Here is a 54,358-nt window from a genome sequence, read left to right on the forward strand (position 1 = left end):
GAACTTCTTCGCCAAACGGGCCAAGTATCCGCGGTTCAAGGTGAAGAAGAAGTCGCGTGCGAGCGCGGAGTACACCTCGTCGGCGTTCCGGTTCCGTGAGGGGCGTCTGACGCTGGCGAAGATGGCCGACCCGCTGGACATCGTGTGGTCGCGTCTGCCCGAGGGGGCATCGCCGAGCACGGTGACGGTGAGCCGGGACAGTGCCGGGCGCTGGTTCGTCGCGCTGCTGTGCGAGGACCCGCGGGTGAAGCCGCTCGCGGCCACCGATACGGCGGTTGGTATCGACGTCGGCCTGGACCATCTGCTGACTCTTACGACCGGGGAGAAGATCGCCAACCCCCGGCACGAGCGCCGTGACCGCGTCCGCCTGGCGAGGGCGCAGCGGGAGCTGTCCCGCAAGGCCGGGGGCGATGGCGCCAACCGGCGCAAGGCGCGGGCGAAGGTGGCGAAGATCCATGCGCGGATCGCCGACCGCAGGCGGGATGTGCTGCATAAGCTGACCACTCGACTCGTGCGTGAGAACCAAACGCTCGTGATCGAGGACCTGACCGTGCGCACCATGGTCAAGAACCGGAGTCTGGCCCGCGCGATCAGTGATGCCGCGTGGGCGCAGTTCCGGAGCATGCTGGAGTACAAGGCCGGCTGGTACGGGCGGGACGTGGTCGCGGTGGACCGCTTCTTTCCCTCCTCGAAGCTGTGCTCCCATTGCGGCAGCCTCCAGCCGGAGATGCCGCTGAACGTCCGCACGTGGACGTGCGTCAGCTGTGGCACGTCCCATGACCGGGACGTGAACGCGGCGAACAACCTTCTGGCCGCCGGGCTGGCGGTGTCTGTCTGTGGAGCCGGTGTAAGACCTCAACGGAGAACTCCGGCCCCCGCCGCCGTTCGTGCCATCCCGGACGCCGGCTGCGCCGCGCGTCGCCCGGACGAGTGGCTTCCGGGCGACGCACACGCGGACAGCGCTACACCGGGCGTTGCAGCACCGTCAGGCTCCGGTCCGTGAGGGTCAGCCGGTCCCCGGCCTGCACCTTCGGGCCGGTGTCCGGCGGCACCCCTTCCGCACGGGCCGTGTCGACCACGACCTGCCACTGCCGCCCGTGGTCGACCGGCACCACGAACTCCAGCGGCTTCGGTGAGGCGTTGAACATCAGCAGGAACGAGTCGTCGGTGATGCGCTCGCCGCGTGCCCCCGGCTCCGAGATCGCGTTGCCGTTGAGGAACACCGTCAGCGCCGAGGCCTGCGCCGAGTCCCAGTCGCGCTGGGTCATCTCCCCGCCCTCCGGGGTGAACCAGGCGATGTCGGACAGGTCGTCGTGCGTGCCCTCCACGGGCCGGCCGTGGAAGAAGCGCCTCCGGCGGAAGACCGGGTGGTCCCTGCGCAGCCACACCATGGCGCGCGTGAAGGCCAGCAGTTCCCTGCCGAGTCCCCCTTCCTCCTCGTCACCCTCCGGCCACTGGACCCAGGCGATCTCGTTGTCCTGGCAGTAGGCGTTGTTGTTGCCGCGCTGGGTGCGGGCGAACTCGTCACCGTGGCTGATCATGGGCACGCCCTGGGACAGCATCAGCGTCGCGATGAAGTTCCGCATCTGCCGGGCCCGCAGTCGCAGCACGTCCGGATCGTCGGTCCCGCCCTCGGCGCCGCAGTTCCACGACCGGTTGTGGCTCTCGCCGTCCCGGTTGTCCTCGCCGTTGGCCTCGTTGTGCTTGTCGTTGTAGGCCACCAGGTCGTGCAGGGTGAAGCCGTCGTGGCAGGTCACGAAGTTGATCGAGGCGAGCGGGCGCCGCCCGTCGTCCTGGTACAGGTCGGAGGAGCCGGTCAGCCGGGAGGCGAACTCCGCGAGGGTGCGCTGCTCGCCCCGCCACAGGTCCCGCACGGTGTCCCGGTACTTGCCGTTCCACTCGGTCCACAGCGGCGGGAAATTGCCCACCTGGTAGCCGCCCTCGCCCACGTCCCACGGCTCGGCGATCAGCTTGACCTGCGAGACCACCGGATCCTGCTGCACCAGGTCGAAGAACGACGACAGCCGGTCCACCTCGTGGAACTGCCGGGCCAGCGTCGCCGCCAGGTCGAAACGGAACCCGTCGACGTGCATGTCCGTGACCCAGTAGCGCAGCGAGTCCATGATCAGCTGGAGCACGTGCGGGGACCGCATGAGCAGGGAGTTTCCGGTCCCTGTCGTGTCCATGTAGTAGCGGGGGTCGTCCGTCAGCCGGTAGTAGCGCGAGTTGTCGAGGCCCTTGAAGGACAGGGTCGGGCCCAGGTGGTTCCCCTCGGCGGTGTGGTTGTAGACCACGTCGAGGATCACCTCGATCCCCGCCTCGTGCAGCGCCTTCACCGCCGACTTGAACTCCAGCACCTGCTGGCCCCGGTCGCCCCAGGACGCGTAGGCGTTGTGCGGGGCGAAGAAACCGATCGTGTTGTAGCCCCAGTAGTTGTTCAGCCCCATGTCGACCAGTCGGTGATCGTTCACGAACTGGTGTACGGGCATCAGCTCCAGTGCCGTGACCCCGAGCTCCGTGAGGTGCTCGATGATCGCCGGGTGCGCCAGCGCCGCGTAGGTGCCGCGCAGCTCCTCCGGCAGCCCGGGATGCCGCATGGTGAGGCCCTTGACGTGGGCCTCGTAGATCACGGTGTGGTGGTACTCGGTGCGCGGCCGGCGGTCGTCGCCCCAGTCGAAGTAGGGGTTGACCACCACCGACGTCATGGTGTGCGGCGCCGAGTCCAGGTCGTTGCGCCGGTCCGGGTCGTCGAAGTGGTAGCCGTAGACCTCCTCGCCCCAGCGGATCGACCCGCTGATCGCACGCGCGTACGGGTCGAGCAGCAGCTTCGCGGAGTTGCAGCGCACCCCGTGCTCCGGTGCGTACGGGCCGTGCACGCGGAACCCGTACCGCTGACCCGGCATGATGCCCGGCACGTACGCGTGCCGCACGAACGCGTCGCTCTCCCGGAGCTCGATCGCGGTCTCCGAGCCGTCGTCGTGCAGCAGACACAGCTCTACTCGGTCCGCGGCCTCCGTGAAGACCGCGAAGTTGGTACCGGCGCCGTCGTACGTGGCACCGAGTGGATACGCCTCTCCAGGCCAGACCTGCATGGATTCGACTCTTTCAGGTGTGCGGCGCCGGTGGGGACGCCTTGGCCTCGAGTCTCCCCGAAAGTGAGGGAACCTCCTATGACTTATCTCCCTCTTTCCGAGTGACCAGTGCGTACGCGGTATGCACAAAACCATTGGGGCAGACGAATACTCCCGGGGCCATTGGGGGAGTAGGGGGAAGATGTGCGCAACATAGTGCACCGCCACCTGGGCAAGGTGGTGGCGGGTGCGGCCGTCGCGGTAGCGGGAACGGCCGTGATGATCGGGATCACCCTGCCCGGCACGGCGGGGGCGGACGACACGGGGACCCGCGCGGAGCAGCAGGCCGCGGGGCAGCGGTCCGCCGAGCAGCAGGCCGGACCGGGCCGGGCCGTCGCGCCGGGGGTGGTGGAGCGTGCACCGGCCGAGGGGGAGAAGGGCACGGGCCGCGATCCGCTCACCGACGACGAGCTGGAGCGGGTCGAGAAGATCGCTCTGAGCCGGCAGCTGTTCCAGAGCAGCGAGAGCGTCGACGGGGACCGCGGGCCGCAGCGGCTCGGCGTCGACCTCGCCGAACCGGAACCCGACGAGGTCGGCGACCCGGACGCGCCCCGGCGCGCCGACGTGACCTTCTACGACTACCGGGACGACACCCTCGTCACCCGGACCGTCGACCTCGGCACCGGCAAGGTGGTGGCGACCGGCACCCAGCGCGGCGTCCAGCCGCCCCTCAGCCGCGCCGAGAAGGCCGAGGCGGCCGGTCTCCTGATGGCCGACCCGCTGGGCGCGGGCCTCAAGGCCGACTACCAGGACGCCACCGGCAAGCAGCTCACCTCCCCGGACCAGCTCCAGCTCAGCGGCGCCGTCTACCGCGCCGCGCCGGGCGCCCAGCCCGCCGTGCTCGACGACTGCGGCGAGCACCGCTGCGTCCGGCTGTTCCCGAAGATCAAGAACGGGCCGTGGGTCGACGCCCGGTCCCTGGTGATCGACCTGAGCGCCCGCAAGGTCGCCCGGCTCGACCGCTGACCCGCCCTTTCCACTCACCCGTCCACTTCGCTCCTCCTGTCAAGGAGTCATCTCGTCATGCGCGTGAACAGAAACAACAAGGCCCGCACCCGCGCGGCCGTGGGCCTGACCGTGGCCGCGCTGGCCGCCGGCGCCACGGCCGGCGCGGGCCCGGCCACCGCCCAGCCGAAGGACGCCCCGGCACCGGCCGCGGCCTACTGCGGCGCCGCCCACCGCATCGAGCAGAAGCTCTCCACCGGTACCACCTGGCGGATGTGCTGGCGCTACGACGGCAAGGCCGGCCTCGTCCTGGAGAACATCTCCTACCAGCCCAAGGGCGAGCCCAGGCCGATCAAGGTCCTCAACAGCGCCAGGCTCGGCCAGATCCACGTCCCGTACGACGACGGCAAGGTCGAGTACGACGACCTGACCGGCTTCGACTTCGCCCAGGGGCTGATGAACCTGGCCCCCGGGGAGTGCCCCGGCGGCACCATCAAGACCGTCAAGGTGCCGGACTCCTGGAACGAGGACCCGAACGTCAAGGGCCTGTGCACCACCACCCGGTCCCGCGGCCACGCCTACCGCATGCAGGGCGACTCCGCGAACAAGGTCTTCCAGGCCGAGGGCAAGGACCTGCTCGTCTACACGGTGAACCAGGTGGGCTGGTACGAGTACATGACCGAGTGGCGCTTCCAGGACGACGGCGCGATCACCATGAACGTCGGCGCCACCGGCAGCCTGTCCTACGACGACTACGACGCCGGCGACGGCCGCGGCTGGCCCATCGGCAAGGGTGCCGCCGCCAAGGCCACCAGCCACAGCCACAACGCCTTCTGGCGGCTCGACTTCGCCCTGGACGGCTCCACCAAGAACACCGTCGAGCAGTACGACTCCACCGTCACCGCACCCACCCGCGGCCAGCGCGCCCCCACCACGAAGACGACCCGCACCAAGGTCACCAAGGAACTCGCCGGGGACAGCAAGAACTACCGCTGGTGGCGCGTCGTCAGCGCGACCGGCAAGAACAAGGACGGACACGCGCGTTCCTACGAGATCGTCCCCGGACCGACGACCAAGTACCCCGGGCGCAGCTACACCAAGCACGACCTGTACTTCACCCAGTACAACAAGTGCGAACTGTTCGCCAGCCACAACCCCGGCAACTGCGGGAGCGGCGCCGGCACCTCCGTCGACAAGTGGGTGAACGGGCAGGCCCTGAAGCACCCGGTGGCATGGGTGAACATCGGCTTCCACCACATCGCCCGGGACGAGGACCAGCAGCCCATGCCCGTCCACTGGCAGGGCTTCTCCATCGCCCCGCGCGACGTCACCGCCATGAATCCGCTCACACCGGCCGAGCTCGGCTGGCAGAACGGGCACTGGCGGCCGCGCCGTTGAGATCGATGCTGCCCATCCGGCTGCACCGCCGACCGCTCCCGGAGTACCCTTCCTTGATCGTTGACAAGGAAGGTGCTCGGGGGAGCGGAAGGCGGTGCGCGGGTGGGCTCGGGAGGGCTGGAGCTGCCCCCTGGTGACGAGGGTCACGAGGGGCACTCCACAGACGTCCCGGCCGGAGCCGTGTCCCTGGCACGGCCGATGGACGCGTCGGGTTCGATCGGTCCGGAACTGGACTGGGGCGCCGACGCCTGGCGCGAGGTGCGCACCCGGGCCCAGCGGGCCGGCCGGGCGTACATCTGGCTGAACCTCGTCGAACAGCGGCTGCGCGCGGTCGTCGCCGCCGTGCTGCGCCCCGTGTACGAGCCCGTCCACGGCGAGGACTGGGTGGTGGCGGCCGCCGGACCCGCCGGACAGGAGTGGGTGCAGCGCGCCGTCGCCGTCCGCGAGGTCAGCCGCCGCAAGGGCTATCTCCTCGACCCGGCCGACGACAACGTCCTGTCCTTCCTCACGCTGCCCCAGCTGCGCGAGCTGATGGTGCAGCACTGGCCCTGCTTCGAGCCGTACTTCGACGACCGCCGCGACGTCGAACTCGCCCTGGACGAGCTGGAGGTCACCCGCAACGTCGTCTCCCGCAACCGGGCCCTGTCCGAGGCCGTCCTGAACCAGGCCGAGCGCGCCTCGGCACGGCTGCTGGAGATGCTCGGCGCGGGCGGTGACGTGCCCTCCGCACGCCGGCTGCCCGTCGACGCCGTCGAGGACCTGGTGGGCGACCGGTACGCCGACGTGGTCGCCGTCCACTCGGACCGGGTGCGGCTGATGCGCCAGTTCCCGGCCGAGGACATCTTCGGCGGCGCCCGCCGCCTCGACGCCATCGGCATCGGGCTCAACCTGCTCGTGCAGAACTTCTCCGGCCGGCGTCTGGTGCGGCTGGCCGAGTCCGGCTGCCGGGTGCGGCTGCTGTTCCTCAACCCGGCCTCCAGCGCGGTCAAGCGACGCGAGCGCGAACTGGGCCTCAAGCGCGGCGAGCTCAGCCGGGCCGTTGAGATGAACATCCTGCACATGCGCCGGGTCCGCGCCCGGCTGCGCGACCCGGGCGCGTTCGAGATCCAGGTCTTCGACGAGACGCCCCGCTTCACGGCGTACCTGGTGGACGGAGACGGGGCCGACGGCATCGCGGTCGTCCAGAACTACCTGCGCCGGACCCGCGGCATGGAGGCACCGGTGTTCGTGCTGCGCAACGGCGGCAAGGTGGTCAAGTCGGGCGAGATCGACGAAAGCGGCCTCTTTCCCACGTACCGCGAGGAGTTCGAGGTGATGTGGGCGGATTCACGGCCGGTGTCGTGAACTGTGCCCCGGCAGGGGGCGGTTGCCGTGGTCGCCACGGCCGCGGCGGGGCGTGAGCGGAACGCGGTCCTCCGATTGTCAGTGGTGCATGCGAAGGTGGGGACCACTGGGGGAACGCACCACAAGGAGGGGGACCGCCCATGGGCTGGCACCGGGAGCTGCTGATCGGCTTCGACCTGGAGACGACGGGCACGGATCCGCGCGAGGCGCGCATCGTCACGGCGGCCGTGATCGAGGTCAGGGCCGGAGAGCCGATGGGGCGCCGGGAGTGGCTGGCCGACCCCGGGGTGCCGATCCCCGAGGACGCCGTGGCGGTGCACGGCATCAGCAACGAGCGAGCGGCGGCCGAGGGCAGACCGGCCGACCAGGTCGCGGACGCCCTGGCCGACGTCCTCACCTCCTACTGGAAGACGGGCGTGCCGGTCGTCGCCTACAACGCGGCCTTCGACCTCACCCTGCTCTCCGCCGAGTTGCGGCGGTACGGCCTGCCGTCCCTGCCCGACCGCCTCGGTGGCGTGGACCCGGCCCCGGTCATCGACCCGTACACCATCGACCGCCGGGTCGACCGCTACCGACGAGGCAAACGCAACCTCGAAGCGGTCTGCGCCGAGTACGGCGTGACCCTCGGCACCGCCCACGACGCCATGGCCGACGCCCTGGCGGCAGCCCGCCTCGCCTGCGCGATAGCCGACCGCCACCCCAAGATCGCCTCCCTCGGCCCGGCGGCCCTGCACCACCGCCAGATCGAGTGGTACGCCGAGTGGGCGGCGGACTTCCAGGGTTTCCTGCGCAAGAAGGGCGACGAGACGGCGGTGGTCGACGGGGCGTGGCCGCTGCGGGAGTTGGCCGACGAACCGGTCTGAGCCCGCCTTCCTCAGAACGGATACCACCGAACCGTCTCGTCCCCCTCCCGCAACGACGCCACTCGCCGCCTGAACTCGGCCAGCGCCTTGGGATTGCTCGGCGCGTGCTGGGCCACCCAGGCGCAACTGGCCGTCTCCCGGGCACCGCGCAGCACCGAGCATCCCTCCCACGTCCGTACATCCCAGCCGTACGCCTCCGTGAAGGACGCGTACGCGTCGTCCGGGAGTCCGTACCGGTCGTGGGAGAGGGCCATCACCACGAGGTCGTGCTCCCGCAGGTCCGCGGACACCGTCTCCAGATCCACCAGCACCGGCCCGTCCGGCCCGACATGCACATTGCGCGGCAGCGCGTCCCCGTGGATCGGCCCCGGCGGCAGATGCGGCGTCAGCGCGGCGGCCTCCGCGGCGAAACCGTCCCGCCGCTCCCGCAGGTACGCCGCGTCCGCGGGATCGATCGCGTCGCCCGCGAGCCGCAGCCAGCGTTCCACGCCGCCCAGCAGATCGCGGGGCGGCAGTTCGAAGGGGGGTGGGGGAGTGGCGTGCACGACCCGAAGCAGTTCAGCCAGATCCCGCGGCTCGGCAGGCCGTACGGCATCGGGCAGCCGGTGCCACACCGTCACCGGGTGCCCGTTGACCAGCAGAGGCTCGGGCTCGGCAGCCCGTACCGCCGGCACACCCGTCTCGGCGAGCCACAGCGCGATGTCCAGTTCGCGGTGCGCCCGGTCGAGGAGCTCGGCGTCGCGGCCCACCTTGACGACCAGGTCACCGGCGGCGAACACCGCGTTCTCGCCCAGCGCGAGCAGCCGTGCCTCGCGGGCCGCGCCGGCCTCCGTGCGGGGCAGTACCTCCGCCGCGGTCAGTACGTCCCGCGCCCGTGCCTCGTCCATCGTCCGCCTCCGTCGTCCACGTTTCGGCGTGCTCCGCCGTCCGGTTCCGGCCATCCGCCGGTCAGTGTCGCATCGGCCCGGCGCTTCCTTCCGCGTCGGTCCCGGGCCGGGCGAAAACCCGTTGTGCGTTGGCGACGGCGCCACCTAGCGTGCTGCTCGTGGGTATCAACGCGATCTGCATCTCCGGTCACTCCCTGGGCTGCGCGCACGCCGTACGGATGCGCCGCGGCCCCGGAGCCCTGACCGGCCCGGGGAGCCACGCCCGCTGAGCCTCTGAGGCCGGCGCTCCGTCCCTCCCCTTCGTCTCTCTGTCTTCCGGTCAGGGCCCTCCGCTGCCCTTTTCCCTCTCACGGAAGACAAGGACCGCAGGCCATGGCCCGCCGCCCCACCGCGACCTCCCGCGCGCTCTCGCAGAATTTCCTCGCCGACCGCGCCACCGCCGAACGCTTCGCCCGACTCGCCGTCCCGCGGGCCCGGCCCGTTCCGCTGCTGCTCGAAGTCGGCGCGGGAAAGGGAGCCTTGACCGTCCCGCTGGCCCGACGCTGCCTGGAGCTGAGGGCGTACGAGATCGACCCGAGGCTCGTGCCGCTCCTGCGCAGTCGTCTCTCCGGCAGTCCGCACGTGCGGGTCGTGGGCGGGGACTTCCTTGCCGCGTGCCCGCCGCGCACGCCTTTCTCGGTCGCGGGGAACGTGCCGTTCTCCCGGACCGCGGCCGTCGTCGACTGGTGTCTGCGCGCTCCCGCCCTCACGGACGCCACCCTGCTCACCCAGCTCGAGTACGCCCGCAAACGCACCGGGGATTACGGCAGCTGGACGCTGCTGACGGTCCGGAGCTGGCCCCGCTACGAGTGGCGGCTGCTGGGCCGGGTCGGCCGGCGCAGTTTCCGGCCCGTGCCCCGCGTGGACGCCGGGGTGCTGCGCATCGAGCGGCGTGAGACCCCACTGCTCGACGAAGCCGCGTACCGGAGCTGGCGGTGTCTGGTCGAGCTGGGTTTCTCCGGGGTCGGAGGTTCCCTGCACGCGTCACTGCGCCGGGCCCATCCGAGGCGGCGGGTCGACGCCGCGTTCCGGGCCGCAGGTGTGGCTCCCGGGGTGCTCGTCGGCGAGGTGGCGCCGGAACGGTGGCTGCGGCTGCACGAGGTGCTGACCCGCTGAACTCCCAACAGTTGCACGAGACGTCTCGTCTCGCGTACGGTCGGCGCATGACCAGTCGCGCTCACATCGCCATGTTCTCCATCGCCGCCCACGGCCACGTGAATCCGAGTCTCGAGGTGATCCGCGAGCTCGTGGCGCGCGGTCACCGGGTGACGTACGCGATCCCGCCGGTCTTCGCCGAGAAGGTCGCGGCCACCGGTGCCGAGGTGAAGCCGTGGAACTCGACGCTGCCCTCGCCCGACGACGACCCCGAGGCCTGGGGGGACACGCTGCTGGACAACGTGGAGCCCTTCCTCGACGACGCCATCCAGGCGCTGCCCCAGCTGATCGAGGCGTACGAGGGAGACGAGCCGGACCTCGTGCTGCACGACATCGCCTCGTACCCGGCCCGCGTGCTGGCCCACCGCTGGGGCGTCCCCGCGATCTCCCTGTCGCCGGCCATGGTCGCCTGGGAGGGGTACGAGGAGGAGGTCGCCGAGCCCATGTGGGCGGAGCCGAGGAAGACCGAGCGGGGCCGCGCCTACTTCGCCCGTTTCCAGGCCTGGCTGGAGGAGAACGGGATCACCCTGCACCCCGACGCGTTCGGCGGCCGGCCCGCCCGCTCCATCGTCCTCATCCCCAGGGCCCTCCAGCCGAACGCGGACCGTGTCGACGAGAACGTGTACTCCTTCGTCGGAGCGTGCCAGGGCGACCGGACCGCCGAAGGCGACTGGCAGCGGCCGGCCGGTGCCGAGAAGGTCGCGCTCGTCTCCCTCGGGTCGGCCTTCACCAAGCAGCCCGGCTTCTACCGGGAGTGCGTCAAGGCCTTCGGTGACCTGCCCGGCTGGCACCTGGTGCTCTCGATCGGACAGCACATCGACCCGGCCGAGTTCGCGGACGTCCCCGCCAATGTCGAGGTGCGGACATGGGTGCCGCAGCTGACGATCCTCAAGCAGGCCGACCTGTTCGTCACCCACGCGGGCGCGGGCGGCAGTCAGGAGGGTCTGGCCACCGCCACGCCGATGATCGCCGTACCGCAGGCCGCGGACCAGTTCGGCAACGCGGAGATGCTCCAGGGCCTCGGTGTCGCCCGGCACCTCCCCACTCAGGAGGCGACCGGCCAGGCCCTGCGCGATGCCGCCCTCGACCTCGTGGGCGACCCGGAGGTCGCCCGCCGACTGAAGGTGCTCCAGGGCCAGATGGCCGAGGAGGGCGGCACACGTCGCGCGGCGGACCTCATCGAGGCCGAGCTGGCCGCAGCCGCTCACCAGGGGTAGCCGAAGCACGCCCCGCGCAGGGCAGGGCCCGTCGGCTTCCCCGGAACACGGACGGGCCCCGCACACGACCCTGGCCGGAATCCCTGGACTTCAGCCAGGGAGCACGTCAAACGTATCGGGCCCCAAGCGGGATATACCGGGCTCCTCAGCTGTGTGGATCCTGAGCAGAAGGTTGTGCCTCGCGGTGACCGGTGAGTAATTTACGGGGCCGGGCAGCTGCCCGGCCCGGCCGTCGTGCCCACCCCCACGGGGCACGACGGCCGTCCTATCGTGTCCGGATGACGACGATGTATGCGGCACTGCTGCGCGGGATCAACGTGGGCGGCAGCAAAAAGGTCCCGATGGCCGACCTGCGCACCCTCCTCTCGGGCCTCGGCTACGGGGACGTGAGCACCTACCTCCAGAGCGGACAGGCCGTGTTCTCCTCCGGCCACGGGGACGAGGAGTCGCTGGCCGCCGAGATCGCCCACGCCGTCGAGGAGCACTTCGGCTTCGGCGTCGACGTGATCGTGCGCGACCACGCCTACCTGAAGGCGGTCGCCGACGCCTGCCCCTACCCGGCCGCCGATCTGGAGCCCAAGCAGCTCCACGTCACCTACTTCTCGGCGCCCGTGAGCCCCGAGCGCTTCGCGGAGATCGACCGGGCCGCCTACCTCCCCGAGGAGTTCAGCCTCGGCGATCGCGCCCTGTACCTGTACGCCCCGAACGGCCTGGGCCGCTCAAAACTGGCCGAGCACCTGTCGAAACCCCGCATCAACAAGGGGATCGTCGCCACGACCCGCAACTGGAACACGGTCGTCAAGCTGGTGGAGCTGACGGATGACTGAGCACGGCGCGGCCGTCACGGCCGCCATCGCCGGCTAGCTGGCGCTGCTGGACCTGGAAGTGCGCCGCTCGCCCGAACGGGTCGCGGCGCTGCTGCACCCCGACTTCCACGAGTTCGGCGCCTCCGGGCGGCACGGGGGGCGGGCCGCCGTCATCGCCGCCCTGGCCGAGACCACCGACCTCGAGTCCCCGCCCGTCGTCACCTCCCGGATGCGCGGCGTACAGCTCGCCCCCGACCTCGTCCACCTCACCTTCGACACCGAGTGCGACGGAAGACGCGCGCACCGCAGTTCGCTGTGGCGGCGGACGGAAACCGGGTGGCTGCTCTACTTCCACCAGGCGACGCCGTTCGGCGAGCGGCGAGAGTGACCTTCCGGTCTCCGGCTGTTCTCTGCCCAGGGGCAGGGCCGACGGCATCGGACGTTTGGCCGAACCGCCCCCACGCGGCCCGGGGTCTTGGCACGGTAGGTGCATGACGAGCACTGATCACCAGCAGACCCCGCCCGGCCGTACGACGGCCGTCCAGGCCATGCGCGGCGCCGCGGCGCAGCTCGGCGAGCTGCTCGGCACGAGCCCGGACTCCGTCTCCGCCGTCCGCCCCACCCCGGACGGCTGGACGGCCGACGTGGAGGTCGTGGAGCTGGAGCGGGTCCCCGACACCATGACAGTCATGGCGACGTACCGCGTCATGCTGGACCCGCAGGGCCGGCTCCTCGGCTACGAGCGGGTCCGTCGCTACGCCCGAGGCCAGCTCGACCGGCAGCGCTAGCGCCGCCCTCTCTTCCCTCAACTCCCTTTCCCGGGAACCGTTTTTGGTGTTCATGTGAACACGCCCGCCACCACCCCCGTACCTACGGGCGGCACGAGAACGAATCTCGCGAGAGGAATCGCACCGTGACCGTCATGACGCAGACCGGCGGGATGCAACCCGCCGCCACCTCCAGCGGTTCGGGGACCGCCGGCCTCTTCGACATCCTCGAACTGATCCTGGACCGCGGGCTCGTCATCGACGTGTTCGTGCGAGTCTCACTGGTCGGCATCGAGATCCTGAAGATCGACGTACGCATCGTCATCGCGAGCGTCGACACCTACCTCCGCTTCGCCGAGGCCTGCAACCGGCTCGACCTGGAAGCCGGCCGCAAGGCACCCGACAAGCTCACCGACATCGTCGGCAACCTCGTCGAGAGCGGCGCCCGGGGCAAGACCAGCGGCGCGATCGGCGGCGCCATCGACGCGATCGGCGACATCTTCGACCGCGACGACAAGGACCGGGAGGACGAGCGGTGAGCGCCGTCTACGTCTACGCCGTCACCCGCGCCGACCACCCCCTCCGGCTCGACGGCCTGCGGACCGTCGGCGGGGGCGACGAGCCCCCGCGCGTCGTCGTCCACGGCCCGCTCGCCGCCGTCGTCAGCGCGGCCCCCGCCGAGCTGCGTCCCAAACGACGTGACCTCGGCGCCCACCAGGAGCTCCAGGAACGGCTCATGGCCGACGGATCGGTCCTCCCCATGCGGTTCGGCCTGCTCGCCCCGGACGACACCGCCGTCAGAACGGCCCTGGAGGAGCGGCGAGAGGACTACGCCCGACGGCTCGGCGAACTGCACGGCACCGCCGAGTTCAACCTCAAGGCCGCCCGCTCCCAGGACGACCTGCTGCGGGAGGTGCTCGACGGGTCCGAGGAGGCCCGCCGGCTCAACCAGTGCACCCGCGACGGCACCGGAACCTACGAGGACCGCCTCGCCCTCGGCGAACTGGTGGCCCGGCAGGTCGACGCCCGGCAGCGGCGACAGGCCGACGAGATCGTCGGACGGCTGTCCGGACTGGCCCGGGCCAGCGTCGTGGCCGACCCGTCCAAGGACGACTTCCTCAACGTGTCGTTCCTCGTCGAACGCGCCCGCGCCGACGAGTTCACCTCGGCCGGCCGGACCCTGGCCCACGACTACGGCGACGCCTACGACTTCCGGCTGCGCGGCCCGCTGCCCCCCTACAGCTTCGCCGTCTGACGGGACCGGTCATGGGCCTGCTCACCGGCATCCTCACCCTCCCGCTCGCACCCCTGCGCACCACCCTCTGGGCCGCCGAGCAGCTCCAGGCCGCCGCCGAGGCGCAGTACTACGACCCGGCCCCCGTGCGGCAGGCCCTGGTGGATCTGGAACGGGCCCTATTGGAAGGACGGATCGACGAGGACGAGTACGACCGCCGCGAGGACGAACTGCTGGACCGACTCGACGAGATCACCGCCCGGAGACGAGCCCCCCGACCATGACCCACTCGGCCCACTCGGCAACAGGTGGACTCACCGGAGCCTCCCGCCTTCCCTCCCCCTACGACCACGGGCCCGGCGGCCAGAGCGCCAACCTCGCGGACATCCTCGAACGGGTCCTCGACAAGGGCGTGGTCATCGCCGGCGACATCCGGATCAACCTGCTCGACATCGAACTGCTCACCATCAAGCTGCGCCTGCTCGTCGCTTCCGTCGACAAGGCGAAGGAGATGGGCATCGACTGGTGGGAACACGACCCCTCCCTCTCCTCCCGGGCCGCCCGCCCCGAGCGGTCCCTGGCCGACGAGAACGAACGACTGCGTGCCGAGATCGCCGCCCTCAAGGCGGCCGACAGGAGCCCGGAGCCATGAGCGACCCGAACCTCGTCTACGCCTACGCGGTCCTGCGCCGCACCCCCGAGGCCGCCGCGGCGGTGGCGGACCTGCGCGGGGTCGCCGGAGACCCCATCCACCTGGTGGAGCCGCATCCCAGCGGCCCCGCCCGACAGCTCGCCTTCGCCGTCGGCCACGTCCCGGCCGCCGACTACGACGAGGCACCCCTCAAGGCCCACCTCGACGACCTGGACTGGCTGGAGTCCACGGTCCGGTCCCACCACGCCGTGGTCGCCGCGCTCGTAGCCTCCGGCGCGGCCGTCCTCCCCCTGCGTCTGGCCACCGTCTACCGCGACGAGGACCGTGCCCGGCAGGCCCTCGACACCCGCCGCGAGTACTTCGCGTCCCTGCTGGACCGCCTCACGGGCCATGTGGAACTCGGCGTGAAGATCTACGCCACGCCGGACATCACGCCGCCCGAAGCCGACACCGACGCGGAGCGGGAACCGGCCACCGGCCTCGGAGTGGGCCGCGCCTACCTGGCGATCCGCCGCCGTAGACAACGCAGGAACGAGGAAGCCTGGCGCACGGTCGCCCAGGCCGCCGCGCACCTCACCGAGACGGCCGGCACCCTCGCCGTCGACCGCGTCGCACACACCCCGCAACGCGGCAGCCTGGCGGGCTCCGCCCCGGGCACCAACGTAGGCAATGACGCCTACCTCGTGCCCACCCACCGGGTCGACGCCTTCCGCTCACGCGTCCTGGCGGCCGCCGCGGAAGTCCCCGGCCTCCGCGTCGAAGTCACCGGCCCCTGGGCCCCCTACTCCTTCGCCCTCCAGCCGGAGCCGGAGCCCGCCGCATGACCGTCGCCCCCTGGGCCGACCGCCCGGTCGCCCTCATCGACCTCCTCGACCGGCTCCTCCAGGGCGGTGTCGTCCTCACCGGCGACCTCGTCCTGTCCATCGCGGACGTCGACCTGGTCCGCATCGACCTCCGCGCGGTCATCGCCCCCGTGGCCGCGTCAGCCCTTTCCCGGATCAGTGAGGCTCCATGCCCATCAGCCGTTTGACAACCGACCCGGACACGGTCGAACGCGACCTGATCAAACTGGTCCTGACGGTCGTCGAACTCCTTCGCCAGCTCATGGAACGCCAGGCCCTGCACCGCGTCGACGCCGGCGACCTCACGGAGGAGCAGGAGGAACGCGTCGGCCTGACGCTGATGCTGCTCGACGACCGGATGCGGGAACTCTGCGCGCGCTACGACCTGAGCCCGGAGGACCTCAACCTGGACCTGGGCCCGCTGGGGACGCTGCTGCCACGGGTCTGAGTCAGGCGCTCACAGCCGCCAACGCCGGCACCCGTGCCGCCTCGTACCGCTCCAGCACCACCCGCGCCACCTCCGGCGCCGGGCCCAGCACGTCGGCCAGGACATCCGCCTCCGCCGCGCCCCGGGCGATACGGTCCGGGAGGAAACCGGGGGCCAGGACGTAGGGGGCGACGGCGACCCGGGAGCAGCCGAGCGCGCGGAGTTCTCGGACGGCGTCCTCCGTACGGGGGAGAGATGCGGAGGCGAACGCAGGCCGCACGGCGCACCAACCGGTGTGCCGCCACTCCCGCGCGATTTCTGCGATCACTGCGATCGCCTCCGGGTCGGTGGATCCCGCCGAGGCCAGCACGACCCCGGTCGAGGACTTGTCGGCGGGGGTCAGACCCGCCTCGTACAGACGTCGTTCGAGGGCCTCGAGCAGGAGGGGAGAGGGGCCCAGGACCTCCGCCTGGTGGACGCGGAGCTGCGGGGGCGCGTCCGCGAGGACCGCCGGGATGTCCGCCTTCGCGTGGAACGCCCGGGTGAGGAGCAGGGGGAGGGCCACGACGTCGCGGACCCCCTGTGTCGCCAGGGACTCCAGGACGCCCTGCACGGAGGGCACGTTGAAGTCCAGGAAGCCCGTCTCCACCCGTACGTCGGGGCGCAGCGAGCGCACCCGGCGTACCAGGGCGTGCACCGTCGCGGCGTGCCGCGGGTCGCGGCTGCCGTGGGCGATGACGAGGAGAACGGGCTTGTTCGTCATGGGTCTCAGCTCTTCACCAGCAGACCGCGGTTGCGCAGCACCCACCGCTCCAGCGGGCTGAAGATCAGCAGGTCGATGGCGATGCCGACGATCAGGATGAGCAGGATGGCTTCGAAGACCATGGCCATGTCGCTGGCGTTGCGGCCGTTCTCCAGCAGCTGGCCGAGTCCGACGCCGAGGTCGGGGAAGGACGCGATGATCTCCGCGGCCATCAGGGAGCGCCAGGAGAAGGCCCAGCCCTGCTTCAGACCCGCCACATAGCCGGGCAGGGCGGCGGGCAGGACGATGTGCCAGGTGCCCTTCAGGCCGGTGGCGCCGAGGGTGCGGCCCGCGCGGAGGAACAGCGGGGGCACCTGGTCGACGCCGGACACCAGGCCGTTGGCGATGGACGGGACCGCGCCGAGCAGGATCACCGCGTACATCATCGAGTTGTTCAGGCCCAGCCAGATCACCGCCGGCGGGACCCAGGCGACCGACGGCAGCGACTGCAGGCCGGAGAGGATCGGGCCGATGGCTGCCCGGACGAACTTCACCCGGGCCACCAGCAGACCCAGCGGTGTGCCGATCAGCAGGGCGAAGCAGAACCCGAGCAGGCCGCGCGAGACGCTGGTCCAGATGTAGCCGAGCAGTTCACCCTGGAGCCACGCGGTGCGGACGACGTCCCAGACGGCGGACGGCGCGGGCAGCTTCGTCGGGTCGTCGACCACCTTGAAGGAGACGAGGGCCTGCCAGACCGCCAGCACCAGCGCGACGGCGAGGACGGGCGGCAGGATCTTCTCGGTGAAGGTCTGCCGGAACGGCGTCCGGCTGGTCTGCCGTGTCTCCAGCGCGTCGAGGCCCGCCTCCAGACCGGCGAGATCGTTGCCGTCCTTGTCGACGGTGGTCGTCGAATCAGTGCTGGCCATGACGGCGGATCTCCCCACGCAGTTCTTCGGTGATCTCGACGGACAGTTCCGCCACGGCGGTGTCCTCGATGCGGCGCGGCTGCGGGATGTCCACCCGCCACTCGCGGGCGATCCGGCCCGGGCGGGAGGACAGCAGCACCACGCGCTCCGCGAGCCGGACCGCCTCACGCACGTTGTGCGTGACGAACAGGACGGACAGCTGCGTCTCACGCCAGATGCGGGTCAGCTCGTCGTGCAGCACGTCCCGCGTGATGGCGTCCAGCGCCGCGAACGGCTCGTCCATCAGCAGCAGCTTGCTCTCCTGGCCGAGCGCCCGGGCGAGCGCGACCCGCTGCCGCATACCGCCCGACAGCTCGTGCACCCGCTTGCTGTACGCGCCCTTCAGCCGTACCAGCTCGAGCAGCTCCTCGGCCTTGCCGCGCCGCTCGGGCTTCGGAACGCCCCGCAGCTTCAGGGCGAGCTCGATGTTCTTGCCCGCGGTCAGCCACGGGAACAGCGCGTGCTCCTGGAACATCAGCGCCGGACGGCCGTCCGTGGTGATCTCGCCGGCGGAGGGCCGGTCGAGGCCCGCCACCAGGTTGAGCAGCGTCGACTTGCCGCAGCCCGAGGCCCCCAGGAGGGTGACGAACTCGCCGGGCGCGACATCGAGGGTGATGTCGTCCAGGACGAGCTGCTGCCCGGCGGGACCCGCGAACGACTTCGAGACGTGCTCGATCCGGGCGGCGTGGGTGGCCGTCTCGGTGCCGTCGGCGGCCTTGGCGAGGGTGGTGGCCATGGTCGTCACCTCCTGGGAACTCTTCACAATGCGGCTTGGGGTTGCGGGCTTACTTCGCGCCGAGACCGGCGTCGTCGACCGTGGGCTCGCCCTCGGCCTTGAGGACCTTGTTCAGCGGCGCGAGGTCGTAGATGCCCTTCAGGTCCGGCTTCTCCAGCAGCCCCGCCTTCACGGCGTGCTCCGCCTCGGTGCTGAGGGTGGAGGCCAGCGGATCGTCCGTGAACCGGATCGACTTCCACGCCGGGTCCAGCACCTCGGCGGGCAGCGCCTTGCCGGTCTCCTGCTCCAGCAGCCTGTTCGCCGCTTCCTTGGCGGCGTCCGGGTTGGCGTTGATCCACTTGTTGGTCTCGACCGAGCCCTTCAGCACGGCCTCGACGACCTTCGGGTGCTTCTTGAGGAAGTCCTGGCGCACGATGATGTTCGTGATCACGAACTTCTCGTCCGGCCAGAGCTTCGCCTCGTCCAGCAGCACCTTGCCGCCCTCGGAGACCAGCTTCGACGCGGTGGGCTCGGGCACCCAGGCGCCGTCGACGGACCCGGACTTGTAGGCGTCCGGGGTGACCTTGTTGTCGCTGCGGACGACCGTGACGTCGCCCTTGCCGCTCTGCGGGTCGACCTTCCAGCCCTGCTCGGCCGCCCAGTTGAGGAACGCCACGTCCTGCGTGTTGCCGAGCTGCGGGGTGGCGATCCGCTTGCCCTTGACGTCCTTCAGCGACTTGATCTTGTCCGGGTTCACCACGAGCTTCACGCCGCCGGACGCCGAACCGCCGATGATCCGCAGGTTCTTGCCACCGGACTTGACGTAACCGTTGATGGCGGGGGAGGGGCCGATCCAGCCGATGTCGATGGACTTGGAGTTGAGCGCCTCGATCTCGGACGGACCGGCGTTGAAGACCGCGGGTTCGACCTTGGTGGCGCCCAGGGCCTTCTGGAAGAAGCCCTTCTCCATACCCACCAGGGCGGTGCCGTGGGTGAGGTTGCCGAAGTAGCCGATCTTGACGGTGTCGAGACCGTCGATCTTCTTCGCCCCGGCGGCGATCTTGGCGGTGCCGTCGTCCTTGGCCTGGGAGCCGTAGCCGCAGGCGGCGAGCGTGAGCAGGGGAAGTGCGGCGATGACCGCGAAGCCGCGGCGCAGAGCGGATGGAGCAGGCACGGGAGGGGGTCCTCTCACCAGGCCCGGCGGTCACGGTCTCTCAGGTCGTGGCCGGGAGGTCGGCAGGTTTTCGTCTACGGCGGTGGGGGGTGAGGGCGCGCGGGCAGTGCGCGTACGTCAGCGCGCACATCGCGCCACTCCGCCCTGCCCGCTGCCGAGAGCACCGCTGCCGACGCGGCCGCCCTCCTTCGCGAACGAGGAGTAGAAGTCCGGGGAATTCATGTCAGAAGTCCCACCCGTCGTCCTCGGCCTCGTCCTTGACGGGCTCCGGGGAGGCGAAGGACTCGCCGACCATGCCCGCGGTGAGGGTCTGGCCGTCGTTCGGGTCGATCAGGATGAACGAGCCGGTACGCCGCGAGTCGGAGTAGGAGTCCACCGGCAGCGGCTCGGCGGTACGGATCTTCACCCGGCCGATGTCGTTGGCGACGAGCTGTCCCGGGTGCGGGTGCAGGGACAGGTCGTCGAGCGTGAGCCGGGACGGGATGTCCTTGACGATCGCCTTGACCGTGCGGGTGCCGTGCTTGAGCAGCACCCGGTGGCCGACGGTCAGCGGGGCGTCCGCGACATGGCAGACGGTCGCCTCGATGTCCTGTGTGGTCGCGGGCGCGTCCTTGGTCGGCACGATCAGGTCGCCGCGCGAGATGTCGATGTCGTCCTCCAGCAGGAGGGTCACCGACTGCGTCGTCCAGGCGACGTCGACGGACTCGCCCAGCAGGTCGATACCGGAGATCTTCGAGGTGCGGCCCGACGGCAGCACGGTGACGGCCTCGCCGACGCGGAACGAACCGGCGGCGATCTGACCGGCGTACCCCCGGTAGTCCGGGTGGTCCGCGCTCTGCGGCCGGATCACGTACTGCACCGGCAGCCGGGCGTGGCAGTGGCTCAGGTCGTGGCTGACCGGCACGGTCTCCAGGTGCTCCAGCACCGTCGGGCCGCCGTACCAGTCCATGTTCGCCGACGGCTCCACCACGTTGTCACCGACGAGCGCCGAGATCGGGACGGCGGTCACCTCGGGCACGCCCAGCTCGGTCGCGTACGCCGTGAACTCCTTGGCGATCGCGGCGAAGACCTTCTCCTCGTAGCCGACGAGGTCCATCTTGTTGACCGCGAGGACCACGTGCGGCACACGCAGCAGGGCGGCGATGGCGGCGTGCCGGCGGGTCTGCTCGACGACGCCGTTGCGGGCGTCGACCAGGATGACCGTCAGCTCGGCCGTCGAGGCGCCGGTGACCATGTTGCGGGTGTACTGCACATGGCCGGGGGTGTCGGCGAGGATGAACCGCCGCCGGGGCGTGGCGAAGTAGCGGTAGGCCACGTCGATGGTGATGCCCTGCTCCCGCTCGGCCCGCAGGCCGTCGGTGAGCAGCGCCAGGTCCGGCGCCTCCTGGCCCCGGCTGGCGGAGGCGCGCTCCACGGCCTCCAGCTGGTCGGCGAGGACCGACTTCGAATCGTGCAGCAGCCGGCCCACCAGGGTGGACTTGCCGTCGTCGACGGAACCGGCGGTGGCGAACCGCAGCAGGGTGGTGGCCGAGAGTTCCTCGGTCGTGATCGTGCTCATCTTTAGAAGTACCCCTCGCGCTTGCGGTCTTCCATCGCGGCCTCGGACATCTTGTCGTCGGCGCGGGTGGCGCCGCGCTCGGTGAGCCGGGAGGCGGCGATCTCGACGATCACCTTCTCGATGGTGTCGGCGTCGGAGTCCACCGCGCCGGTGCAGGACATGTCACCCACGGTCCGGTAGCGCACGAGCCGCTTCTCCACGGTCTCGCCGTCCTTCGGCCCGCCCCACTCACCGGCGGTCAGCCACATGCCGCTGCGGGAGAACACCTCGCGCTCGTGCGCGTAGTAGATCTCCGGCAGCTCGATGCCCTCACGGGCGATGTACTGCCACACGTCCAGCTCGGTCCAGTTGGACAGCGGGAACACCCGGACGTGCTCGCCGGGGGCGTGGCGGCCGTTGTACAGGTTCCACAGCTCCGGCCGCTGGCGGCGCGGGTCCCACTGGGAGAACTCGTCCCGCAGGGAGAACACCCGCTCCTTGGCCCGGGCCTTCTCCTCGTCGCGGCGCCCGCCGCCGAACACGGCGTCGAAACGCTCCTGCTGGATCTTCTCGGTCAGCGGCAGCGTCTGCAGCGGGTTGCGGGTGCCGTCCGGGCGCTCCTTGAGCACACCCCGGTCGATGTAGTCCTGCACGGAGGCGACGTGCAGCCGCAGCCCGTGCTTGGCGACCGTGCGGTCCCGGTAGTCGAGGACCTCGGGGAAGTTGTGCCCGGTGTCCACGTGCAGCAGCGAGAACGGAACCGCCGCCGGCCGGAAGGCCTTCAGCGCCAGGTGCAGCATGACGATGGAGTCCTTGCCGCCGGAGAACAGGATCACCGGCCGCTCGAACTCGCCCGCCACCTCGCGGAAGATGTGGACCGCCTCGGACTCGAGGGCGTCGAGGTGGGAGAGCGCGTACGGGCTGTCGGTCTCCTCGGAAACGTTGGCGACGGTCGTCGTCATGCCAGTCCCCTTTCGCTGAGCAGGGCGTACACCGACGCCGCGGACTCCTGCACGGTCTGGTTCTGCGACTCGATGCGCAGGTCGGGCGACTCGGGCGCCTCGTACGGGTCGTCGACGCCGGTGAGCCCCGTGAGCTCGCCCGCGGCCTGCTTGGCGTACAGGCCCTTCACGTCCCGCTCGCTGCACACCTCGACCGGCGTCGCCACGTGGATCTCCAGGTACGCGGTGCCGTTCGCCTGGTGCCGCTTGCGCACCGCCTCGCGGCTGTCCTGGTAGGGCGCGATGACCGGGACGAGGGCGAGCACGCCGTTGCGGGCGAGCAGTTCGGCGACGAAGCCGATGCGCTGCACGTTGGTGTGCCGGTCCTCGCGGGTGAAGCCGAGGCCCGCCGAGATGAACTCGCGGATCTCGTCGCCGTCGAGCACCTCGACGCGGCGGCCCTCGGCGCGCAGCCGCCCGGCCAGCTCGTGGGCGATGGTGGTCTTGCCGGCACTCGGCAGACCCGTGAGCCAGACGGTGGCTCCGGTCGTCACGTCGGTCTCCTGAATCGTCTGAGTCGTCTGAGTCGTCATCCGTGCAGCCCGCACTCGGTCTTGCTGCGGCCCGCCCAGCGGCCGGCGCGCGCGTCCTCGCCCTCCAGGACCCGGCGGGTGCAGGGGGCGCAGCCGACGGAGGCGTAGCCGTCCATCAGCAGCGGGTTCGTCAGAACGCCGTGTTCGGTGACGTAGGCGTCCACGTCGTCCTGCGTCCAGCGGGCGATCGGGGAGATCTTGACCTTCTGCCGCTTCTCGTCCCAGCCGACCACCGGGGTGTTCGCCCGGGTCGGGGACTCGTCGCGGCGCAGTCCGGTCGCCCAGGCCTGGTAGTCCTTCAGGCCCTCTTCCAGCGGCTGGACCTTGCGCAGCTTGCAGCACAGGTCCGGGTTGCGGTCGTGCAGCTTGGGGCCGTACTCGGCGTCCTGCTCGGCGACCGTCTGGCGCGGCGTGAGCGTGATGACGTTGACGTCCATCACGGCGTCGACCGCGTCGCGGGTGCCGATGGTCTCCTCGAAGTGGTAGCCGGTGTCGAGGAAGACGACGTCGACGCCGGGCATCGCGCGGGAGGCGAGGTGGGCGACGACCGCGTCCTCCATGGAGGAGGTCACGCAGAAGCGCTTGCCGAACGTCTCGGCGGCCCACTGGAGGATCTCCAGCGCGGAGGCGTTCTCCAGGTCGCGGCCCGCCTGCTCGGCGAGCGCCTTCAGGTCCTCGGTGGTGCGCTCTTCCTGAGTGGTCGTCATATCTGTGCCCCTCCGGAGTCGGATCGCTTCAGTCCCTGGGCCAGCAGCCCGAGGAACTTCAGCGAGAAGGCCCGGCTGCACGCCGCGCATTCCCACGCGCCGTGTGCCTCGGCGCTCGGACGCAGGTCCTCGTCACCGCAGTACGGGCAGTAGAAGGGGGCGGCGCGCTCGCTCACGACAGGGCCTCCTCGTCGGCCCGGGCCGCCCAGGTGGCGAACCGCTCGCCGTCCTCGCGCTCGGCCTGGAACCGCTTGAGGACCCGCTCGATGTAGTCGGGCAGCTCGTCGGACGTGACCTTCAGGCCGCGCACCTTGCGGCCGAAGCCCGCCTCCAGGCCCAGCGCGCCGCCCAGGTGCACCTGGTATCCCTCGACCTGCTCGCCCTCGCTGTTGACGACGAGCTGGCCCTTGAGACCGATGTCCGCGACCTGGATGCGGGCGCAGGCGTTCGGGCAGCCGTTGAGGTTGATGGTGAGCGGCTCGTCGAAGTCCGGCAGACGCCGCTCCAGTTCGTCGATGAGCTGCGCACCGCGCTGCTTGGTCTCGACGATCGCGAGCTTGCAGAACTCGATGCCGGTGCAGGCCATGGTGCCCCGCCGGAACGAGGACGGCCGGGCGGTCAGGTCCAGTGCCTCCAGGCCCTCGACCAGCGACTCGACCTTGTCCTCCTCGACGTCGAGGACGATCATCTTCTGCTCGACGGTGGTACGCACCCGGCCCGAGCCGTGGGCCTCGGCGAGGTCGGCGATCTTCGTGATCGTGGCGCCGTCGACGCGTCCCACGCGCGGGGCGAAGCCGACGTAGAAGCGGCCGTCCTTCTGCCGGTGCACGCCGATGTGGTCGCGCCACTGCTGCGACGGCTGCTCGGGAGCGGGGCCGTCGATCAGCTTGCGCTTCAGGTACTCGTCCTCCAGCACCTGCCGGAACTTCTCCGCGCCCCAGTCGGCGACGAGGAACTTCAGGCGGGCGCGGTTGCGCAGCCGGCGGTAGCCGTAGTCACGGAAGATCGAGATGACGCCCTCGTAGACGTCCGGGACGTCATCGATCGACACCCAGGTGCCGAGGCGCACGCCCAGCTTGGGGTTGGTGGACAGGCCGCCGCCGACCCACACGTCGAAGCCGGGGCCGTGCTCGGGGTGTTCGACGCCGACGAACGCGACGTCGTTGATCTCGTGCACCACGTCCAGCAGCGGCGAGCCCGAGATGGCCGTCTTGAACTTCCGGGGGAGGTTCGAGTACGCCGGGTTGTTCAGGACGCGGCGCTTCATCTCCTCCAGCGCCGGCGTGGCGTCGATGATCTCGTCCTCGGCGATGCCCGCCACGGGGGAGCCGATCATCACGCGCGGGGTGTCGCCGCAGGCGGTGACCGTCGACAGGCCGACGCCCTCCAGCCGGTTCCAGATCTCGGGCACGTCCTCGATCCGGATCCAGTGGTACTGCACGTTCTGCCGGTCGGTGATGTCGGCGGTGCCGCGCGCGAACTCCTGGGAGATCTCGCCGATGACCCGAAGCTGCCGGGTGGTCAGCGCGCCGCCGTCGATGCGGACGCGGAGCATGAAGTACTCGTCGTCCAGCTCCTCCGGCTCCAGGATCGCCGTCTTGCCGCCGTCGATCCCGGGGCGGCGCTGGGTGTATAGGCCCCACCAGCGCATCCGGCCGCGCAGGTCGTTCGGGTCGATCGAGTCGAAGCCCCGCTTGGAGTAGATCGTCTCAATGCGTGTCCGCACATTGAGACCGTCGTCGTCCTTCTTGAACTGCTCGTTGCCGTTGAGCGGGGTGAAGTGCCCCGCGGCCCACTGACCCTCACCGCGGTGACGGCTCACCTTGCGGCGGGGAGTCGCGGCGGCAGGGTTCTGCGGGGTGGCGGCCATGGTTGATACGTCCTTCGGACAGGCGGGAATGCGGCTCTGACCTGCGCGTGCGCACGGGTGTACGGGCGCGTCATTGCGCGGGAGGTGAGGCGAGGAAAGGGGATGCCGGGCGTGTGCTGAGTGCTCTCAGTGCGCCGGACAGATGGCGCTGGACATGCGGCCGAGGTCGACGTGCCGTCGACTCACCAAGGCGATTCCAGTTCCAGACATGACGGAAGCGTGTCATGGCGATCTGGACACAGTCCAGCTTCGTCCATGATTCGGACACTCCTGTCTCGGAATTCAAGACGTGGGTGTCCTTGGTCACATTCGGGCGCCTGGGGGTGTCCGTACAGGTCAGGCGGGGAATGCCCCAGGCCACGGTCCCGGAGCGGCGACGTCCGGCTCCTCCTCGACCTTGGTGTCGAACAGCTTGAAGCCCCGCCGCCGGTAGTTGTCCATCGCGTGCTCGCCGTCCTTGCTGCAGGTGTGCAGCCAGACCCGCTTCGTCGGCGTCAGTCCCGGCCAGCGGTCGGCGAGGTCCCAGGCGCGGGCCGTGCCGTACGACAGCAGGTGCCCGCCGATGCGCCGGCCCCGGAAGGCGGGGAGCAGCCCGAAGTAGACGATCTCCACGACCGCGTCGTCCTGGGCCTCCAGCTCCACGTATCCCGCGGGCGTGCCCCGGTCGTACGCCACCCAGGTCTCGACACCCGGGCGCTCCAGGTGCTCCAGCCACCGCGCGTACGACCAGCTCAGCCGGTCGGTCCAGAGGATGTCGCCCCCGACCGAGGCATACAGGAACCGGCTGAACTCGGGGGAGGGCACCTCGGAGCGGACGATGCGGACGTCCCCCTCCGGCGCGGCGGCCGGCAGCAGGTCGGTCGGCGCGATCTGCTCCAGGGACCAGGTGGTCACGGCGATGGTGGGCATGGAGGTCAGGAAATCATCCGGCCGGGTGTCGTGTCGACGGAGGCCGGGTGCTCGCCCCTCAGCCCAGCGCCCGGTCCACCGACGCCAGCGGCAATGCGAACAGCATGCGCCCCGACTGGGACCAGACCTCGCCGGTCTCCTCCCAGTAGGACAGGGACCCCGACCCGCCGCTCCAGCAGTGGCGCGTCTCGTCGGCCGCGCACTCCGTCGCCCGCGCGCCGCCGAGGTCCTGGCGCCACAGCGTCCCGTGCCCCTCCGCGGAGCCCGCGGCGCGGTTCAGGTACCAGCCCGAGCGGTACGACAGCACGCCCCGCACGTCGGTCGTCTTCGTCTCGTACGCGTCCACCGGGTCCGCGTGTCCGGAGGAGCCGGTGGCGAGCAGGCCGGACCGGGCCGGGTCCCGGCTCAGGGCGTAGCGCCACAGCCGGGTGCGCCGGTCACCGTCCGCCGGCACCCACTCGCTAGCGACCAGGCTGTCGGGGGCGGTGCTGCGGTCGAGGGAGACGGAGGCCGGGCGCGGCGCGTCGTCGCCGCCGGGCAGGGCGTACGAGGCGACGGCGGGCAGCACGTACCGGGACCCGTGCGCCGCCCAGCCACCCCGTACCCGGCCGACCGCGTCGGAGTCGACGGTGGCGCGCTGGATGCGGTCCATGTCGTACACGTACAGCGCGCTCCGGTCGCCCTCGCGGGTCGTCACCAGCAGCTTGTCCTGGTACCAGATCATGCCGGACAGCGAGGAGACCAGCCCCCGGTAGTCCCGCCCGCCGTCCACCGGGACGGCCAGCAGTGCCCAGGTGTACCGGAGCCGGCCGAGGTCGTTCGCGTCGACGAAGGCGACCTTGGCCAGGCCTCGCTCGGGGGCCGGGCCGTCCATGGAGCCGCCCTCACCGCCGCCGCGCGTCCAGCCGGAGAGGATCACGCGGTCCGCGCCCCAGCGGCCGTCGTCGTCCGCGTCACCCGAGGTGGTGACGGCGCCGGGCCGCCAGCCGCGGGTGTCCGTGTCACCGAAGCAGTACGCGCGGGTGGCCGCCGGTTCGATCGGCAGGGTGTGCTTCTCGGCGGTCGAGCAGTCGGCCGCCGTCCGCAGGCTGTGGTCGGCGCCGCGCAGCACCGCGCCGACACCGACGGGCCGGCCCATCCTGGAAGCGAGCCGGTCGAGCCACCGCTCCGGCACCCGCTGCTCGGCCACGGACAGCTGCCCGTCCTCTGCGGACGCGGCGATCGGCTTCAGGGCCCCGGGGGCGTCGGTGACCGTGGCCTGCGAGGCGCTGATCAGAGTGGCGGCGGCGGTGAGGGAGAGTGCCGTCCCGGCCAGGGTCGCACGCAGCACCCTGCCCCTTCTGCGCCGCCGGTGTCTGCCGCGATGCTTCATACCCGTCCTCCCGAGGCGGACCAACTGCGCCGTGTGATCCGTACGTTGACGGAGGAGCAGGTGGGGTGGCCCGTAGGGGATGCTACGGCAGGTGGGCGGGATAGCGGGCTCAGACTTCGCAAATATGCGAAAGACGCACCCCTCGGAGCCGCCGGACGACACCTCCGCGTGAAACTCAGGGCAGGGCCGCGGACGTGCGCAGCCTGCTCACCGCCGGTGCCGTCGAGTGCGGCAGCAGACCCCGCGGGTCGTCCGGGAGCAGGACCTCGACCTCCGTGTGGTCGGCGAAGCGGTAGGGCCGGTGCTCCAGGAACGCGCCGAGATAGCGCCGCACCCGGGACATCTCGGCGCGCACCGTCACCGTCCGCGCCGGGTCACCGAACAGGTCCCCGGCCAGGGCGGACGCCGTGCGGCCGGTGCGGTGGACGGCGAGGAGGTAGAGCAACTCGGCGTGCCGGGGACTCAGTTCACGGGTCCAGGAGCCCGCGCCACCGGAGACCTCCACCGTGCATCCGCGGGCCTGTCTGAGGTCCAGCACGATCTTGGTCGCGCCGCGCGGCGCCGGCTCGTCGGCGGCCGCCCGCAGCAGCCAGCCCCCGGCCAGTGGCTCCACCGCGCACGGCCCGAGCCCCGGCACCCATTTCAGGCCCGGCGACAGCGACTTCGGCAGGGCGACCCGTCGCAGGTACGGAATCCCGCTCACGGCGGCGGTCCAGCCGTCCGCGTCGACGACCAGGGCGCGCCCGCCGAGCCGGGCCAGCACGGGAGCCGCCACCGCGCGCAGCCGCTCCAGCGACTCCACGTGCATCTCCCGCAGCCGGGCCTCGGCGAGCTTGGCCACCGAGCCGACCCAGGCGAGCGTCGCCGGGTGCATCGTCTCCAGCGGCCCGCTCACGTCCACCACGCCGATCAGCCGGCCGTCCCGCGGATCCGTCAGCGGAGCGCCGGCACAGGTCCAGCCGGCCTGGGAGCGCACGAAGTGCTCGGAGGCGAAGACCTGCACGGGCCGGCGCACCACCGCCGGGGTGCCCACCCCGTTCGTGCCGACGACGTCCTCACGCCAGTCCGCGCCCAGTTCGAAGCCGAGCCCGTCGGCCTTGCGCAGCACCGGCGCGCTGCCCTCGCGCCACAGCACCCGGCCCTCCTCGTCGGCGACCACCATGATGTGGTGGGCGACGTCCGCGACCGCCAGCAGTCCCTCCCGCAGCACCGGCAGCACATGGCGCAAAGCCGACGCCTCGCGCCGCCGCTGCACCTCCTCACGGGACAGCAGGTCCGCCCGGAAGTCGTGGTCGGGATCGACCCCGCCGCGCAGCATGCGCTCCCAGGACTGCTCGATCACCCGGCGGGGCGCCACCGGAGCCGGCTGCCCGGACAGCCGGGCGGAGCGGACCTCGCTGAGCACCCGAGCCGCACGCGCGGTGTCCACGGCGGCGAGCTGCGTGACGTCCATAGGCGTGTGCCCCCCGGGCCATTTCTGACTGACCGTTTCATAGTGCCGTCTGCCCCCGGGCGGACGCGCACACTCCGCACACTGTCAGCAGCAACTTGCAACCCCCTGCAACCCTGGTGGACAGCCCGGCCGTGGCCGAAACTTGAGCAGCGCCGTCCCGAGCGGCGTTCGATGGCTCGAACGGGCCAGTGCGGCGGGGGTGGTGCCGTGTCGGCGCAGCACCACCCCCGCTTTCCCGTGCGCGCGACCGCGGCAGCGGCTCAGGACACCGGTCCGGGACGCCGGTTCAGGACACCGGCCGGGCCCGCTCCACCACCGACGCCAGGTCCAGGGTGTGCGGCAGCGTCCCGAACACCGCGCCCCCGTCACCGCCCAGCCGCGCCGCGCAGAACGCGTCCGCGACCTCCGGCGGCGCGAACCGGACGAGCAGCGACCCCTGGAGCACCAGCGCCAGCCGCTCCGCCAGCCGCCGCGCCCGCCCCTCCACGCCCTCCAGGTCGGCGAGTTCGGTCAGCAGGTTCTTGATGGCCCCGTCGAGCCGGTGATCGGCGCCGCGCGCCTGCCCGACCTCCCGCAGATACGCGTCGAGCGCCCCGGGTTCCCGCTGCAGCGCCCGCAGCACGTCCAGCGCCTGGACGTTGCCCGCGCCCTCCCAGATCGAGTTGAGCGGCGACTCCCGCACCAGCCGGGGCAGCCCGGACTCCTCGACGTACCCGTTGCCGCCCAGGCACTCCGCCGCCTCGACCGCCACCGCCGGGCACCGCTTGGTCACCCAGTACTTGGCGGTCGGCACCGCGATCCGCAGCAGCGCCCGCTCCTGCTCGCCGCCGTCGTCGTAGGCCGCCGCGAGCCGCAGCGCCAGGGTGGTCGCCGCCTCCGACTCGATCGCGAGGTCGGCGAGGACGTTGCGCATCAGCGGCTTGTCGACGAGCTTCCCGCCGAACGCCGTACGGTGGGTGCAGTGGTGCACCGCCTGCGCGACGGCCTGCCGCATCAGCCCCGCCGAGCCCAGCACACAGTCGAGCCGGGTCGCCGCCACCATCTCGATGATGGTGCGCACCCCGCGCCCCTCCTCGCCGACCCGGCGGGCCCAGGTCCCGTCGAACTCGACCTCGGCGGAGGCGTTCGACCGGTTGCCCAGCTTGTCCTTGAGCCGCTGGATCAGGAACACGTTGCGGGTGCCGTCCTCGAACACCCGCGGCACCAGGAAGCAGGTCAGCCCACCCGGGGCCTGCGCCAGCACCAGGAAGCCGTCGGACATCGGCGCCGAGCAGAACCACTTGTGCCCGGTCAGTTCGTACGTCCCGTCCTCGGCGAGCGGCCGCGCGGACGTCTGGTTCGCCCGGACGTCGCTGCCGCCCTGCTTCTCCGTCATACCCATCCCGAACAGCGCCCCGGCCTTGAGGTGCGCGGGCCGGAGGTCACGGTCGTACACCTCGGACGTCAGCCGTGGCTCCCACTCGGCGGCCAGCTCCGGGTCGGTGCGCAGGGCCGGCACCGCCGCGTGCGTCATCGACAGCGGGCAGCCGTTGCCGGCCTCGACCTGCGTCCACATCAGGAAGGCGGCGGCCCGCCGGACATGCCCGCCCGGCCGGGTCCAGGCCGTCGTCAGACCGGCGGATACGCCCTTTCCGAGCAGCCGGTGCCAGGACGGATGGAACTCGACCTCGTCGACGCGGTTGCCGTACCGGTCGTGCGTGCGCAGCCGTGGCGGGTTCTCGTTGGCCAGCGCCCCCCACTCCTGCACCTGGGCCGAGCCGGAGGTCCGCCCGAGCCCCGACAGCTCGCCGAGCGCCTCGTCGAGCAGACCCGGGTCCAGGTGCCGTTCCACCGCCGCCGTGAGGGCCCGGTCGGCTGCGAAGACGTCGTAGCCGACCAGCGGCGGGACCTGGTTGTTCACAGTGTGGGTGCGGCCAGTCATGGTCCGAAAGTACCCCGCGGTACCCCCTTGGTCACCAGCGAACAGGGACCGCGCGGGGAAGAGCCACCTGTGGGTGAGTGGGACCAGGCACGACGGATACCGTTAGGGGGTGCAGCCAGCAAGTGAAACCCCCGCCACACCCACCGGCCGCCTCCACCGGGCGCGGGCTCTCTACCGGAACGTCTCCAAGCGCAGGACCGCCTGGCTGTTGCTCAAGGACACCGTCAACTCCTGCATCGAGTACCGCATCCTGGGCCTGGCGGCCGAGGCGGCGTTCTTCACGCTGCTGTCGGTGCCGCCGCTGCTGCTGAGCATGATCGGGCTGCTCGGCTACGTCGACGCCTGGACCGGCGCCGACACCATCGAGAGCCTGCAGGCCAACATCCTGGAGGCCTCCCGCACGGTCCTCTCCGACCAGGGCGTCCGGGAGATCGCGGAGCCGATCCTGCACGACGTGATGAAGGGCGGCCGGCCCGACGTCATCTCCATCGGCTTCCTGTTCGCCCTGTGGTCCGGCTCCCGCGCGGTGAACGTCTTCATCGACACCATCACCGTCATGTACGGCCTCGACGGCGTCCGGGGCATCGTCAAGACCCGCCTGCTCGCCTTCGCCCTGTTCATCGTGGCCCTGCTGATCGGCTCCGTCGCCCTGCCGCTGATGGTGGCCGGGCCGGACGCGGTGGTGCGGATCCTGCCCTGGTCGACGACGGTCGTGCAGGTCCTCTACTGGCCGGTCGTGATACTGCTGTCGATCGCCTTCCTGACCACCCTCTACCACGTGTCCGTCCCGGTCCGCTCCCCGTGGATCGAGGACGTGCCCGGCGCGCTCGTCGCCCTCGGCATGTGGGTCCTCGGCAGTTTCCTGCTGCGGATCTACCTGACCAGCACCGTCGAGGGCCCGACGATCTACGGCTCGCTGGCCGCGCCCGTCGCCGTGCTGCTGTGGATCGGTGTGTCCGCGTTCGCCGTGCTCGTGGGGGCCGCGGTGAACGCCGCCATCGACCGGGTCTGGCCGGCCGCCGCGACGGCCGCGGCCCGCGAGGCCAACGAGCGGCTCCGCCAGGCGCAGGTCGCCGAGTACGTCGCCCGCGCCGCCGCCCAGGGCGGGGCCGACCCCGACATGCCCTCCGAGTTCCCGGAACGCTGGTCCCGCTTCCTCCCCCCGGAGGACGTCACGTCGCGCTTGCGCACCCACGCGAAGAGCGCCCACCCGCCGCACAAGCCGGAGGACTCCTGAATTCCCCAGGCGGGTCAGACCTTCCACGTCTCCGCCGCCGCGGCCTGACGCGCGTACTCCGAGAAGTCCCGCGGCTCGCGGCCCAGGACCCGCTGGACGCCGTCCGACAGGTGGGCGTTGCGGCCGTCGAGCAGGGACTCGAACAGCCCGACCAGCCACGCGGCCTCCTCGGCCGGAATCCCGAAGGCGGTGAGGTGCTCGCCGTACTGGCGCGGCGGCACGGGGACGTACGTCAGGTCGCGCCCGGTCACCTTCGCGATCTCCGCGACCGCCTCGCCGAAGGTCAGCAGTCGGGGCCCGGAGACCTCGACCACCTGCCCGGCGTACCGGTCGCCGCTCGTCAGCGCGGCCACCACCACGTCCGCGATGTCCCGCACGTCGACGAACGGCTCGCGCACCCCGTCCGCCGGGAACACCAGCCGCCCGCTCAGCCGCAGCTCCTCCACCAGCGGCCCCTCACTGAAGTTCTGTGCGAACCACGCGGCCCGTACGACCGTCCAGTCCGTACCCGCCTCGCGCAGCGCCTCCTCGGTGGGCCGCGCCTGCTCCTCGCCCCGCCCCGACAGCAGCACCAGCCGCCGTACGCCGAGCCCGGCCGCCTCCCGGGCGAGCGCGCCGACCGCGTCGGCGGCACCAGGGGCGCCGACGTCGGAGGGGTAGGCCAGATAGGCCGCGTCGGCGCCGCGCAGGACGTCCGCCCAGGTCGACCGGTCCTGCCAGTCGAAGCCGCTCGCCCGGGACGCTTCCCGCACCGTGAGCCCGGCCGCCCGCGCGGCCTCGGCCACCCGGCTCCCGGTACGCCCGGAGGCGCCCGTCACCACAACCGTCCCGTGTTCCGTGTTCTGTGCCATGCCCCCGAGTCAACTGCCGTACGCCGCAGGGTCCCATCGCTGAACGGCTCATTCCCATGTGCGCGCGTCTACGCTGTCCCCATGGACGTCCTCGCAGGCCTGCTGGAGGGGCCCCGCGCCCGTGGTGCGTTCATGATCCGGGCGTCTTTCGACCCGCCGTGGGCGGTGCGCGTCGAGGACCGGGCTCCGCTGACGCTGATGCTCGTGGTCCGTGGCGACGCCTGGATCCTGCCGGACGCCGGGGAGCGGGTGCGGCTGCGGGCCGGCGAGATCGCCATCGCGCGCGGCCCCGCCCCCTACACCTGCGCCGACGATCCCGCCACGGCACCGCAGGCGCTGATCCTGCCGGGCGGCGAGTGCGGCTACCCCGACGGGCGCCCCCTGAACGGTTCCATGGACCTCGGCGTGCGTACCTGGGGCAATCGGCCCGACGGCTCCACGGTGATGCTGATCGGCACGTACCTCATGCAGGGCGAGATCGGCGGCAGGCTGCTCGACGCGCTGCCGCCCCTGCTCTCCCTCACCACCGACGTGTGGGACTGCCCGCTCACCGAGCTGATCACGGAGGAGGTGGTCCGCGACGAGCCCGGTCAGGAGGTCGTCCTGGACCGCCTCCTGGACCTGCTGGTCATCGCCGCGCTGCGGGCCTGGTTCTCCCGACCGGACGCCGAGGCACCCGCCTGGTACCGGGCACTCGCGGACCCGGTCGTGGGCCGGGCCCTGCGGCTGCTGCAGGACGACCCCGCCCACCCCTGGACGGTGGCGTCCCTCGCCGCCAAGGCCGGAGTCTCCCGCGCCGCACTCGCCCGCCGCTTCACCGACCTCGTGGGCGAACCGCCGATGTCCTACCTCACCGGCTGGCGCCTCGCCCTCGCGGCGGACCGCCTGCGCGCATCCGACGACACCCTGGAGGCGATCGCCCGGCGGGTCGGCTACGGGAGCGCGTTCGCCCTGTCGACGGCGTTCAAGAGGGCGTACGGGGTGAGCCCGCGGGAGCACCGGGACGGCCGCGCCGGGTGAGGCGGGTGAGGCGCCTCTTCCCCGTCTGAGAAGATCAGAACTGCCGTACGAAATGCAGGGTGGGGGAGACATGGCCGTTCTGGTACTGCTCGGGGTTCTGGCGCTCGTCATCGGTGGGTGCGTCTGCGTGGTGTGGGCCGAGCGCGGTGGTCCGCGCTGGGTCCGTGTCGTGGCGGCCGTGACGCGTGGCGCGGGCGAGCTGCTGCACATCGCGGGGAAGGGCAGCGGGGGGAGCGGGAACCGGACCAGTGGCGACGGCGGCGACTAGGCCCTGTTCCGTGCCGCAACCGCTCTGGGTATGGGCCGAACCTGCCTGTCGAGGCGTCAGCCTCGCGCAGGAAAACGTCCCGCCAGGAACTGCTCGAACGTGACCTCACCCACGGCCCGCTCCGGCGTCAGATGCCCGCCCGCCCGGAACCCGCGGTAGGCCTTGCCGGGCAGGCGCACGTTCAGCACGGGACGGCGTCGTCCGCTTGCGCGCAGATAGGCCCGGGCCAACTCCGGAAACGTACGGATCTCGGGGCCGCCCATGTCCGGCACCCGCCCCGCGGGCGCCCCGGTTGCGAGCTCGGCCAGGTAGGCGGCGACCTCCTCCACCTCGATCGGCTGGTCGGCGACCTGCGCCGGGAGCAGCATGACCGGGAGCTTCGCCGAGCCCTGGAGGAACTGCAGCACCAGGTCGTGGAACTGCGTCGTGCGCAGCACCGTCCAGCCGAGCCCCGACTCCTCGATCAGACTTTCGACGGCAAGCTTGGTCCGGTAGTAGCCAAGCGGCACCCGGTCGATGCCGACGATCGAGATGTACGCCAGATGCCGTACCCCGGCGCGGCGGGCCGCCTCGATCAGATGGCGTGCCGCCTGCTCGTCGCCGCCGCGCGGGTTGGTCGCACAGTGCACGACCGTGTCTACGCCCGCGACGGCAGCGGCCAGCCCGGTGCCCTCGCGCAGGTCCACGGCGTACGGCCGGGAGTGCCGGCTCAGCACTCTCACCTCGTGCGCGTCCGCACGCAGCCGCTCGGTGAGGCGCCGGCCGAGCGTTCCGGTGCCGCCCGTCACCAGGATCGTGGTCATGGCAGTTGTCGTCCCTTCGGTGGGCGGGCGCTCCCCGGTGGAGCGCCCGTCACCCGCTGGGAACCGACGAGCATCCAAAAATGTGACAGCCTCCTCGTGTCTGCACTCGCACGCGGCTCACGCTCCGGGACCCATGGCGGCGAACTGGCGGCCCGCGAAGATGAGTTTGTCCGGGTTGACGACGACCCGCACCTGGGCGATGACGCCCTCGCGCAGTTCGAAGGAGGCGACGGCGATGAGCTGCTCCGCCGCGTGCGCCACCAGCGCCGGCGCCCCGTTGACCTCGGCGACCGCGAGGTCCAAGCCGGCTTGGAACCGCTGCGCGCCGCCCACCAGGAAGCGCATGACCGTCTCCCGGCCAACGAGGGGCCGCCGGGCCGCGGTGACCTTGCCGCCGCCGTCGCTCCACCAGGTGACGTCCTCGGCGAGCAGCTTCTCCAGGCCTGCCAGATCGCCCTCACGTGCCGCTGTAACGAAGGACTCGACGAGTTCGCGCTGCTGCTCGGCTGCCGGTGTGAAGCGGGCCTCGGGCGTCGCCACCCGCTGGATGGCCCTGCGGTACAACTGGCGGCAGTTGGCCTCGCTCAGGTCAACCACCCTGGCGATGTCCCGATGACCGTAGCCGAATGCCTCGCGCAGCACATAGACCGCACGCTCCGTCGGCGTGAGCCGCTCCAACAGCACCAGCAGCGCCGTCGACACGGCATCGCGCTGCTCGGCCAACTCCATCGGGCCGAGCGGCCCGTCCTGCGTGAACACCGGTTCCGGCAACCACGGCCCCACGTACTGCTCGCGCTGCACACGGGCCGAGGTGATCCGGTTGAGGCAGAGGTTGGTGACAACCCTGGCGAGCCAGGCCCCCGGGTGATCGATCACCGCACGGTCGGCGCTGCTCCAGCGCAGATACGCCTCCTGCACCACATCCTCCGCCTCCTCGGCGGAACCGAGCAACCGGTAGGCCAGGCCGAACATCCTGGGGCGGTGGGCCGTGAACTCCTCGGCGATCTCTGACGTCACGCGCCCAGCCTGCCAGAGGCGCGGGAGCATCCGGCATCCGGCAGCTGCCCCGGATGGGACATCGGCCCACGTGTGGCACCATGCGGTCATCCGGCTCCGCAGCCTCCGCCCAGCCACATGATCAGAACCAGGAACGCGCCCTAGGAGCCGGGACCCGGAGCGCCAAGGGCTCACGGGCGACCGGGCGTAGCCTTTTCCACGTGTACGCGGAGCGGGCGTCCCGGCTGGCCGGTGCCGTGGTGTGGACGAACACCCCGGCCGGCGGCGGTGCGGCACGCATCCTGCCCGACGGGTGTATGGATCTGCTCTGGAACGACGGCCGGTTGCTGGTCGCCGGTCCGGACACGCGGGCGTATGTCACCGACGGTGAGCCCCGGAGCTGGGCGGGGGTCCGCTTCTACCCGGGCACCGCGCCCGCCCTCCTCGGCGTACCCGCGCACGAGCTGCGTGACCGGCGGGTCGCCCTCTCCGACCTGTGGCCGGCCTCGGAGGTGCGGCGCCTCACGGCCCGGGTGAACGGGGCCCCGGACCCGGCGAGCGGGCTGGAGGAAGTGGCCCTGGCGTGCGCGGCGGATGCCGAGCCCCCTGACCCACTGCTCCGGCAGGTCGTCGCGGCCCTGGCCGCGGGCCGCCCGGTCGCCGCGACCGCCGACGAACTCGGCCTCGGCGTCCGGAAGTTGCACCGCCTCTCGCTGGCCGCCTTCGGCTACGGCCCCAAGACGCTGGCCCGGGTGCTGCGGATGCGGCGCGCCCTCGCACTGGCCCGGGACGGCGTGCCCCTCGCGGAGACGGCCGCCCGGGCCGGGTTCGCGGACCAGGCCCATCTCGCCCGGGACGTCAAGGAGTTGGCCGGTGTGCCGGTGCGTGCCCTACTGGGCGGCCGGTAGCGGAGCGAACAGGTCGACACCGTTGCCGTCCGGGTCGTTCACCACCGCGTACCGCTGCCCCCAGAACGCGTCCCAGGGCTTGAGCTCGCCGTGGTAGCCGGAGCCCACCAGCTCCTCGTACAGCGTGTCCACCTCCCCTGGACCGTCGCACAGGAAGGCCAGCGACGACCGGCCCCCGCCGGTGGGCGGCCGCCACCCGGTGTGGAACGAGCGGACCGTCTCCTCCGTGTCGAGCAACAGCCGCAGCCCACCGGGTAGCTCCGCCTCGGCGTGCGGCTGCTCCTCGGAGCCCGCCGGGAAGGCGAACCCGAGGCGACGGTAGAAGGTCACGGACGCGGCCATGTCGGAGACGACGAGGCCGATGGCGTTGAATCGTGCGGTCATGCGGCCACCGTAGGCAGGGCATGGCGGGCCGGTCTTGAAGGAATCGGACAGGGCTCACTCGGGGGTGATGGAGCCGTGCTCGTCCATCTGCGGGTGGATCTGCATGGGCCCGTACTCGTCGACGTCCGAGGGGCGCGGCGGCTCCGGGCCGTCGGGGCCCATCCGGAGCAGGCGTTCGACGCGGCAGATCCGGAAGAGCCGGTCGTCGACACGGAACTCGTCGGCACCGCCGAGCGCCCGGTACTCCTCGGCCGCCTCCGCGTACCGGGCTTTCTTGGCGTCGTCGTACCGGTACAGCAGTGCCCAGATCTCCGCCAGGCCGTTGTAGAGCATGCGCCGCGCGTCGTGCGGTGTGGTCATGAGCGCGCCGCACGGCTCCCAGCCGGTTCCGTCCCGCTCCACCACGCTGTAGGTGGTCGGCAGCAGCACGACCTCCGGGTGGGTGGTGACCGCCCGCTGCGAGTCCGCGCGTACGCGGGAGGGGAAACGCGCGCCCGAGTACGCGAAGTCCCGCAGCCCCAGCTTCAGCGCGCCCGCGAGCGGGCCGTCCGAGCGGGCCGGGTCGAGGACGAAGCCGACGTCGGGGGACGGGGCGTCCTTCGCCCGCTTCCCCCACGACCGCTCCCTCGGCTCGGGGTCCGTGGGCCGGGGCGGCTCGAGCCCTTCCTCGTTCATCCGCGCGAACTCGTCCCCGCGCACGACCCGGTAGCGCACCCCGCACGCTTCCACCTCGTTCACCGGCTCCCGCTCCAGCACCGCGACGGCCCCCAGCAGTCCACGCCGTACGGCCGGATCGTCGGTGCCGTCCTTCGCGGTGAACCACAGGTGCGAGTTCAGCCCGTCCCGGGCCATCTGCGGCATGCCGTCCACCACCGGCTTCAGCAGCCGCCACTCGGGCCCGGCCGCCGGATCGAGCGCGGCGATCCCGAAGACCGGCCCGCGCATCGCGAGGTGGGGATACCGCCGGGAGGCGTCCACCGCGTCGGCCTCCCGCACCCAGGCGGCGGGGTCGTCGCGGCGGACCAGCTCCTCGTGGAGCGCGTCGAGCTGTTGCTGCCAGTCATCGGTCATGCACGCATTGTCGCCGGAGGCGGGGGTGCGGTGCAGACCGAACGACTCAACAGACGGTGTTGTTGGGCAGCTTCAGGAAGGCGGTCCAGGTGGACGGGGTGACGGTGAGGTGGGGTGCGGTGGGGGTCTTCGAGTCGCGGATGTGGATGGCGGTGGGGTGGGTGGCGACCTCCAGGCATGCGCCGCCTTCACTGCCGCTGTAGCTGGACTTGAACCATTCAAGCGCGGTGCCGCTCATTGCTCTCCCAGAAGACGGTCCAGCAGGTCCCTCGAGTCCTCGGTGGTCAGGGCCTGTGTCCGCAGCATCGCATACTTCTGATTGAGGATCGCCACTTCGTTCGGGTCAGCGATCAGCTGGCTGCCGCGATGGGTTTCGGTGTACGCGAGCCGCTGATGCTCCGGGGTCTCCAGCAGGATGAACGGCCCGTCCAGCCCGGCGTGCGAGGTGCGTCCCAGTGGCAGGACCTGGAACGTGAGGCCGGGCAGTTCGGCGTACTCCCGCAGGTGCCCCAACTGTTCGACGCACACCTTCCGTCCACCCAGCCGATCCCGCAGCGCCGCCTCCCAGACCACGAAACTCACCGTCGGAGGTACCTTGCGGTGCAGGATCTCCCGCCGCTCGATGCGTGCCGTCACCAACTGCTCGATCTGGTCCTCGTCGTACACCGGCACGCGGCTGCGGAAGACCGCCCGCGCGTACGCCTCGGTCTGCAGGAGGCCCGGGATCACCTGGCTCTCGTACCAGGAGATGGCGATGGCCTCCCGCTCCCGGTCGAGGAACTCCTCGGCCCACAGCGGCACCAGATCCACCTCCGGCATGTGCTCCAGCGCAGCGACCAACGCCCCCTTCGTCTCCAGGAGTTTGTCGAGCTGCTCGGCGAGATCCGGTTTCAGCGGCCGTCTGCCCTGCTCGATCGAGGCGATCTGCTGCTCGCCCACCACGAACCGCTCGCCCAGTGACTTCTGCGTGTAGCCGGCGGCCTCACGGAAAACGGCGAGCAGGGCGCCCACCATCTTCATCGCCGAGGCGTTCCTCCGTGCCCGTCGAGTCGTGCTCATGCGGTCCAACTCCCCACCCGCGCGCGTACGTTCACCGTCGTGCACCCGTACAGAGGGGCTGTACGGGCGCACGTACTGTTCCATGATGGCCACGGAGAGTGACTCTGGTCGCGTGAACGAGGAAATCCCCCACCCGTCCCCGCGTGAACGCTTCTACCGCCGCGAACGCCAGTCCGTCCCGGCCGCCCGCGCCTTCACGCGTGAGGCGCTCGCCGACTGGGGCGCGGTGGAACGGTCGTACGACATCGTGCTGTGCGTCAGCGAACTCGCCACCAACGCCCTGGTGCACGGCGTCCCGCCGGGCCGCGGCTTCCTGCTGCGGCTGCTGCCGTTGCCGTTGCCGTACGAAGGTGGCGTGCGCGTCGAGCTGCACGACAGCGGGGCCGGCCTACCGGCCGTACCGCAGGCGGAGGGCGGGGAGCCGCGCGAGGGCGGGCGTGGGCTGCTGCTGGTGTCGGAGCTGGCGGACAAGTGGGGCGTGGGGGAGCGGGACCCCGGGAAGATCGTGTGGTGCGAGTTCGCCGGACGGTGAGTCTGCGGGCCGTTCTCGGGATTACCGCTCGTCGAGGACCCCGGGAGTTCCGTGCAGCACCACGCTCCTCTCCAGCGAAACCCGCCCCATGCGGAAGGTGTTCACCGGAGCAGCCTCATCGGCCCTGCCGAACGAGATGCCGAACAACAGCTTGAGCTCCTCGGGTACGTCCAGGAACTCGCGGACCACATCGGCGTAGAACCCGAGCATGGTCTGCGGAATGCCGTCGAGTCCCCGGGCTACCAGGGAGAGGAGGAAGTTCTGCGCGTACATGCCGATGTCACCGGCCGCACGCACTCCGTCGCCGAACACCGGCATGAAGAGAAAGGCGACATGAGGAGCGCCGAAGAACTCCAGGTTGTCGCGGGCTGCTGCCTTCCTGCGTGTCCGGTCCGAGCGCGCTATTCCCAGCGCCTCGTAGAGCGTCGCGGCATGGTCGTGCGCCCGGTCGAGGTAGACGCCGTCGCCGAAGTCGGAGTAGGAGAAGGTGAAGTCGCTGGAGAGGCGCTCCTCCTGATCGGCCTTGAGCAGTTCCTTACTCAGGGCGTTCCGCGGGGCACCGGAGACGGCTGGGTGTTGCAGTTCGACGGGGCGGTCTGGGCATCCTCCAGCACGCCCCGGATGTCCGACGGGGACAGCGGGGCGGGCAGGAACTTCCGAACGGAGCGCCGGGCCCGGACGATGTCTGTGAGGGGAGAAGCTGTACTGGGCAAAGCGATTCCTCTGCATTGGTGTCGGCCATGATGCGCCGCCGACGTCACGTGTCAGCGGTGAGCGGCGCGGTTCATCTCGACGATGTCCTCGAGTGAGGGGTGGGCCGGGAGGGCGGCAATACGTTCCGGCATGCTGTCGCGGACCTGCGTGTCCTTGACGCGGTCCGCCGCGGCCAGGGCCGCCGGCAGCTCGTCGAGGGTCAGTTCGGTGCAGTAGGCGGGGCCCATGGGCTGCTGGCGCCAGGAGTCGGCCAGCGCGCCTGCGTCGTAGGGGTCGAAGCCGGTGTCGTCCACGAGGCGCATGGCCACACGCCGTGCCTCGTCCGAGTCGGCGGCGACCGGGATGGCGATGCGGCCCGGGGTGCCCGCCGGAACGCCCTTGGTCCGCTGGGTTTCGGCCAGGGCGGCGTTCCACGCCTTGACCACGGGCCGCCCCAACTGCTCGGCGATCCACTGGCTTTCCACCTGGCCGTTGTCCACCGCCTCGATGCGGCCGTTGAGGTGCGGGTAGTAGTTGGAGGTGTCGATGACCACCGTTTCGGCGGGCACGGAGGCGAGCAGGCCTGCCAGTTCCGGGACCCGGTCGAACGGTATGGACAGGATGACCACTTCCCTGTCCTGAACGGCGGCCTCAAGGGCCGTGGCGCGGGCTCCGAACTCCAGCACGTTGTCCGGGACGGCCTCGGGGCCCCGGGCGCCTGCCACCTGGACGTCGTGACCGGCCGCGCTGAGCTTACGGGCGAGATTCCCCCCGATCGCCCCGGCGCCAATAATAGAAATTTTCATGATTTGTCCTTTCGAAGGCCGCACTGGCCTGAGGGTGGCAACGTGATGATCGATGTGCGAATGGGGCGGCCGGCCGTCGGCCGCCCGGCCACGACGGGGTGTCCTGACGGACTACCCCTCGTCGTCCCGCTTGCGGTATCCGCTTTCGATGAGCATCCGGAGACGGTCGAGCGACTGCTCGTCGGTGGCGCCGGTCCCCTTGATCCAGGCCACGGAACAAGCGGCGAGGAACAGGTCGTACCCCTTCACCGACGGGCGCACGTGTCCCGTGAGCTGAGCGGCCCGCACGTACTCGTCGGTGGTGGCGGTGAGAGTGTCGCAGGGAACGGTGAGCGGATTGTCCGGCTCATGCGCCCGGGCTGCGGCCATGAGCGGTTCCGGCAGCCCGCTGAAGGCGCTGAAGTACTCCTCCAACGCCCGCAGCCACTGCGCCAGCGCCTCGGCGGCGTCGCCGAGTCTGGCGATGTCCTCCCTGCGGGCCATCAACTCCTCGGAGCGCGTCTGCAGTACGGCCGCCAGCAGCGCCTCCCGGGTGGGAAAGTGCCGGTACAGCGTGCCGGGCCCGACGCCGGCCGCCTTGGCCACCGCCTCCAGCGACGCGCCGACGCCGTGACGCAGGAAGTGATGCTGGGCCGCTTCCAGGAGTGCTGCACGGTTGCGCTGGACATCCGCGCGAGGCCGACGCCCCTGCGGCTCCTTGGCACCCATGCGTCCTCCCGGCTCGTGCGATCCTGCGACCCCTGAAACGGAGGAAGCCTCCGCATCGACTCGAGCGTAAAGCGGAGGCGGCCTCCGGTCAAACCGCGGACCTGTCTCCCGGCGTCAGGGTCCGTGCCCGGGAAGGTCCTGTGCCCGGGAAGTTCATGTGCAGGGGGGCGCCGGACGGTGATCTCGACGCGTGTCCCCCGTCCCGGCCCCGAGCGGGGACTCGTGCTTGCGCGTCAGTCCCACGCGTTGAAAAGCACTCCGCCCAACGTGGTGACGCCGTAGAGCCGAATCTCGCGCCACTCGCCTTTGGTCAGGACCGTGGTGTCGATGTCCGTGAGCGGCAGGGTGAGCTGTGCGTGATCAAGTACTGCGAATCCCGCGTCGGTGAAGGCGTGGGCCCACGGTGGCGGTGCGAGGAACTCCTCGGTGTACCACTCCCGGCGTTCCCGGGCGAACGCGATCCAGGGGTAGTTGGCGTGACACAGGATCACCCACTCGCCGGTGCCCTTGGTGACCGTTGCCGTGTGGAACGTGCGAGGGTACGTCTGTTCCTCTATCTCGCCCGCATGGCCTTCGGCCGCCCGTGCGGCCGCATACAGGGCTGTCCGGAACGTCCGCTGGCCGGTTTCCGGTATCGGCCCGTCCTTCAGTCGGAAGAAGCCCGTGGCGCCTCGCGGTAGTGTGAACGCTGCGTCTCCGTCTGTGGCCATGTGGCTCATTCTGCCGAAGGGGTCTGAGCTGAGGGCTGTCCCGTTGGTGCCGCGCCCGACGAGGGGGACGCCGCCCTACACCCGCCGCGCCGCCGTACTCGCCCGTTCCACCAGCCGCGTCGACAACTCCGTCCGCGTGCTCTCCGGGCGGTGGCCGTCCATCATGCGCAGCAGCGAGCGCAGTGCCGTCGCCGCCATCTCCGACAGCGGCTGGCGGACCGTGGTCAGGGCGGGGGAGGCCCAGCGGGCCTCGGGCAGGTCGTCGAAGCCGACCACGCTGACATCGTCCGGGACCTTCAACCCCCGCTCGGCCAGGGCTTCGTACACCCCGAGCGCCATCCGGTCCGAGCAGACGAACACGGCCGTCGGCGGCTCCGGAAGGTCGAGCAGTTCCAGCATGCGGCGGCGGGCCTGGCTCTCGTCGAAGCCGGCGTGCCGGACGTACTCGGCGCGGTGCCGGAAGCCGGCCGACACGAGCGCCGAGCGGTAACCGGCGACCCGGGCACTGCTGCACATCGTGCGCCGGTGTCCGGCTATGACGGCGATGCGCTCGTGCCCCAGCGACAGCAGGTGCTCGGTGGCCGTCAGACCGCCCTGCCAGTTCGCCGCGCCCACCGATGCCACGCCCTCCGGTGGCTCCTGGACCGGGTCGATCATCACGAACGGGATGCGGTGCTGCTCCAGCCAGGCGTACTGGGAGTCGCTCAGCTCGGCCAGGTTGAACAGGACACCGGACGAGCCCCGGGCGACCAGCTTGTCCAGCCAGCCGCGCTCCGGCCGGCCGGCCCGGGTACGGGTCAGGGCCGCCGACACCACGACCTCCAGCCCCGCGTCGTGCGCCGCCTCCTCCACCCCGTGCAGCACCGCACCGGACCAGGAGCTTTCCAGCGAGTGCACGACCAGGTCGACCAGCCGGGGTGCCTTGCTCGCGTCGAAGCGGGGTCTGCGCACGTAACCGAGCCGGTCGAGTGCCTCGGTGACGCGGCGGCGGGTCTCCGGCGCCACGTCCTCGCGGCCGTTGACCACCTTGGACGCGGTCGGTACCGACACCCCCGCCTCGCGGGCCACGACCGCCAGCGTCGGACCGGCAGCCGCGCTCGCACTCGCCGTACGGACCATCGAAGAACCCACCTCTCCGGCCCGCCCGAGGGCCGTGGAAAGTTTCGACCAGCGCTGCTCACGGCGGTCCGGAGCCCGACCGGGCAGAAAGCGCTTCCTACTGTAAGTGCGGGCACAGGACGGCGGGTAGGTAAATGAAATTCGCTGCTTCGTTCAGGTCAAAACTTTCGAAACCCCGAACAACAAGTACAGCGAGTGACCAAGTGCAGCGAGTGCCGAATACGCCGAACAGCCCCCTCACTCGCTCGTGCGCCGGAATACCGCGCCACAATGAGTTGCTCTGATCTTCACGGTGCGCGAGCGCGGTGAGGAGGGTGGTGGACGTATGACAGCAGTCCAGGCAGATCCCGTGGTGAGCACGCCCTTCGGCGCCGTACGGGGCCGCTACGAACGCGGCGTCGCGGTCTTCCGTGGCGTTCCCTACGCGGCACCCCCCTTCGGCCCCCGCCGCTTCCGGCCGCCCGTGCCCGTGCCGCCCTGGGAAGGCGTCCGCGAGGCCGGTGACTTCGGGCCCACCTCGCCGAAGCCCCCGTACTCCGACGCGTTCGCGTACTACCTCTCGGACCCGGTGATCCCCGGCGACGACTGCCTCAACCTCAACGTCTGGACCCCTGACCCGGCCCCCGGAGCCCGCCTCCCCGTCCTCGTGTGGCTGCACGGCGGCGCCCTGACCAGGGGATCCTCCGCCGTCCCCGTCTACGACGGCAACGCCTTCGCCCGCGACGGCGTCGTCTGCGTCTCGGTCAACTACCGGCTCGGCGTCGAAGGCTACGGCCTGTTCCCGGACACGCCCCCGAACCCCGGCCTACGGGACCAGATCGCCGCCCTGACCTGGGTGCACGAGGCGATCGAGGCCTTCGGCGGCGACCCCGGCCGCATCACCCTCGCCGGCCAGTCCGCCGGGGCGATCAGCGTCGGGGCCCTCATCGCCGCACCGCAGAGCCAGGGGCTGGTTCGCCGGGCGGTCCTGCAGAGCGGGCCGCCCGAAGTGTCCGAGCGGGCCAAGGTCCGGCGGATGGTGCGCCGGATGGCCACCCGGCTGAAGATCCCGGCCACCGCCGAGGCCTTCGCCGCCGTCGACCGCGAGCTGCTGCTGCGCACCCAGGCCGAGGTGGGCCGGCTGAGCAGCCCGGTCGTCGGCGGCCCCGCCTTCGGCATCGTCATCGACGGTGACGTCGTCCCCCGCGACCCCCTGGAGGCCCTCACCGAGGGCGGCGCGGCCGCCGGAGTCGAGCTGCTCACGGGCTGGACCCGCGACGAGTACCGGCTGTGGCTGGTCCCGGGCGGCCTCCTGGAGCGCGTCGACCGCCTGGGAGCCGTGGCCCTCGCGGGGGCCATGGCCCGCTGCCGCTGCGGCAGTGAGGTGCCGCGCGGCTACCGGGCCCTGCATCCCGAGGCAGGCACGGCGGAGATCATCGGCCAGCTCGTCACCGACCACCTGCTCCGCATCCCCCTGCACCACCTGGCCGACGCCCGCCAGGAGCCGTCGTACGTCTACGAGTTCGCCTGGCCCTCGAACCTCCCCGGCCTCGGCGCCTGCCACGCGCTGGAACTCGGCTTCGTCTTCGACACCGGGGAAACCCCCGAGTCACGGAAACTGGCCGGGGAGGGCGCCCCGCAGGAACTGGCGGACGCCATGCACGCCGCCTGGGTTCGGTTCGCCACCGAGGGTGACCCGGGCTGGGAACGATGGAACGCGGCCCACCCGGTAAGGATCTTCGGCGACCGCGCACCCGAGGCCCGGGACACGGTCGCCTACACGGCGTACGGCCCCCGGGACCGCGAACTCGCCCTCTGGGAGACCGACGCCGCCACGCCCGCGGAGCCCAGCTCCGCGTCGCTCCCCACCGACGTCTCGCCCACCCGCAGAGCGGAACTGCGCTCAGCCGTAGGACGACTCCGCCGCTCCGGGGCGCTGCGTCGCCACTGAGATGCGTGGCATTCCCCTTCCGTGTGAGGAGCGGTACGGGTCCCCGGGGGAGTGGGAGGCGGAGGCTCACCGTTCCTAGAGACTGAGCGGGAGTGAGTCCTGTTGCCAGGGCTCATGCTCAGCCGGACGCCCCGAACGGTGTTGGGTGTCCTGGTTGCCCGCGTTCGCTCCGCGTCCGGCGCGCACGGATCGTGTCCGTGGTCCGGGGATGCGGGGGCGGGGTTCCTCACGCCCCGGGAAACCGGATCCGGCCTGGGCGGTCCGATGCCCCTGCTCATCACTCCGGTGAGCAGGGGGCGGTGCCGTCCGTCGCCGGATCGAGTGTCCCAGGGCGCGCCTGCCGATCGCCACGGCGGCCGCGTCGTGGCGGGTGGTGGTGCGCTTGGCGGTGGTGAGGGGTTTCTGCCAGTGCTGGGCGCCCCAGCGGGAGGTGTAGGCGGGGTCGACGGCGACGACGGTGATGCCGAGTTCGGCCGCCATGGACACCAGCCGGGCCCGCAGTCTCGCCACCGGCATGCCGGAGATCAGGTTGCGGAACTTCTTGCGGCGGCCGTGCTTCTCGCGAGTCTTCTCGGCGGTGAAGTCGAGGTCTTCAATCGCGATGGCGAGGTGGTGGCGCTGGGCGTAGTGCAGCAGGCGGATCAAGGCGTGGCGGATCTGGGCGTCGCGATGCTGTGCGGTGCCGGTCAGGTCGAAGGGGAAGCGGAGGGGCTGGCCGACGGGGTTGCCGTGCGTGTCCAGGCGCCAGGCGGCCAGGTGGTCGGCGTTGGTGTCCACACCGATCAGCCCGTTCGCGCGGGCCGCGGCCAGCGGCACCGCCTTCACTACGGGAAGCGTCCACGACGCGGCCAGGTACCAGCGGCCGCGGCTGGTGTCTTCGTGGATGCGGTAGGCGACGGCCCGGTTGGCCTGGATGCGGTCGGCCCACTGCTCACCCCGGTGCGCGAACGCCACCCGGCAGGCGAGCACGTACCGGCCGTGCGGGGCGTTGGCCAGATGCGCCAGCGGGGCGGGAAGCTTGATCGACACCTCGCCCTCAGGGGTGACACGGATGGTCTCGTTGCCGAACCGCTTGCCCGACTCGCCGTCCGCCGACAGGAACCGGCGCCCGGCCCGCCACCGCGCACGCCACTGCTCCTCGCTCAGCGCGGCAGTCTGCAGGTGGTGGCGGGTGCTCAGCAGCCGCTTCCCGCCACGCACCACACCCACGCGTCCGGCCTCCCACTCCGCCCGGGCAGTGTGGAGCCGGTCTTCGAGCACGCGCAGCCGACGCGTCTTGGCGAACCACTCCCGCCTGCTGCGGTAGCCGCCCGGAGCCCGCTTGCTGCCCGCCTCACCGACCGGCAGCGACAGCCGGTGCGCGATCGTGCGCACACTCGCATCCAGGCTCTGGATGTGCGCGAGCTGGCTGCGCCGGGCCAGCGCCCACTGATCATGCGTGGCCTTCGTGATGCTGCCCGCCCAGCGGGAGGAGGACTCCACCGTCAGAGCCCGCTTACGCTCGGCCCACAGCTCAGCGTCGTGCTCCAGCGCCGCCGCGCACCGCGCCTTCAGATCCCGCGAAGCCAGCCCGCCCAGATGATCACCGACCAGACGCAGCACCCGCTCGTCCTCGGCGCTCAGGCGCTTGAGCCGGTCACGGACCGCAACCCCCGAAGGGCCGGGCACCACGAACGGCGCCCCCACCTCCCGCGACCCACCCAATCCCCTCACCCCCGCCCCGGCCGGCCGCCCCATCCCTCAGCACGTCTCAACGACCACCACCAGCAGAGGTCACCCATTCGACCAAGGAACCTTCGTTCCCGCCGGTCAAGGCAGCACGACCCGCAACAGGGGCACTCACTCATGCGCGCTCGAACATGCCCGTGCACACTCAACCGCCAGCAGCTCACAACCCCTCCTGAGCCGTGGAGGACTGGTCGAGGTCACGGTCGCGGACCATGGTGAAGATGGCGATCGCCCCGGCGAGGGCCACGCAGGCCAGTACCACGTAGACGACGCTCCAGCCGTGCTGGAGCCCCTGCACCGCCCGGTTGACCAGGTCCTCCCCGCCGCTCGCGCGTACGGAACCCAGACGGCCCTGGACCACGTCGTCGGCCATCGCCCCACTGGCCGTGCCTCCGCCGGCCGTCCCGCCGCCGTCCGCGGACAACTGCCGACGGGTCGAGGTGAGCAGCAGCCCGCCCACACACGCCACGCCGATCGTCTCACCGGCGACCCGGAGCGTGTTGAACATGCCCGACGCCATCCCGCTGCGCTCGGGCGGCACCACGCTGACCGCCGCGTTGTCCATGACGCCGAAGGCGAGACCGATGCCGGTACCGGCCAGCAGCAGCGCCGCGTACAGCCCGGTGCGCGACGACAGCGGGTCGGTGAACGTCATCAGCAGCAGCGCGACGGCCAGCACCGCCGGTCCGACGGCCAGCAGCAGCCGAACGGACAGCAACCGCACCAGCGCGCCGGTGAAGAGCGGCAGGACGAAGACGGGCAGCGTCAGCGGCAGCAGCATCGCACCGGACATCGTCGACCCCGCGCCGCCCGCGCCCTGGAAGTAGGGCGGCAGGTAGACGAGGAGGGCCGCGAACGCGAAGACGATGCTCACCGGCTGCCAGATGATGGCGACGAACGTGGGGCGCCGCAGCAGGCTCAGGTCGAACATCGGCTCGGCGACGCGCAGTTCGACCACGACGAACAGGGCGAGGAACACCGCCGCGCCGGCGAAGGAGCCGAGCGTGACGACTCCGCCCCAGCCCTGTGAGGGCCCCTCGACGAAGCCGAGCGCGAGCAGCATCAGGGCCAGGGTGAAGGTCAGCACGCCGGGCAGGTCGATGCGCCGCGCACCGGGGTTCTTCGACTCGGGGAGCGGCCGGGCCAGGACGAGTACGACCGCACCGAGCAGGACGTTGACCAGGAACACGGCGTGCCAGGACGCCACACCCACCAGCAGCCCGGACACGAACGGCCCCATCGCCAGGCCGAAGCCGATCGAGGCGCCGAAGATGCCGAAGGCCCTGGCCCGGGCGGCCCCGCTGAACGTGTGGGCGAGCAGCGCGGAACCGCTGGTCAGCACCGCTGCCGCGCCCATGCCCTGAACGAACCGCGCCAGGTCCACGAGCAGGATGGTGGGAGCGGTGCCCGCGACGAGCGAGGCCAGCGCGAAGACGGCCGTGCCGCTCAGGAACAGCCGACGGCGCCCGAAGAGGTCGGCGGCGGAACCGGCCGCGAGCATGAAGGCGGTGAACGCCACGTTGTAGGCGTTCAGCACCCACTGGGTGGAAGCGGCCGAGGCGTGCAGCGCGCCGGACATGTCGGCGAGGGCGACTCCCGGCCCGGTGACGGAGATGGGCAGCATCACGGCGGCCAGAGCGATGGCCACCAACACGCGCGTGGGGCCGACGGCCTTGCGTCCCTCGGGCGTGGCCCGGTCTCGCGTCCCGGGTGGGGCCAGGTCGGAATCGACAAGTGACTGGGGCATCGGAACCTATCGAGGAGTTGGGGTACTGGGCAGGCACTTTCATGTGTAGCAGTTCATTGATGGACTGTAGCTCATTTTTCTACTCACGCCGTGGGGTGCACTGAGCGGTGCGGACCGCTCTTGCAGGCGACTTTTCCGTGAGGGCAGTGCGGGGCCTGACCTATTGATGTACCGTGGTACAATCAATTCGCCCGGAGGGCAGCACGATGACGTGAGAAGGCGAGGAAGCGAAGCGCATGGCATCTGAACCCGCCCGCCCCCTCGGGCGCAGAGAGCGCAGCAAGCAGCGGGTGCGGGATCGCATCTACACGTCTGCCCTGACCCTGTTCGCCGAGCAGGGGTACGACCGCACCACGATCGACCAGATCGCCGAGCACGCCGACGTGGCCCGGGGCACCTTCTTCAACTACTTCCAGCGCAAGGAAGACCTGGTCACCGCTTGGGCCGACGCCCGGAAGCGGCGACTGCAGTTGTGCATGGAAGAGTCGATGGCATCCCGGAACGACGATGTGACGGTGCACCTGGAGAGGTGCATGGCGGCGCTGGCGGAGTTCAACGAGTCCGAGCGCGAGATCACCGTTGCCATGCTCCAGGCCTGGGTGAAGGCCGGGCAGCCCCTCCTCGAGGAGCCCTACGCGGGCCAGGTCTTCGCCGACGTCATCGAAGCCGGGCGTCAGCGCGGCGAAGTGGCCTTCGACATCGACCCGATGAGGGTCGGCAACATCCTCCGTGACTCCTACCTCGGCCTGCTCTACCGCTGGTCGCAGGACCCGGACGGACGCGCACCGCTCCACATCGAACTGCGCGAGGTCCTCAGGATCGTCCTCACCGGCGTCCTGTCGTACTCCCCGCACGGGCGTGGCGTTCCGGCGTCGCAGGTGTAGCAGGCGTTCGTCCGGGGCGCCCGGGGTGCGTTCCAGGAACGTGCGGAGGGCCAGGCGGCCAAGTTCCTCGGCGGCGAGACAGCCGCGTTCGTGGCCCGGGGTCGTGGTGTGGTCCGCACGGCCGCCGAGGAACAGCACCACCCGGCGTTGGCCACGGGGGAGTCCGGGACTCCCCGGGATCGCCCTACGCCGCCCCCAGCGTCCCCGCGATCCCCGAGATCGCCTCCGGACCCACCCGGCAGCAACCGCCGATCAGCCGGGCCCCCGCCTGCTGCCAGCCCTTCACCTGGTCGGGGGCGAAGGAGGAGTGTCCGGTCCAGGCGCGAGCCTCGGCGTTCCAGGTCTCGCCGCTGTTGGGGTAGACGACGACCGGCTTGCCGGTGACCCGGGCCGCGGTCGCCACGGCGGCGTCCACGTCTTCGGGCGCGCAGCAGTTCACGCCGACCGCGATCACCTCGTCCGCGTCGGCGGCCAGGCCGAAGGCCTCCTCCAGCGGCTGGCCGGCCCGCGTACGGCCGTCGGCGACGGAGTACGTCAGCCAGGCCGGCACCCCCAGCCCGCGCACCGCCCGCAGCAGGGCCGTGGCCTCGTCGGCGTCCGGGACCGTCTCCAGGGCGAGGACGTCGGGGCGCGCCGCGGCCAGCACCTCCAGCCGCGGGCGGTGGAAACGCTCCAGCTCGTCCACCGACAGCCCGTACCGGCCCCGGTACTCCGAGCCGTCCGCGAGCATCGCCCCGTAGGGACCGGCCGAGGCCGCCACCCACAGAGGGCGGGCGGCACGTGCCCGACGTGCGGCCTCCCGAGCCAACTCCACGCTCAAGGCCATCAGTTCGGCCGCCCGGTCGTGGTCGATGCCGCGCTTGGCGAAGCCCTCGAACGTGGCCTGGTAGCTGGACGTGATCGCCACGTCCGCGCCCGCCCGGAAGTAGGCCAGGTGCGCCTCGGTGATCGCCTCCGGCCGCTCGGCGAGCAGCCGTGCCGACCACAGTTCGTCGCTCAGGTCGTGCCCGGCGGACTCGAGTTGGTTGGACAGGCCGCCGTCGAGGACGACCGTCCCGGTGGCGAGGGCTTCGGCGAGGGTGATGGTGCTGGTCATGAAGACGACGGTAGTCCAGACCCGGCGGCTCGCCCCAGCCGATTGTGTCCATTACATGAACAGGTCGACCAGCATATGGGACAGCGGGTTACGATCACGGCCTCCCCCCTCCGCTCGTACAGGAACGCTCATGACCGTCCCCAGCCCAGCCGAGCCGGCCACCGCTCCTGCCGCGGCGCCCGCTCCCCGCCGCACCTTCGGCCTCGCCGCCGCCACGGCCCTCGTCATGGGCAACATCATCGGCGGCGGCATCTTCGCCCTGCCCGCGACCGTCGCCCCCTACGGCACGATCAGCCTGCTCGCCTTCCTCGTGCTGTCGGTCGGAGCGGTCGGGCTCGCGCTGCTCTTCGGCAGGCTGGCCCGGCGCAGCCCGGTCACCGGCGGCCTGTACGTCTATCCGCGCGACGCCTTCGGCGAGTTCGCCGGGTTCCTGTCCGCATGGTCGTACTGGACGATGTGCTGGGTCAGCATCGCCGCCCTGGCCGTCGCGGTCGTCGGCTACGTCGACGTCCTGATACCCCTGCACGGCGACCACGTCCTCCAGGCCGCCGTGGCCCTGGCCGCCCTGTGGCTGCCCGCCGCGGCGAACTTCGCCGGCACGCGGTGGGTGGGCGCGGTGCAGGTCGTCTCGACGATCCTGAAGTTCGTCCCGCTGCTCCTGCTCGCCACGGTCGGCCTGTTCTTCGTCGACACCGACAACTTCGGCCCGTTCAACGCCTCCGGCCAGAGCGTCTCCGGCGCGCTGGCGGCCTCCGCCGCGCTGCTGCTGTACAGCTTCCTCGGGGTCGAGTCGGCCGCGGTCAGCGCGGGCGAGGTCCGGGACCCGGAGCGTACGGTCGGCCGGGCGAGCGTCCTCGGCACGCTGGCCTCGGCCCTGGTCTACATCCTCGGCACCGTCGCCGTGTTCGGCCTGGTCCCGCACGACCGGCTCGTCGACTCGGGCGCCCCCTTCGCCGACGCCGTGAACACGATCACCGGCGGCGGCTGGGGCGGCACCGCCATCGCCCTGGTCGCCGTCGCCTCGATCACCGGCTGCCTCAACGGCTGGATCCTCATGGCGGCGCAGATGCCGTACGCCGCCGCCCGCGACGGCCTCTTCCCGGCCCCGTTCGCCCGTGTCGGAAAGGGCGGCGTCCCCGGCTTCGGCGTCTGGGCCTGCGCCTTCCTCGGCACGCTGCTCATCGCCCTCAACTACACCGCGGGCCCGGACACCACGTTCCGTGTCCTCGTCCTGATCACCACGTTCACCGGCTGCGTGCCGTACCTGCTGTCGGCCGCCGCCCAGTTGTACTGGCTGGCCCGCGGCACCCGCGACCGAGTCCGCCCGGCAGGCCTCGCCCGCGACCTGATCGTCGCGGTCCTCTCCTTCGCCTTCTCGTTCTGGCTGATCGCGGGCGCCGGGTACGCGGCCGTCTACCAGGGAGTCCTCTTCCTGTTCGCCGGCATCCCGGTGTACGTGTGGCTGCGGGGACGCAAGGACAGGGCGGAGACGTCGGCATAGCATCGGCGGATGCCCGAGGTCGCTGCTGCGCATGCCGAAGTACGTGAGGTGCTGGGAGTCCCGGTGGACCGGGCGGTGTTCGAGCCGCTCACCCACAACCCGTTCAACGGCGTCACGGCGGGAGTGTGGCAGGTCACCGGCGGCGGGCGCACGGCCGTACTGAAGGTGCTGACGCGCACGAAGGAGACGAGCGTCAGCTGGTCGGCCTCCAACGACCCACGCCACTGGAACTTCTGGCGCCGGGAGGCCTACGTCTACCGGTCCGGCCTCGGCCGCGCCTGGTCGCCATCGCCAGGGCCAGGGTCACGGCGAGGGCGAGGCCCAGCGCGTAGGGCCACCAGCCGAGGACCCGCCGGGCCGCCGGGCCGTCGGGTCCAGGCCTGTGCGTGAGCGTGGCGCCTTGTCGCAGGGCCGGTCGGCGTGCGATGCAATCCGGCCAATTTATGACGGAAAACCAACCCTTGCCTTCACTCTTCATTCACATCTGCCACACAGGTGACCTTGGGTATGACCTCGGTGTTTGCACGTGCAGCGTGATCAGAATCGGCGCAACGGCTTTCCGTGGTCCGGCGACATCTGCGAAGTCAGCCCCTGTCGAGCCCTGTTGACCTGTGGCTAAGGTGAACGCCGCGCGCTCGCAAGGGGTCCTGACCGCCCCCGCCGTGACGCGCGCACGTCATTCGGCGGCCGGGGGGACTGTGCTGCCACGGGGGAGGGATGTATCGCCATGCCGCGATACCGGCTCACAGTGAACGCCGCAGTGGTCGGCGTCGCCTGCCGGTCCTGCACCCGTGTCGGGACGGCCGGCTGACCCGCGCGTCATCCTCCACCACCGCCTCTGCCGGCGGTCACCCCTGCCTGCCCACGTCCGCTGTGAAGGATGCACTCTTGCGCCTCAGACCAGGGTTGTTCAACCCCAGATCACGATCATCCACCCCTCTCACGACGGCCATCACCTCCGTCGCCGCCCTGGCTGTTCTCGGTGGTCTGGCTGTGCAGCCCGACGCCGTCAGCGGGAACGCCGGACCGCCCATGACGACGGTGGGCAACGACTACGACTGGTACGAGGAAACCGCCGCGGAGGAGCTGCGGCAGGACCAGTGCCTGATGTCGGACGTGCTGCGTCTGGGCGGGCCGTCGATGTCAGCCGCCGCGCAGGACGGTCTCAACCAGCCGCCGGACAGACTGCATGAGCTGGCCGACCGCCAGCACTGGCAGGACACCCCGCTGGCTCAGGCGTACAAGAAGGACCGGGCCGCCGCGGAAGGGGAGCTGGACGATCTCCATGCCCTGATGGAGACGTGGAAGAAGCCGCTCGACGGTCTTGAGACTCCGGGTGGCTTCACCGTGGCGGGGTTCCACTGGCCGCCGGGTACGTCAGCGAGTGTCGGCGACAAGGACTTCTACGACCAGACCGGTCTGACGAAGTGGGTCGCCGACCGGTTCTGGAAGAACGACAGCGACTTCTACGAGGACCCCACGCCGAAGGCGGACGAGGCGACGGTCAAGGCCGTCAAGGATCTCGGTACGCCGCTGTACGGCAAGGACCCGGTGGCCGCCGACAATCCCCACTGGAACCGGGACCTGGCCGAACACGACGGGTTCGAGCATCTGTCTGCTTGGTCCCTGGAGCCGATGGGCGCGGACAATGCCCGGATATTCCTGGGCGCTGGTGGCTTCCCGCGCACAGCGCCGCAGCCG

The 54,358-nt window shown here is 71.2% G+C and carries 60 protein-coding genes (2 of these 60 only partly in view); 27 read left to right on the top strand and 33 right to left on the bottom strand.

Annotation, left to right across the window (positions count from 1 at the left end):
* Nucleotides 1–1,003 carry the 3' portion of an RNA-guided endonuclease InsQ/TnpB family protein gene (locus tag IE97_RS0117415; protein WP_234331828.1) on the top strand. 275 nt of this gene lie to the left of the window's left edge, so the window shows 1,003 of its 1,278 coding nt (coding positions 276–1,278); its start codon lies beyond the left edge, outside the window; its stop codon occupies nt 1,001–1,003.
* On the opposite strand, the gene glgX is transcribed toward IE97_RS0117415, so the two are convergent.
* Nucleotides 963–3,092: a glycogen debranching protein GlgX gene (gene glgX, locus IE97_RS0117420; protein WP_030240330.1), complete on the bottom strand. Its 2,130-nt coding sequence runs from the start codon at nt 3,090–3,092 to the stop codon at nt 963–965. The genes IE97_RS0117415 and glgX overlap by 41 nt on opposite strands.
* A gap of 183 nt (nt 3,093–3,275) precedes the next feature.
* Between glgX and IE97_RS0117425 the strand changes: the two genes are divergently transcribed.
* The 4 genes from IE97_RS0117425 (at nt 3,276) to IE97_RS0117440 (ending at nt 7,681) form a co-directional block, all read left to right on the top strand.
* Nucleotides 3,276–4,097 carry a hypothetical protein gene (locus IE97_RS0117425; RefSeq protein ID WP_030240335.1) on the top strand — a complete coding sequence of 274 codons (822 nt, stop codon included), beginning with the start codon at nt 3,276–3,278 and terminating at the stop codon, nt 4,095–4,097.
* 57 nt (nt 4,098–4,154) lie between these two features.
* Nucleotides 4,155–5,474 (top strand): copper amine oxidase, encoded by a 1,320-nt coding sequence (locus IE97_RS0117430; RefSeq protein ID WP_030240340.1) that lies wholly within the window; start codon nt 4,155–4,157, stop codon nt 5,472–5,474.
* Between the two features lie 72 nt (nt 5,475–5,546).
* Nucleotides 5,547–6,818, top strand: a complete 1,272-nt coding sequence (locus tag IE97_RS0117435; RefSeq protein WP_030240343.1) for an SAV2148 family HEPN domain-containing protein — start codon at nt 5,547–5,549, stop codon at nt 6,816–6,818.
* Nucleotides 6,819–6,958: 140 nt separating this feature from the next.
* Complete coding sequence (locus IE97_RS0117440; RefSeq protein ID WP_030240347.1) at nt 6,959–7,681, top strand: 3'-5' exonuclease; 723 nt, start codon at nt 6,959–6,961, stop codon at nt 7,679–7,681.
* An 11-nt stretch (nt 7,682–7,692) separates the two neighbouring features.
* Here IE97_RS0117440 and IE97_RS0117445 read toward each other — a convergent pair whose 3' ends face one another.
* Nucleotides 7,693–8,568 (bottom strand): phosphotransferase enzyme family protein, encoded by an 876-nt coding sequence (locus tag IE97_RS0117445; RefSeq protein ID WP_030240350.1) that lies wholly within the window; start codon nt 8,566–8,568, stop codon nt 7,693–7,695.
* Between the two features lie 372 nt (nt 8,569–8,940).
* On the opposite strand from IE97_RS0117445, the gene erm reads away from it, so the two are divergent.
* The 12 genes from erm (at nt 8,941) to IE97_RS0117505 (ending at nt 15,728) form a co-directional block, all read left to right on the top strand.
* On the top strand, nt 8,941–9,723 hold the full coding sequence (gene erm / locus IE97_RS0117450) for an ErmE/ErmH/ErmO/ErmR family 23S rRNA (adenine(2058)-N(6))-methyltransferase (protein WP_030240353.1): 783 nt from the start codon (nt 8,941–8,943) through the stop codon (nt 9,721–9,723).
* Nucleotides 9,724–9,770: 47 nt separating this feature from the next.
* Nucleotides 9,771–10,979 carry a macrolide-inactivating glycosyltransferase gene (mgt, locus tag IE97_RS0117455; protein ID WP_051705019.1) on the top strand — a complete coding sequence of 403 codons (1,209 nt, stop codon included), beginning with the start codon at nt 9,771–9,773 and terminating at the stop codon, nt 10,977–10,979.
* Nucleotides 10,980–11,257: 278 nt separating this feature from the next.
* Nucleotides 11,258–11,806, top strand: coding sequence for a DUF1697 domain-containing protein (locus IE97_RS0117460; protein WP_030240361.1), 549 nt, complete (start codon nt 11,258–11,260; stop codon nt 11,804–11,806).
* A 37-nt stretch (nt 11,807–11,843) separates the two neighbouring features.
* Nucleotides 11,844–12,173 carry a DUF4440 domain-containing protein gene (locus IE97_RS38525; protein WP_234331829.1) on the top strand — a complete coding sequence of 110 codons (330 nt, stop codon included), beginning with the start codon at nt 11,844–11,846 and terminating at the stop codon, nt 12,171–12,173.
* Between the two features lie 103 nt (nt 12,174–12,276).
* Nucleotides 12,277–12,573, top strand: coding sequence for a gas vesicle protein (locus tag IE97_RS0117470; protein WP_030240366.1), 297 nt, complete (start codon nt 12,277–12,279; stop codon nt 12,571–12,573).
* A gap of 134 nt (nt 12,574–12,707) precedes the next feature.
* The gene (gene gvpJ, locus IE97_RS0117475; RefSeq protein ID WP_234310792.1) at nt 12,708–13,091 is read left to right on the top strand and encodes a gas vesicle protein GvpJ; all 384 of its coding nucleotides are present in this window, start codon (nt 12,708–12,710) and stop codon (nt 13,089–13,091) included.
* Nucleotides 13,088–13,807: a GvpL/GvpF family gas vesicle protein gene (locus IE97_RS0117480; RefSeq protein ID WP_030240375.1), complete on the top strand. Its 720-nt coding sequence runs from the start codon at nt 13,088–13,090 to the stop codon at nt 13,805–13,807. The genes gvpJ and IE97_RS0117480 overlap by 4 nt, the downstream gene beginning before the upstream one ends.
* An 11-nt stretch (nt 13,808–13,818) precedes the next feature.
* Nucleotides 13,819–14,070, top strand: a complete 252-nt coding sequence (locus IE97_RS0117485; protein ID WP_030240378.1) for a gas vesicle protein GvpG — start codon at nt 13,819–13,821, stop codon at nt 14,068–14,070.
* Nucleotides 14,067–14,438, top strand: coding sequence for a gas vesicle protein (locus IE97_RS0117490; RefSeq protein ID WP_030240382.1), 372 nt, complete (start codon nt 14,067–14,069; stop codon nt 14,436–14,438). The genes IE97_RS0117485 and IE97_RS0117490 overlap by 4 nt, the downstream gene beginning before the upstream one ends.
* Nucleotides 14,435–15,262 (top strand): GvpL/GvpF family gas vesicle protein, encoded by an 828-nt coding sequence (locus tag IE97_RS0117495; RefSeq protein ID WP_030240385.1) that lies wholly within the window; start codon nt 14,435–14,437, stop codon nt 15,260–15,262. The genes IE97_RS0117490 and IE97_RS0117495 overlap by 4 nt, the downstream gene beginning before the upstream one ends.
* The gene (locus tag IE97_RS38530; protein WP_037835108.1) at nt 15,259–15,468 is read left to right on the top strand and encodes a gas vesicle protein; all 210 of its coding nucleotides are present in this window, start codon (nt 15,259–15,261) and stop codon (nt 15,466–15,468) included. Before IE97_RS0117495 ends, IE97_RS38530 begins: the two co-directional genes overlap by 4 nt.
* Nucleotides 15,450–15,728, top strand: a complete 279-nt coding sequence (locus tag IE97_RS0117505; RefSeq protein WP_030240389.1) for a gas vesicle protein K — start codon at nt 15,450–15,452, stop codon at nt 15,726–15,728. The genes IE97_RS38530 and IE97_RS0117505 overlap by 19 nt, the downstream gene beginning before the upstream one ends.
* A gap of 1 nt (nt 15,729) precedes the next feature.
* On the opposite strand, the gene IE97_RS0117510 is transcribed toward IE97_RS0117505, so the two are convergent.
* The 15 genes from IE97_RS0117510 to IE97_RS0117575 form a co-directional block, all read right to left on the bottom strand.
* Nucleotides 15,730–16,470: a sirohydrochlorin chelatase gene (locus IE97_RS0117510; RefSeq protein WP_030240393.1), complete on the bottom strand. Its 741-nt coding sequence runs from the start codon at nt 16,468–16,470 to the stop codon at nt 15,730–15,732.
* 5 nt (nt 16,471–16,475) lie between these two features.
* Entirely contained in the window at nt 16,476–17,375 is a 900-nt protein-coding gene (locus tag IE97_RS0117515; RefSeq protein ID WP_030240395.1) for an ABC transporter permease, read from the bottom strand.
* Nucleotides 17,362–18,150, bottom strand: coding sequence for an ABC transporter ATP-binding protein (locus IE97_RS0117520; RefSeq protein WP_030240399.1), 789 nt, complete (start codon nt 18,148–18,150; stop codon nt 17,362–17,364). The genes IE97_RS0117515 and IE97_RS0117520 overlap by 14 nt, the downstream gene beginning before the upstream one ends.
* Nucleotides 18,151–18,199: 49 nt before the next feature.
* Nucleotides 18,200–19,303, bottom strand: coding sequence for an aliphatic sulfonate ABC transporter substrate-binding protein (locus IE97_RS0117525; RefSeq protein WP_030240402.1), 1,104 nt, complete (start codon nt 19,301–19,303; stop codon nt 18,200–18,202).
* A gap of 223 nt (nt 19,304–19,526) precedes the next feature.
* Entirely contained in the window at nt 19,527–20,861 is a 1,335-nt protein-coding gene (locus IE97_RS0117530; protein ID WP_030240407.1) for a sulfate adenylyltransferase subunit 1, read from the bottom strand.
* Nucleotides 20,862–20,863: 2 nt separating this feature from the next.
* Complete coding sequence (cysD, locus tag IE97_RS0117535; RefSeq protein WP_030240411.1) at nt 20,864–21,802, bottom strand: sulfate adenylyltransferase subunit CysD; 939 nt, start codon at nt 21,800–21,802, stop codon at nt 20,864–20,866.
* Nucleotides 21,799–22,335 carry an adenylyl-sulfate kinase gene (cysC, locus tag IE97_RS0117540; RefSeq protein ID WP_030240416.1) on the bottom strand — a complete coding sequence of 179 codons (537 nt, stop codon included), beginning with the start codon at nt 22,333–22,335 and terminating at the stop codon, nt 21,799–21,801. Before cysC ends, cysD begins: the two co-directional genes overlap by 4 nt.
* A 35-nt stretch (nt 22,336–22,370) precedes the next feature.
* Nucleotides 22,371–23,081, bottom strand: coding sequence for a phosphoadenylyl-sulfate reductase (locus IE97_RS0117545; protein ID WP_030240419.1), 711 nt, complete (start codon nt 23,079–23,081; stop codon nt 22,371–22,373).
* Nucleotides 23,078–23,257: a hypothetical protein gene (locus IE97_RS0117550; RefSeq protein WP_030240422.1), complete on the bottom strand. Its 180-nt coding sequence runs from the start codon at nt 23,255–23,257 to the stop codon at nt 23,078–23,080. The genes IE97_RS0117545 and IE97_RS0117550 overlap by 4 nt, the downstream gene beginning before the upstream one ends.
* Complete coding sequence (locus tag IE97_RS0117555; protein WP_030240426.1) at nt 23,254–24,951, bottom strand: nitrite/sulfite reductase; 1,698 nt, start codon at nt 24,949–24,951, stop codon at nt 23,254–23,256. Before IE97_RS0117555 ends, IE97_RS0117550 begins: the two co-directional genes overlap by 4 nt.
* Before the next feature lie 126 nt (nt 24,952–25,077).
* Complete coding sequence (locus tag IE97_RS43615; RefSeq protein WP_311241247.1) at nt 25,078–25,161, bottom strand: putative leader peptide; 84 nt, start codon at nt 25,159–25,161, stop codon at nt 25,078–25,080.
* Between the two features lie 126 nt (nt 25,162–25,287).
* A complete protein-coding gene (locus IE97_RS0117560) occupies nt 25,288–25,860 on the bottom strand; it encodes a GNAT family N-acetyltransferase (protein WP_030240429.1) in 573 nt (190 codons plus the stop codon).
* 58 nt (nt 25,861–25,918) lie between these two features.
* Nucleotides 25,919–27,232 carry a hypothetical protein gene (locus tag IE97_RS0117565; protein ID WP_030240433.1) on the bottom strand — a complete coding sequence of 438 codons (1,314 nt, stop codon included), beginning with the start codon at nt 27,230–27,232 and terminating at the stop codon, nt 25,919–25,921.
* Between the two features lie 175 nt (nt 27,233–27,407).
* Nucleotides 27,408–28,685 carry a GAF domain-containing protein gene (locus IE97_RS0117570; RefSeq protein WP_030240436.1) on the bottom strand — a complete coding sequence of 426 codons (1,278 nt, stop codon included), beginning with the start codon at nt 28,683–28,685 and terminating at the stop codon, nt 27,408–27,410.
* Between the two features lie 286 nt (nt 28,686–28,971).
* Nucleotides 28,972–30,606 (bottom strand): acyl-CoA dehydrogenase family protein, encoded by a 1,635-nt coding sequence (locus IE97_RS0117575; protein ID WP_030240442.1) that lies wholly within the window; start codon nt 30,604–30,606, stop codon nt 28,972–28,974.
* A 109-nt stretch (nt 30,607–30,715) separates the two neighbouring features.
* Here IE97_RS0117575 and IE97_RS0117580 point away from each other — a divergent pair, with 109 nt between their 5' ends.
* Nucleotides 30,716–31,843 carry a YihY/virulence factor BrkB family protein gene (locus IE97_RS0117580; protein ID WP_030240447.1) on the top strand — a complete coding sequence of 376 codons (1,128 nt, stop codon included), beginning with the start codon at nt 30,716–30,718 and terminating at the stop codon, nt 31,841–31,843.
* Nucleotides 31,844–31,857: 14 nt separating this feature from the next.
* Here IE97_RS0117580 and IE97_RS0117585 read toward each other — a convergent pair whose 3' ends face one another.
* Nucleotides 31,858–32,694, bottom strand: coding sequence for an NmrA family NAD(P)-binding protein (locus tag IE97_RS0117585; RefSeq protein ID WP_030240451.1), 837 nt, complete (start codon nt 32,692–32,694; stop codon nt 31,858–31,860).
* A gap of 81 nt (nt 32,695–32,775) precedes the next feature.
* Between IE97_RS0117585 and IE97_RS0117590 the strand changes: the two genes are divergently transcribed.
* A complete protein-coding gene (locus IE97_RS0117590) occupies nt 32,776–33,714 on the top strand; it encodes an AraC family transcriptional regulator (protein WP_030240454.1) in 939 nt (312 codons plus the stop codon).
* A gap of 70 nt (nt 33,715–33,784) precedes the next feature.
* Nucleotides 33,785–33,982 (top strand): hypothetical protein, encoded by a 198-nt coding sequence (locus tag IE97_RS0117595; RefSeq protein ID WP_030240456.1) that lies wholly within the window; start codon nt 33,785–33,787, stop codon nt 33,980–33,982.
* 56 nt (nt 33,983–34,038) lie between these two features.
* Here IE97_RS0117595 and IE97_RS0117600 read toward each other — a convergent pair whose 3' ends face one another.
* Nucleotides 34,039–34,785: an SDR family oxidoreductase gene (locus IE97_RS0117600; protein ID WP_030240461.1), complete on the bottom strand. Its 747-nt coding sequence runs from the start codon at nt 34,783–34,785 to the stop codon at nt 34,039–34,041.
* Between the two features lie 117 nt (nt 34,786–34,902).
* A complete protein-coding gene (locus tag IE97_RS0117605; protein ID WP_030240480.1) occupies nt 34,903–35,802 on the bottom strand; it encodes an RNA polymerase sigma-70 factor in 900 nt (299 codons plus the stop codon).
* Between the two features lie 200 nt (nt 35,803–36,002).
* Between IE97_RS0117605 and IE97_RS0117610 the strand changes: the two genes are divergently transcribed.
* Nucleotides 36,003–36,689, top strand: a complete 687-nt coding sequence (locus tag IE97_RS0117610; RefSeq protein ID WP_030240483.1) for a helix-turn-helix transcriptional regulator — start codon at nt 36,003–36,005, stop codon at nt 36,687–36,689.
* On the opposite strand, the gene IE97_RS0117615 is transcribed toward IE97_RS0117610, so the two are convergent.
* From IE97_RS0117615 to IE97_RS0117630, 4 genes are read right to left on the bottom strand one after another with little or no spacing between them, the layout of a single operon-like run.
* A complete protein-coding gene (locus IE97_RS0117615) occupies nt 36,672–37,073 on the bottom strand; it encodes a VOC family protein (RefSeq protein WP_030240486.1) in 402 nt (133 codons plus the stop codon). The genes IE97_RS0117610 and IE97_RS0117615 overlap by 18 nt on opposite strands.
* Before the next feature lie 54 nt (nt 37,074–37,127).
* Nucleotides 37,128–38,144 carry a DUF5954 family protein gene (locus IE97_RS0117620; protein ID WP_030240490.1) on the bottom strand — a complete coding sequence of 339 codons (1,017 nt, stop codon included), beginning with the start codon at nt 38,142–38,144 and terminating at the stop codon, nt 37,128–37,130.
* A 46-nt stretch (nt 38,145–38,190) separates the two neighbouring features.
* The gene (locus IE97_RS0117625) at nt 38,191–38,382 is read right to left on the bottom strand and encodes a DUF397 domain-containing protein (protein WP_030240493.1); all 192 of its coding nucleotides are present in this window, start codon (nt 38,380–38,382) and stop codon (nt 38,191–38,193) included.
* The gene (locus tag IE97_RS0117630; protein WP_030240498.1) at nt 38,379–39,203 is read right to left on the bottom strand and encodes a helix-turn-helix domain-containing protein; all 825 of its coding nucleotides are present in this window, start codon (nt 39,201–39,203) and stop codon (nt 38,379–38,381) included. Before IE97_RS0117630 ends, IE97_RS0117625 begins: the two co-directional genes overlap by 4 nt.
* Nucleotides 39,204–39,315: 112 nt before the next feature.
* Here IE97_RS0117630 and IE97_RS0117635 point away from each other — a divergent pair, with 112 nt between their 5' ends.
* On the top strand, nt 39,316–39,735 hold the full coding sequence (locus IE97_RS0117635; protein ID WP_030240500.1) for an ATP-binding protein: 420 nt from the start codon (nt 39,316–39,318) through the stop codon (nt 39,733–39,735).
* A gap of 21 nt (nt 39,736–39,756) precedes the next feature.
* On the opposite strand, the gene IE97_RS43045 is transcribed toward IE97_RS0117635, so the two are convergent.
* From IE97_RS43045 to IE97_RS0117660, 6 genes are all read right to left on the bottom strand, one after another.
* A complete protein-coding gene (locus IE97_RS43045) occupies nt 39,757–40,053 on the bottom strand; it encodes a nitroreductase family protein (RefSeq protein ID WP_234310789.1) in 297 nt (98 codons plus the stop codon).
* A 221-nt stretch (nt 40,054–40,274) separates the two neighbouring features.
* Complete coding sequence (locus IE97_RS43050; protein WP_234310788.1) at nt 40,275–40,496, bottom strand: nitroreductase family protein; 222 nt, start codon at nt 40,494–40,496, stop codon at nt 40,275–40,277.
* A 3-nt stretch (nt 40,497–40,499) separates the two neighbouring features.
* Nucleotides 40,500–41,234: an NADPH-dependent F420 reductase gene (locus IE97_RS0117645; RefSeq protein WP_030240503.1), complete on the bottom strand. Its 735-nt coding sequence runs from the start codon at nt 41,232–41,234 to the stop codon at nt 40,500–40,502.
* A gap of 111 nt (nt 41,235–41,345) precedes the next feature.
* Nucleotides 41,346–41,942, bottom strand: coding sequence for a TetR/AcrR family transcriptional regulator (locus IE97_RS0117650; RefSeq protein WP_030240506.1), 597 nt, complete (start codon nt 41,940–41,942; stop codon nt 41,346–41,348).
* Between the two features lie 233 nt (nt 41,943–42,175).
* The gene (locus tag IE97_RS0117655; RefSeq protein WP_037844435.1) at nt 42,176–42,652 is read right to left on the bottom strand and encodes a hypothetical protein; all 477 of its coding nucleotides are present in this window, start codon (nt 42,650–42,652) and stop codon (nt 42,176–42,178) included.
* A 75-nt stretch (nt 42,653–42,727) separates the two neighbouring features.
* Nucleotides 42,728–43,771, bottom strand: coding sequence for a LacI family DNA-binding transcriptional regulator (locus tag IE97_RS0117660; protein ID WP_030240513.1), 1,044 nt, complete (start codon nt 43,769–43,771; stop codon nt 42,728–42,730).
* Nucleotides 43,772–44,096: 325 nt separating this feature from the next.
* Between IE97_RS0117660 and IE97_RS0117665 the strand changes: the two genes are divergently transcribed.
* The gene (locus tag IE97_RS0117665) at nt 44,097–45,701 is read left to right on the top strand and encodes a carboxylesterase/lipase family protein (RefSeq protein ID WP_030240516.1); all 1,605 of its coding nucleotides are present in this window, start codon (nt 44,097–44,099) and stop codon (nt 45,699–45,701) included.
* A gap of 75 nt (nt 45,702–45,776) precedes the next feature.
* On the opposite strand, the gene IE97_RS0117670 is transcribed toward IE97_RS0117665, so the two are convergent.
* Together IE97_RS0117670 and IE97_RS0117675 are read right to left on the bottom strand one after the other, a co-directional pair.
* On the bottom strand, nt 45,777–47,405 hold the full coding sequence (locus IE97_RS0117670) for an IS200/IS605 family accessory protein TnpB-related protein (protein ID WP_030240521.1): 1,629 nt from the start codon (nt 47,403–47,405) through the stop codon (nt 45,777–45,779).
* 184 nt (nt 47,406–47,589) lie between these two features.
* Nucleotides 47,590–49,176 (bottom strand): MFS transporter, encoded by a 1,587-nt coding sequence (locus IE97_RS0117675; protein WP_234310787.1) that lies wholly within the window; start codon nt 49,174–49,176, stop codon nt 47,590–47,592.
* Nucleotides 49,177–49,412: 236 nt separating this feature from the next.
* On the opposite strand from IE97_RS0117675, the gene IE97_RS0117680 reads away from it, so the two are divergent.
* Nucleotides 49,413–50,060, top strand: coding sequence for a TetR/AcrR family transcriptional regulator (locus IE97_RS0117680; protein WP_051705021.1), 648 nt, complete (start codon nt 49,413–49,415; stop codon nt 50,058–50,060).
* 184 nt (nt 50,061–50,244) lie between these two features.
* Here IE97_RS0117680 and mmuM read toward each other — a convergent pair whose 3' ends face one another.
* The gene (gene mmuM / locus IE97_RS0117685) at nt 50,245–51,156 is read right to left on the bottom strand and encodes a homocysteine S-methyltransferase (protein WP_030240529.1); all 912 of its coding nucleotides are present in this window, start codon (nt 51,154–51,156) and stop codon (nt 50,245–50,247) included.
* Between the two features lie 130 nt (nt 51,157–51,286).
* On the opposite strand from mmuM, the gene IE97_RS0117690 reads away from it, so the two are divergent.
* From IE97_RS0117690 to IE97_RS0117695, 3 genes are all read left to right on the top strand, one after another.
* Nucleotides 51,287–52,657 carry an amino acid permease gene (locus IE97_RS0117690; protein WP_030240533.1) on the top strand — a complete coding sequence of 457 codons (1,371 nt, stop codon included), beginning with the start codon at nt 51,287–51,289 and terminating at the stop codon, nt 52,655–52,657.
* 9 nt (nt 52,658–52,666) lie between these two features.
* Nucleotides 52,667–53,047 carry a hypothetical protein gene (locus IE97_RS40390; protein WP_234310786.1) on the top strand — a complete coding sequence of 127 codons (381 nt, stop codon included), beginning with the start codon at nt 52,667–52,669 and terminating at the stop codon, nt 53,045–53,047.
* 642 nt (nt 53,048–53,689) lie between these two features.
* Nucleotides 53,690–54,358, top strand: partial view of a ricin-type beta-trefoil lectin domain protein gene (locus tag IE97_RS0117695; RefSeq protein WP_234310785.1) — the 5' portion only. The gene runs 3,768 nt beyond the window's last position; the window shows 669 of its 4,437 coding nt (coding positions 1–669); it begins with the start codon at nt 53,690–53,692; its stop codon lies beyond the right edge, outside the window.

The organism is Streptomyces sp. NRRL S-455 (genome assembly GCF_000717875.1).
Taxonomy (GTDB): Bacteria; Actinomycetota; Actinomycetes; order Streptomycetales; family Streptomycetaceae; genus Streptomyces.

What these genes read in the sequence shown, in the direction of transcription:
- IE97_RS0117545 (WP_030240419.1), bottom strand. Translation starts at nt 23,081, where the DNA reads ATGACGACCACTCAGGAAGAGCGCACCACCGAGGACCTGAAGGCGCTC.
- IE97_RS0117620 (WP_030240490.1), bottom strand. Translation starts at nt 38,144, where the DNA reads ATGACCGATGACTGGCAGCAACAGCTCGACGCGCTCCACGAGGAGCTG.
- IE97_RS0117520 (WP_030240399.1), bottom strand. Translation starts at nt 18,150, where the DNA reads ATGGCCACCACCCTCGCCAAGGCCGCCGACGGCACCGAGACGGCCACC.
- IE97_RS0117625 (WP_030240493.1), bottom strand. Translation starts at nt 38,382, where the DNA reads ATGAGCGGCACCGCGCTTGAATGGTTCAAGTCCAGCTACAGCGGCAGT.
- IE97_RS0117575 (WP_030240442.1), bottom strand. Translation starts at nt 30,606, where the DNA reads ATGACTGGCCGCACCCACACTGTGAACAACCAGGTCCCGCCGCTGGTC.
- IE97_RS43615 (WP_311241247.1), bottom strand. Translation starts at nt 25,161, where the DNA reads ATGTCTGGAACTGGAATCGCCTTGGTGAGTCGACGGCACGTCGACCTC.
- IE97_RS0117585 (WP_030240451.1), bottom strand. Translation starts at nt 32,694, where the DNA reads ATGGCACAGAACACGGAACACGGGACGGTTGTGGTGACGGGCGCCTCC.
- IE97_RS0117515 (WP_030240395.1), bottom strand. Translation starts at nt 17,375, where the DNA reads ATGGCCAGCACTGATTCGACGACCACCGTCGACAAGGACGGCAACGAT.
- gvpJ (WP_234310792.1), top strand. Translation starts at nt 12,708, where the DNA reads ATGACGCAGACCGGCGGGATGCAACCCGCCGCCACCTCCAGCGGTTCG.
- mgt (WP_051705019.1), top strand. Translation starts at nt 9,771, where the DNA reads ATGACCAGTCGCGCTCACATCGCCATGTTCTCCATCGCCGCCCACGGC.
- IE97_RS0117570 (WP_030240436.1), bottom strand. Translation starts at nt 28,685, where the DNA reads ATGGACGTCACGCAGCTCGCCGCCGTGGACACCGCGCGTGCGGCTCGG.
- IE97_RS0117660 (WP_030240513.1), bottom strand. Translation starts at nt 43,771, where the DNA reads ATGGTCCGTACGGCGAGTGCGAGCGCGGCTGCCGGTCCGACGCTGGCG.
- IE97_RS0117595 (WP_030240456.1), top strand. Translation starts at nt 33,785, where the DNA reads ATGGCCGTTCTGGTACTGCTCGGGGTTCTGGCGCTCGTCATCGGTGGG.
- IE97_RS0117650 (WP_030240506.1), bottom strand. Translation starts at nt 41,942, where the DNA reads ATGGGTGCCAAGGAGCCGCAGGGGCGTCGGCCTCGCGCGGATGTCCAG.
- IE97_RS0117445 (WP_030240350.1), bottom strand. Translation starts at nt 8,568, where the DNA reads ATGGACGAGGCACGGGCGCGGGACGTACTGACCGCGGCGGAGGTACTG.
- IE97_RS0117630 (WP_030240498.1), bottom strand. Translation starts at nt 39,203, where the DNA reads ATGAGCACGACTCGACGGGCACGGAGGAACGCCTCGGCGATGAAGATG.
- IE97_RS0117665 (WP_030240516.1), top strand. Translation starts at nt 44,097, where the DNA reads ATGACAGCAGTCCAGGCAGATCCCGTGGTGAGCACGCCCTTCGGCGCC.
- IE97_RS0117505 (WP_030240389.1), top strand. Translation starts at nt 15,450, where the DNA reads ATGCCCATCAGCCGTTTGACAACCGACCCGGACACGGTCGAACGCGAC.
- IE97_RS0117655 (WP_037844435.1), bottom strand. Translation starts at nt 42,652, where the DNA reads ATGGCCACAGACGGAGACGCAGCGTTCACACTACCGCGAGGCGCCACG.
- IE97_RS0117530 (WP_030240407.1), bottom strand. Translation starts at nt 20,861, where the DNA reads ATGAGCACGATCACGACCGAGGAACTCTCGGCCACCACCCTGCTGCGG.
- mmuM (WP_030240529.1), bottom strand. Translation starts at nt 51,156, where the DNA reads ATGACCAGCACCATCACCCTCGCCGAAGCCCTCGCCACCGGGACGGTC.
- IE97_RS0117490 (WP_030240382.1), top strand. Translation starts at nt 14,067, where the DNA reads ATGACCCACTCGGCCCACTCGGCAACAGGTGGACTCACCGGAGCCTCC.
- IE97_RS0117645 (WP_030240503.1), bottom strand. Translation starts at nt 41,234, where the DNA reads ATGAAAATTTCTATTATTGGCGCCGGGGCGATCGGGGGGAATCTCGCC.
- IE97_RS0117680 (WP_051705021.1), top strand. Translation starts at nt 49,413, where the DNA reads ATGGCATCTGAACCCGCCCGCCCCCTCGGGCGCAGAGAGCGCAGCAAG.
- IE97_RS0117590 (WP_030240454.1), top strand. Translation starts at nt 32,776, where the DNA reads ATGGACGTCCTCGCAGGCCTGCTGGAGGGGCCCCGCGCCCGTGGTGCG.
- IE97_RS0117470 (WP_030240366.1), top strand. Translation starts at nt 12,277, where the DNA reads ATGACGAGCACTGATCACCAGCAGACCCCGCCCGGCCGTACGACGGCC.
- IE97_RS0117510 (WP_030240393.1), bottom strand. Translation starts at nt 16,470, where the DNA reads ATGACGAACAAGCCCGTTCTCCTCGTCATCGCCCACGGCAGCCGCGAC.
- IE97_RS43045 (WP_234310789.1), bottom strand. Translation starts at nt 40,053, where the DNA reads ATGCCGGTGTTCGGCGACGGAGTGCGTGCGGCCGGTGACATCGGCATG.
- IE97_RS40390 (WP_234310786.1), top strand. Translation starts at nt 52,667, where the DNA reads ATGCCCGAGGTCGCTGCTGCGCATGCCGAAGTACGTGAGGTGCTGGGA.
- IE97_RS0117495 (WP_030240385.1), top strand. Translation starts at nt 14,435, where the DNA reads ATGAGCGACCCGAACCTCGTCTACGCCTACGCGGTCCTGCGCCGCACC.
- erm (WP_030240353.1), top strand. Translation starts at nt 8,941, where the DNA reads ATGGCCCGCCGCCCCACCGCGACCTCCCGCGCGCTCTCGCAGAATTTC.
- IE97_RS0117690 (WP_030240533.1), top strand. Translation starts at nt 51,287, where the DNA reads ATGACCGTCCCCAGCCCAGCCGAGCCGGCCACCGCTCCTGCCGCGGCG.
- IE97_RS0117555 (WP_030240426.1), bottom strand. Translation starts at nt 24,951, where the DNA reads ATGGCCGCCACCCCGCAGAACCCTGCCGCCGCGACTCCCCGCCGCAAG.
- IE97_RS0117565 (WP_030240433.1), bottom strand. Translation starts at nt 27,232, where the DNA reads ATGAAGCATCGCGGCAGACACCGGCGGCGCAGAAGGGGCAGGGTGCTG.
- IE97_RS38530 (WP_037835108.1), top strand. Translation starts at nt 15,259, where the DNA reads ATGACCGTCGCCCCCTGGGCCGACCGCCCGGTCGCCCTCATCGACCTC.
- IE97_RS0117600 (WP_030240461.1), bottom strand. Translation starts at nt 34,785, where the DNA reads ATGACCACGATCCTGGTGACGGGCGGCACCGGAACGCTCGGCCGGCGC.
- IE97_RS0117560 (WP_030240429.1), bottom strand. Translation starts at nt 25,860, where the DNA reads ATGCCCACCATCGCCGTGACCACCTGGTCCCTGGAGCAGATCGCGCCG.
- IE97_RS0117440 (WP_030240347.1), top strand. Translation starts at nt 6,959, where the DNA reads ATGGGCTGGCACCGGGAGCTGCTGATCGGCTTCGACCTGGAGACGACG.
- IE97_RS0117485 (WP_030240378.1), top strand. Translation starts at nt 13,819, where the DNA reads ATGGGCCTGCTCACCGGCATCCTCACCCTCCCGCTCGCACCCCTGCGC.
- IE97_RS0117675 (WP_234310787.1), bottom strand. Translation starts at nt 49,176, where the DNA reads ATGCCCCAGTCACTTGTCGATTCCGACCTGGCCCCACCCGGGACGCGA.
- IE97_RS0117430 (WP_030240340.1), top strand. Translation starts at nt 4,155, where the DNA reads ATGCGCGTGAACAGAAACAACAAGGCCCGCACCCGCGCGGCCGTGGGC.
- IE97_RS0117615 (WP_030240486.1), bottom strand. Translation starts at nt 37,073, where the DNA reads ATGACCGCACGATTCAACGCCATCGGCCTCGTCGTCTCCGACATGGCC.
- glgX (WP_030240330.1), bottom strand. Translation starts at nt 3,092, where the DNA reads ATGCAGGTCTGGCCTGGAGAGGCGTATCCACTCGGTGCCACGTACGAC.
- cysD (WP_030240411.1), bottom strand. Translation starts at nt 21,802, where the DNA reads ATGACGACGACCGTCGCCAACGTTTCCGAGGAGACCGACAGCCCGTAC.
- IE97_RS0117460 (WP_030240361.1), top strand. Translation starts at nt 11,258, where the DNA reads ATGACGACGATGTATGCGGCACTGCTGCGCGGGATCAACGTGGGCGGC.